General features: G+C 69.3%; 47 protein-coding genes and 1 tRNA gene (2 of these 48 only partly in view). 23 read left to right on the forward strand and 25 right to left on the reverse strand.

Annotation, left to right across the window (positions count from 1 at the left end; translation table 11 throughout):
• Window positions 1-530 carry the 5' portion of an aspartyl/asparaginyl beta-hydroxylase domain-containing protein gene (locus ACQP03_RS01390; RefSeq protein WP_357392531.1) on the reverse strand. It extends 433 nt beyond the left edge of the window, so 530 of the gene's 963 nt are visible here — the first part of the coding sequence; its start codon is at window positions 528-530; its stop codon lies beyond the left edge, outside the window.
• A 76-nt stretch (window positions 531-606) separates the two neighbouring features.
• Window positions 607-924 (reverse strand): hypothetical protein, encoded by a 318-nt coding sequence (locus ACQP03_RS01395; RefSeq protein WP_433459933.1) that lies wholly within the window; start codon window positions 922-924, stop codon window positions 607-609.
• Between ACQP03_RS01395 and ACQP03_RS01400 the strand changes: the two genes are divergently transcribed.
• The 5 genes from ACQP03_RS01400 (at window position 912) to ACQP03_RS01420 (ending at window position 4,749) form a co-directional block, all read left to right on the forward strand.
• Complete coding sequence (locus tag ACQP03_RS01400) at window positions 912-1,226, forward strand: hypothetical protein (RefSeq protein WP_433459935.1); 315 nt, start codon at window positions 912-914, stop codon at window positions 1,224-1,226. The two genes, ACQP03_RS01395 and ACQP03_RS01400, sit on opposite strands and share 13 nt — an antisense overlap.
• 73 nt (window positions 1,227-1,299) lie before the next feature.
• Window positions 1,300-1,374 (forward strand) — tRNA-Lys (locus ACQP03_RS01405).
• 816 nt (window positions 1,375-2,190) lie between these two features.
• Window positions 2,191-2,403, forward strand: coding sequence for a hypothetical protein (locus tag ACQP03_RS01410; RefSeq protein WP_357392520.1), 213 nt, complete (start codon window positions 2,191-2,193; stop codon window positions 2,401-2,403).
• 34 nt (window positions 2,404-2,437) lie between these two features.
• Complete coding sequence (locus tag ACQP03_RS01415) at window positions 2,438-4,117, forward strand: N-6 DNA methylase (protein WP_357392519.1); 1,680 nt, start codon at window positions 2,438-2,440, stop codon at window positions 4,115-4,117.
• Window positions 4,105-4,749 carry a restriction endonuclease subunit S gene (locus tag ACQP03_RS01420; protein WP_357392518.1) on the forward strand — a complete coding sequence of 215 codons (645 nt, stop codon included), beginning with the start codon at window positions 4,105-4,107 and terminating at the stop codon, window positions 4,747-4,749. The genes ACQP03_RS01415 and ACQP03_RS01420 overlap by 13 nt, the downstream gene beginning before the upstream one ends.
• Before the next feature lie 116 nt (window positions 4,750-4,865).
• Here ACQP03_RS01420 and ACQP03_RS01425 read toward each other — a convergent pair whose 3' ends face one another.
• The 4 genes from ACQP03_RS01425 to ACQP03_RS01440 form a co-directional block, all read right to left on the reverse strand.
• Window positions 4,866-6,182: a hypothetical protein gene (locus ACQP03_RS01425; protein WP_357392517.1), complete on the reverse strand. Its 1,317-nt coding sequence runs from the start codon at window positions 6,180-6,182 to the stop codon at window positions 4,866-4,868.
• A gap of 572 nt (window positions 6,183-6,754) precedes the next feature.
• The gene (locus tag ACQP03_RS01430; RefSeq protein WP_357392516.1) at window positions 6,755-7,600 is read right to left on the reverse strand and encodes a hypothetical protein; all 846 of its coding nucleotides are present in this window, start codon (window positions 7,598-7,600) and stop codon (window positions 6,755-6,757) included.
• A 195-nt stretch (window positions 7,601-7,795) separates the two neighbouring features.
• Window positions 7,796-9,274 (reverse strand): tyrosine-type recombinase/integrase, encoded by a 1,479-nt coding sequence (locus ACQP03_RS01435; protein WP_357392515.1) that lies wholly within the window; start codon window positions 9,272-9,274, stop codon window positions 7,796-7,798.
• 2 nt (window positions 9,275-9,276) lie between these two features.
• Entirely contained in the window at window positions 9,277-9,672 is a 396-nt protein-coding gene (locus tag ACQP03_RS01440; RefSeq protein ID WP_357392514.1) for a helix-turn-helix transcriptional regulator, read from the reverse strand.
• A 2,197-nt stretch (window positions 9,673-11,869) separates the two neighbouring features.
• Between ACQP03_RS01440 and ACQP03_RS01445 the strand changes: the two genes are divergently transcribed.
• On the forward strand, window positions 11,870-12,805 hold the full coding sequence (locus ACQP03_RS01445; protein WP_357392513.1) for a replication-relaxation family protein: 936 nt from the start codon (window positions 11,870-11,872) through the stop codon (window positions 12,803-12,805).
• Between the two features lie 558 nt (window positions 12,806-13,363).
• The gene (locus ACQP03_RS01450; protein ID WP_357392512.1) at window positions 13,364-14,014 is read left to right on the forward strand and encodes a replication-relaxation family protein; all 651 of its coding nucleotides are present in this window, start codon (window positions 13,364-13,366) and stop codon (window positions 14,012-14,014) included.
• Window positions 14,015-14,225: 211 nt separating this feature from the next.
• On the opposite strand, the gene ACQP03_RS01455 is transcribed toward ACQP03_RS01450, so the two are convergent.
• Genes ACQP03_RS01455 through ACQP03_RS01480 form a run of 6 tightly spaced genes read right to left on the reverse strand, consistent with a single transcriptional unit; the run spans window position 14,226 to window position 23,865 of the window.
• Window positions 14,226-15,278 carry a Wadjet anti-phage system protein JetD domain-containing protein gene (locus tag ACQP03_RS01455; RefSeq protein WP_357392511.1) on the reverse strand — a complete coding sequence of 351 codons (1,053 nt, stop codon included), beginning with the start codon at window positions 15,276-15,278 and terminating at the stop codon, window positions 14,226-14,228.
• On the reverse strand, window positions 15,275-19,717 hold the full coding sequence (locus tag ACQP03_RS01460) for a hypothetical protein (protein ID WP_357392510.1): 4,443 nt from the start codon (window positions 19,715-19,717) through the stop codon (window positions 15,275-15,277). The genes ACQP03_RS01455 and ACQP03_RS01460 overlap by 4 nt, the downstream gene beginning before the upstream one ends.
• Window positions 19,714-20,490, reverse strand: a complete 777-nt coding sequence (locus tag ACQP03_RS01465) for a hypothetical protein (RefSeq protein ID WP_357392509.1) — start codon at window positions 20,488-20,490, stop codon at window positions 19,714-19,716. Before ACQP03_RS01465 ends, ACQP03_RS01460 begins: the two co-directional genes overlap by 4 nt.
• Complete coding sequence (locus ACQP03_RS01470; protein WP_357392508.1) at window positions 20,487-22,082, reverse strand: hypothetical protein; 1,596 nt, start codon at window positions 22,080-22,082, stop codon at window positions 20,487-20,489. The genes ACQP03_RS01465 and ACQP03_RS01470 overlap by 4 nt, the downstream gene beginning before the upstream one ends.
• 47 nt (window positions 22,083-22,129) lie before the next feature.
• Complete coding sequence (locus ACQP03_RS01475; protein WP_357392507.1) at window positions 22,130-22,669, reverse strand: hypothetical protein; 540 nt, start codon at window positions 22,667-22,669, stop codon at window positions 22,130-22,132.
• Window positions 22,666-23,865 carry a helix-turn-helix domain-containing protein gene (locus ACQP03_RS01480; RefSeq protein WP_357392506.1) on the reverse strand — a complete coding sequence of 400 codons (1,200 nt, stop codon included), beginning with the start codon at window positions 23,863-23,865 and terminating at the stop codon, window positions 22,666-22,668. The genes ACQP03_RS01475 and ACQP03_RS01480 overlap by 4 nt, the downstream gene beginning before the upstream one ends.
• Here ACQP03_RS01480 and drmD point away from each other — a divergent pair.
• The 7 genes from drmD to ACQP03_RS01515 all read left to right on the forward strand — a co-directional run bounded on the left by drmD (window position 23,864) and on the right by ACQP03_RS01515 (window position 39,202).
• Window positions 23,864-27,055, forward strand: a complete 3,192-nt coding sequence (gene drmD, locus ACQP03_RS01485; protein WP_357392556.1) for a DISARM system SNF2-like helicase DrmD — start codon at window positions 23,864-23,866, stop codon at window positions 27,053-27,055. The genes ACQP03_RS01480 and drmD overlap by 2 nt on opposite strands.
• Window positions 27,052-29,208: a hypothetical protein gene (locus ACQP03_RS01490; RefSeq protein WP_433459944.1), complete on the forward strand. Its 2,157-nt coding sequence runs from the start codon at window positions 27,052-27,054 to the stop codon at window positions 29,206-29,208. The genes drmD and ACQP03_RS01490 overlap by 4 nt, the downstream gene beginning before the upstream one ends.
• Complete coding sequence (locus tag ACQP03_RS01495) at window positions 29,090-31,051, forward strand: Eco57I restriction-modification methylase domain-containing protein (RefSeq protein WP_433461118.1); 1,962 nt, start codon at window positions 29,090-29,092, stop codon at window positions 31,049-31,051. The genes ACQP03_RS01490 and ACQP03_RS01495 overlap by 119 nt, the downstream gene beginning before the upstream one ends.
• A complete protein-coding gene (gene drmA, locus ACQP03_RS01500) occupies window positions 31,048-34,749 on the forward strand; it encodes a DISARM system helicase DrmA (RefSeq protein ID WP_357392504.1) in 3,702 nt (1,233 codons plus the stop codon). The genes ACQP03_RS01495 and drmA overlap by 4 nt, the downstream gene beginning before the upstream one ends.
• A complete protein-coding gene (locus ACQP03_RS01505; protein WP_357392503.1) occupies window positions 34,746-36,770 on the forward strand; it encodes a DUF1998 domain-containing protein in 2,025 nt (674 codons plus the stop codon). Before drmA ends, ACQP03_RS01505 begins: the two co-directional genes overlap by 4 nt.
• Window positions 36,745-37,527 carry a DISARM system phospholipase D-like protein DrmC gene (gene drmC / locus ACQP03_RS01510; RefSeq protein WP_357392502.1) on the forward strand — a complete coding sequence of 261 codons (783 nt, stop codon included), beginning with the start codon at window positions 36,745-36,747 and terminating at the stop codon, window positions 37,525-37,527. The genes ACQP03_RS01505 and drmC overlap by 26 nt, the downstream gene beginning before the upstream one ends.
• A 592-nt stretch (window positions 37,528-38,119) precedes the next feature.
• The gene (locus tag ACQP03_RS01515; RefSeq protein WP_357171629.1) at window positions 38,120-39,202 is read left to right on the forward strand and encodes an NAD-dependent epimerase/dehydratase family protein; all 1,083 of its coding nucleotides are present in this window, start codon (window positions 38,120-38,122) and stop codon (window positions 39,200-39,202) included.
• 83 nt (window positions 39,203-39,285) lie between these two features.
• On the opposite strand, the gene ACQP03_RS01520 is transcribed toward ACQP03_RS01515, so the two are convergent.
• From ACQP03_RS01520 to ACQP03_RS01550, 7 genes are all read right to left on the reverse strand, one after another.
• Window positions 39,286-40,449 carry a hypothetical protein gene (locus ACQP03_RS01520; protein ID WP_357133849.1) on the reverse strand — a complete coding sequence of 388 codons (1,164 nt, stop codon included), beginning with the start codon at window positions 40,447-40,449 and terminating at the stop codon, window positions 39,286-39,288.
• A gap of 87 nt (window positions 40,450-40,536) precedes the next feature.
• Window positions 40,537-41,286: a ZIP family metal transporter gene (locus ACQP03_RS01525; protein ID WP_357133803.1), complete on the reverse strand. Its 750-nt coding sequence runs from the start codon at window positions 41,284-41,286 to the stop codon at window positions 40,537-40,539.
• A gap of 42 nt (window positions 41,287-41,328) precedes the next feature.
• A complete protein-coding gene (locus ACQP03_RS01530; protein WP_363660389.1) occupies window positions 41,329-42,519 on the reverse strand; it encodes a GNAT family N-acetyltransferase in 1,191 nt (396 codons plus the stop codon).
• 54 nt (window positions 42,520-42,573) lie between these two features.
• Window positions 42,574-43,266 (reverse strand): ABC transporter permease, encoded by a 693-nt coding sequence (locus ACQP03_RS01535; protein WP_357133799.1) that lies wholly within the window; start codon window positions 43,264-43,266, stop codon window positions 42,574-42,576.
• Window positions 43,263-44,108, reverse strand: a complete 846-nt coding sequence (locus tag ACQP03_RS01540) for an ATP-binding cassette domain-containing protein (RefSeq protein WP_357392499.1) — start codon at window positions 44,106-44,108, stop codon at window positions 43,263-43,265. Before ACQP03_RS01540 ends, ACQP03_RS01535 begins: the two co-directional genes overlap by 4 nt.
• Window positions 44,105-44,443 (reverse strand): PadR family transcriptional regulator, encoded by a 339-nt coding sequence (locus ACQP03_RS01545; protein ID WP_357133795.1) that lies wholly within the window; start codon window positions 44,441-44,443, stop codon window positions 44,105-44,107. Before ACQP03_RS01545 ends, ACQP03_RS01540 begins: the two co-directional genes overlap by 4 nt.
• Before the next feature lie 103 nt (window positions 44,444-44,546).
• Window positions 44,547-45,266, reverse strand: a complete 720-nt coding sequence (locus tag ACQP03_RS01550; protein ID WP_357133793.1) for a PP2C family protein-serine/threonine phosphatase — start codon at window positions 45,264-45,266, stop codon at window positions 44,547-44,549.
• 62 nt (window positions 45,267-45,328) lie between these two features.
• On the opposite strand from ACQP03_RS01550, the gene ACQP03_RS01555 reads away from it, so the two are divergent.
• A complete protein-coding gene (locus tag ACQP03_RS01555; RefSeq protein WP_357133791.1) occupies window positions 45,329-46,351 on the forward strand; it encodes a response regulator transcription factor in 1,023 nt (340 codons plus the stop codon).
• A gap of 7 nt (window positions 46,352-46,358) precedes the next feature.
• Here ACQP03_RS01555 and ACQP03_RS01560 read toward each other — a convergent pair whose 3' ends face one another.
• Window positions 46,359-46,919: a helix-turn-helix domain-containing protein gene (locus ACQP03_RS01560; RefSeq protein ID WP_396831999.1), complete on the reverse strand. Its 561-nt coding sequence runs from the start codon at window positions 46,917-46,919 to the stop codon at window positions 46,359-46,361.
• Between the two features lie 57 nt (window positions 46,920-46,976).
• On the opposite strand from ACQP03_RS01560, the gene ACQP03_RS01565 reads away from it, so the two are divergent.
• Window positions 46,977-48,203 carry a benzoate/H(+) symporter BenE family transporter gene (locus ACQP03_RS01565; RefSeq protein WP_357133787.1) on the forward strand — a complete coding sequence of 409 codons (1,227 nt, stop codon included), beginning with the start codon at window positions 46,977-46,979 and terminating at the stop codon, window positions 48,201-48,203.
• A gap of 85 nt (window positions 48,204-48,288) precedes the next feature.
• Here the strand turns inward: ACQP03_RS01565 and ACQP03_RS01570 are convergent, their stop codons facing one another.
• The 4 genes from ACQP03_RS01570 to ACQP03_RS01585 all read right to left on the reverse strand — a co-directional run bounded on the left by ACQP03_RS01570 (window position 48,289) and on the right by ACQP03_RS01585 (window position 50,243).
• Window positions 48,289-48,657 (reverse strand): hypothetical protein, encoded by a 369-nt coding sequence (locus ACQP03_RS01570; RefSeq protein ID WP_357133785.1) that lies wholly within the window; start codon window positions 48,655-48,657, stop codon window positions 48,289-48,291.
• A gap of 56 nt (window positions 48,658-48,713) precedes the next feature.
• The gene (locus tag ACQP03_RS01575; protein WP_355048337.1) at window positions 48,714-48,965 is read right to left on the reverse strand and encodes a hypothetical protein; all 252 of its coding nucleotides are present in this window, start codon (window positions 48,963-48,965) and stop codon (window positions 48,714-48,716) included.
• 81 nt (window positions 48,966-49,046) lie between these two features.
• Complete coding sequence (mscL, locus tag ACQP03_RS01580; RefSeq protein ID WP_357171618.1) at window positions 49,047-49,508, reverse strand: large conductance mechanosensitive channel protein MscL; 462 nt, start codon at window positions 49,506-49,508, stop codon at window positions 49,047-49,049.
• Between the two features lie 39 nt (window positions 49,509-49,547).
• Window positions 49,548-50,243: a FadR/GntR family transcriptional regulator gene (locus tag ACQP03_RS01585; protein ID WP_433459956.1), complete on the reverse strand. Its 696-nt coding sequence runs from the start codon at window positions 50,241-50,243 to the stop codon at window positions 49,548-49,550.
• Between the two features lie 50 nt (window positions 50,244-50,293).
• Between ACQP03_RS01585 and ACQP03_RS01590 the strand changes: the two genes are divergently transcribed.
• On the forward strand, window positions 50,294-51,568 hold the full coding sequence (locus tag ACQP03_RS01590) for an MFS transporter (RefSeq protein WP_396831998.1): 1,275 nt from the start codon (window positions 50,294-50,296) through the stop codon (window positions 51,566-51,568).
• Window positions 51,569-51,581: 13 nt separating this feature from the next.
• Here the strand turns inward: ACQP03_RS01590 and ACQP03_RS01595 are convergent, their stop codons facing one another.
• Entirely contained in the window at window positions 51,582-51,938 is a 357-nt protein-coding gene (locus ACQP03_RS01595) for an STAS domain-containing protein (protein WP_007454464.1), read from the reverse strand.
• 166 nt (window positions 51,939-52,104) lie between these two features.
• Here ACQP03_RS01595 and ACQP03_RS01600 point away from each other — a divergent pair, with 166 nt between their 5' ends.
• The 6 genes in view from ACQP03_RS01600 to ACQP03_RS01625 are tightly spaced (at most 2 nt apart) and all read left to right on the forward strand, a layout consistent with a single transcriptional unit that may run on beyond the window.
• Window positions 52,105-52,965, forward strand: a complete 861-nt coding sequence (locus ACQP03_RS01600) for an STAS domain-containing protein (RefSeq protein ID WP_357133779.1) — start codon at window positions 52,105-52,107, stop codon at window positions 52,963-52,965.
• Window positions 52,965-53,375 carry an STAS domain-containing protein gene (locus tag ACQP03_RS01605; protein WP_355048333.1) on the forward strand — a complete coding sequence of 137 codons (411 nt, stop codon included), beginning with the start codon at window positions 52,965-52,967 and terminating at the stop codon, window positions 53,373-53,375. Before ACQP03_RS01600 ends, ACQP03_RS01605 begins: the two co-directional genes overlap by 1 nt.
• Entirely contained in the window at window positions 53,372-53,791 is a 420-nt protein-coding gene (locus tag ACQP03_RS01610; protein ID WP_357133776.1) for an anti-sigma regulatory factor, read from the forward strand. Before ACQP03_RS01605 ends, ACQP03_RS01610 begins: the two co-directional genes overlap by 4 nt.
• Window positions 53,788-54,801, forward strand: a complete 1,014-nt coding sequence (locus tag ACQP03_RS01615) for a SpoIIE family protein phosphatase (protein ID WP_433459960.1) — start codon at window positions 53,788-53,790, stop codon at window positions 54,799-54,801. The genes ACQP03_RS01610 and ACQP03_RS01615 overlap by 4 nt, the downstream gene beginning before the upstream one ends.
• A complete protein-coding gene (locus ACQP03_RS01620) occupies window positions 54,791-56,152 on the forward strand; it encodes a sensor histidine kinase (protein WP_357133772.1) in 1,362 nt (453 codons plus the stop codon). Before ACQP03_RS01615 ends, ACQP03_RS01620 begins: the two co-directional genes overlap by 11 nt.
• Window positions 56,153-56,154: 2 nt before the next feature.
• A protein-coding gene (locus tag ACQP03_RS01625) for a SpoIIE family protein phosphatase (protein WP_363660387.1) crosses the window boundary here: on the forward strand, window positions 56,155-57,671 show its 5' portion. 22 nt of this gene lie beyond the right edge of the window; only the first 1,517 of its 1,539 coding nucleotides appear in the window; its start codon is at window positions 56,155-56,157; its stop codon lies beyond the right edge, outside the window.

Raw genomic sequence — 57,671 nt, forward strand, 5'->3', positions numbered from 1 at the left:
GGGCCGGTGTTGCGCACCAGGTGCTGCCGAGAGAAGTCCCCGTACCAGAACTGCCCGGGCTGCCAGCAGTGCTCAACGCCATCGAGGACGAGCACCGCATCCTCGTGGGTCACCAGCGGGATGTGCAGCCGTACGAGGCCCCGGGAAAGGGCGTACTTCGGATCTCGGTGTGGCCGCGAAGTGGCGCCAGGGCCAAGTGCCATCAACCGTACGGCGTTGAGTGGGGCCGGGACCGCAGCGAGGATCTCGCGTAGATACGGCAGCTGCCGTAGCCACACGGTGGGGGCAAAGTCGACCGGACCGGGGCCGCCGGGATCGGTGCGTTCTGCGTCGCCACCGGGGCTTCGGAGCGGCAGGACCCGCCAATCGATCGTGGCGGCCGCGCCGATGTCGCCGCCGACCGCGTGGATGCGTTGGTGCTGCCACCGGTGGCCGGTGACATCGGCCAGTTCGCAGGCGAGCCGGTCGGCGTCGAAGGACGGAGTGAGCCTCGCAGCCTCGGCAAGCGCGGGGCGCTCGGATGGGAGCATTGATGACCTCCTCGAATTCGAATGTCAGGCGAGGTACCGGCGGGACGCGTCGACGCTGTCACTGCCGCGGTTAGCCTCAGGTGTGTCCGCGAAAGCGGGAATCGAGCCCGTCCCAGATCGCCTGGTGCTCGGCTTCCTCGCCGTAGGCGACGCAGAAGAGGAAGTGGGCGCTCTCGGCCCCGACCGGGATGATCGGCATCGAGACGATGACACCGGTGCGGGTGACAGGGTCATAGCCGTACCCGAGTTCGTCGACTGCCTTCAAGAAGGTGTCGGCGTCGGAAACGGCCCAGGTCGGAGCGGTGTGGTACTCCACCACCGACCGCCGTGGGGCTGCCGCGGTGTCGACGATGCGATGAGCGATGACCTGATAGATGTGCAGTGAGCCGGACACCTGCGGAGCGACCCACCGAGCCCCACTACGAGCTGGCGTTTCTCGCGGTAAGGCCCAACAGCACAGGTGCCGGCTACGGCACCGCCATGCTCGCCCACCACCGCAGCCGCCTCGACCACGTAGGCCTGCCGTCCTGGACCAGCACCACCTCGACCAGTGACCTCTACAGCCGGCACGGCTACACACCCCGTCCCCCGATCATCCTGCCGGACGGTCCAACCCTGCACCCGATGCGCCGCAACCCCGAGGCAGACGGCGATCGGCGGGAGGGTATCGCCGCTCACTCGTCACGGCGGGCGTAGATCAGCATCGTTCGTCTGGACCGGGGGCGGACATCAACCCGGCGCCAGGTGGTCGGGTAGCCTGAAGCGCAGCGGGCCGTTAGCTCAATGGCAGAGCTGAGGACTTTTAATCCTTAGGTTCTGGGTTCGAGTCCCAGGCGGCCCACCAGGTTTGGCATTGCGCGAACGGGATCCGATTCGCTGCCGTCGCCGGTGGAGGTAGCGGGTGTCGCCGCGTCCACCGCGACGGGCTCGTCGCGCGGCAGCGAGATCGCTTAGGCCATCGGTTTCCATCGAGCGCAACCACTGACCCTGCCCCATGGAGTTCAACTGCCGCGTGGAGCGTGTCCGCGTGGGCAGGCTCGCCTGATCTACACGAGTGCCGGTAAGCGTGCCGCAGCAAATTGGAATCAAGCCGACCCGTACCGCAGCCGCGCAGCGCGAGGAGGGGGAAGCAGCGCGGCAGAGCCTTTCTGGGCGACGCGCACTGCGTGTGCCGCATCGCATCCTCGATCTTGAACAGCGACCTTTGTAAGATCAGCCGTACGCAGCTCTGCGCTCCAACGAGTACCCCGAAACCACCCCGCGGAACTCACCCGCCGAGTGGCTCAGCGTGCAAGCGTGGCAAACACTTGTCGGTGGTTTACCCAGGCGGCACCGTCATTCTGCGCGCCGACGACCACGACCTGCGCTGGTGACCTGGGCCGTTTCCGCGCCAACGTCACCCTCGCTGCGACCCTGAGCGAGGTCGTGGATCCCGCCGAGCGATACGACGACTGGTGCTTTCGCCTGCGCGAAGACCTCACTGCGGCAACCCAACGTGAACTCACCGCCGACGCGTCGAAGCGCCTCCTGCTGCCCGAGGGGCAGGAAGCACTCGGCCGGCTCAAACGCGTCGACAGCTACGTGCCGTCGAGTAACGAAACAAGTCGTATGCTCGCTACGCGTGTGACTCGCGCGTGGTGTGCGGCTTACCGTCGACGTCATGAGAGCCGCATCAGGGGAGAAAACGGGCGTGGTTGCCGGGCTGGCGGACATGGCAGGACTAATCGATCCGGGGATCGCCGTCCCGGTGATCGTGGTGCTGGCCGTCGGGTTTCTCGGTTGGGTGATCGTGAGTGACGGTCGGACGGTTCGGCTAGAACGGCTGATTCGTGCCTTCAGGGAAGGGTGCAAGGGGGCGGACGATGACACTTGATCATGCTGCCGACGGCGCCGGCGAACGGCGGCTGGTGACCAGGCTGGAGATCGCCCAGGCGGCCGGTGTGCATGGGGCGGCGGTGAGCAACTGGATGCGGCGGCACCCGGACTTCCCCGACCCGGTCAGGACCGTGCCCGCTGACCTCTTCGCCGCCGAGGAAGTGGCCGAGTGGCTCGACAGCCGCAAGATCCAGCGCGATGAGCGGCGAGAGGGCGAGACGGCCGGTGTCACCTACGGCCGGCGCTTTCGTCTCACCGTCGGCTTGGCCGATGTCCACTCCGACGTAAAGGTGGCACCCGACATGTTCGCCGAGGCCATCAAGGCCGACCTGTGGAAAAGCCTCGAGCCTGGCTTCACGGAGAGCCAGGACCGCACGATGTTCCAGGAATTGATCATGGCGCTCGTCTGCGTCCAAGCGATCGCCCCGAAGCAGTGGGCCCGCATCGCGGACACCTACAGTCCAGACCTCTTTGCCCGCGTGTGGTCCGCCCTGCCGACAGCCGACGGCATCCGTCCGGAACTGTTGGACAGGATCGTCCGAGACGGGTGGTGGCAGGCTCGCTTCCGTGCCGGCGTCAAGGTTCTGCAACGCTGGGTCCAACCTGGTACGAGTGCGCCACAGGAAAGGGCCGGCCGCCGGTTGACGGCCGCCGCGGCCTTCGACCACCTGCTCGATCGGTTCGCGCAAGCCCGTAAGTCCAGCGACGACGAATACCTCACCCCGCACGGCGTGGCTCGCCTCATGGTGCTGCTCGCTGATCCAGGACCAGAAGACCGGGTGTACAACCCGTGCTGCGGCTCCGGCGAAATCGTCGCCGCCGTACTGGACCACCAACGCGACAACGGAGCAGACCGGTCGCTGGTACACAACGTCAGCGGTCATGCCCTGGCCTCCCGGGCATGGCGCCTGGCTGTCATGAACACCGCCGTTCACGGCTACCCACTCGACCTCGGCGGGCAGCCGCCCGACGACCTCAAGGTCGTCGACGTCAGCGGCGGCCCCTATGACGTCGTCCTGACGAACCCCCCGTTCACGATGGCCGACTGGCGGTCCGCAACGGAGATTGCGTCTTCCGGTTGGCCGTACGGTGAGCCGCCCCGCCACAACGCACACTTCGCCTGGCTGCAACTGATCGCGGCCTCACTGGCACCGGCAGGACGAGCCGTCGCGGTGATGCCCAGCAGCACCACCTCCGTCGCCACCAGCAAGAACCGGCAGATCCGCGCCGCGATGGTCGAACAAGGCGTGGTCCGGTGCATCATCGAACTCCCGAAACAGATGTTCCGGGAGACGGCCAGCCCGCTCAGCCTCTGGGTCCTCGGCCGCCCCCAGCAGCGTCCGGACTACGAGGTCCTGCTCATCGACGCGAAGAAGGCCACCGAACCCGCGGGCAGGACCCACCGGATCCTGTCCAACGCCGGTAGCCGGCACATCGTCGATCTCTACCGCGCATGGTCCGAGGCCGGAGGGGGTCCGATTCAACCGATCGGCAACCTCGCCGCGGTCTCCGTCACCCTCGAACGTCTCCGCGAGCACAACCACGACCTCACACCATCGACCCATCTCCGCCCCCCGGCCCCGGACGTGACGAGCCGGTCGTCGAGCCTCAGCGCGCTCCGTGCCGAACTCCGCCAGCTCGACGACGCTGCCGTTGCCGCCGACCTCGACCTGGATCACCTACTCGATCGGTTGCAGCCATGGAACCCCTGATCAGTCCCACCCCCGACAACTGGACGCACCGTCGCCTCGGCGACCTCTGCCTCATCCACGGCGGCCCCAGCGGCTCCGACCTCAACGCCGGCGACCGCGACGCCGAAGGCATCGCGGTCATCAACACCGTCGACATCAGCGACGGCCGGGTGTCCGACACTCCGAAAACCAGGATCAGCCCGGAGGCGGTGCGGAGGCTGAGCCGCCGCTACGAACTCGCCGTCGGCGACGTTCTGCTGGCCCGGCTCAGTGGAAGGGTCAATCACGTCATCATCGGGGAACGGGAAGCCGGGATGCTCATGGGCGGATCCACGATCCGGATCCAGGTCACGGAGCGCGCGAGAGGGGTCCTCCTACCGTTCTATCTCCACTGCTACCTGATGCACCCGACGGTCCTGGAATTCCTTGGTCAGCAGGTCAAACAGGGAGTCCAGCCCAGCCTGACCCAGAGCAGTCTCAGAAACCTGCCCACCGCCCTGCCCCCGATGGACATCCAGCGGGAGATCGCCGAGGTGGCGCAGGCGTTCCGGAACAAGATCGAAGCCCACGAAAGGGTCGCGGGGTTGACCCGGCAGTTGTACAAACAGGTGGTCCCGCAGATGGTCGCGAACGAGATGACGTTTCGGGTGTAGCTCAGGGATCACTCACGATTGATCACGTTGTGCAGGCGCCGGTCGTCGCGGTCGACCCGGATGATCCCGCGGCAGGAGGGTGACTCCGGGCGGGATCAAGGGCTGCGGGGCCTGGACTACTGCTGCTTCAGGCGGGCGATCTCCGCTTCGAGGTCGGCTAAGCGCTTCTCCAGCTGTACACGGGTCCGCCGCGGAGCGACCGCTGCGTCCGCTCCTGATCTGCCCTTGACGGTAGTCGGTGGCACCAGCCAACCCACTCGCTGGAAGGCGACGATGGGTCGCTCGTATTGGCAGGTCCAGCATGTCGTCATCGGGTCCGGCTCGAGGTGACCCTGCTCGATCCGGCGGATGGCCTGCGTGTACTCGGCTACGCCGAGATGCTCTTTGATCTGCTCCATCCGAGCCTTGCGCTGCGCGACAGCGTCGGGATCGTTCGGTTCCGTCTGCCGATGGCCGTCCGCTGGCTTCCAATTCAGCGGCGTGATCTGGTGGTCGAGGTGTCCGCATTCCAGCTCCACGGCCCAGTAGCCGACCGTCTCAGGTTCGCGCCGCAGGACCTTGTCGCCTTTGAGATCTAGCGTTGACCGTGTCAGATAGCGGCTCACCGCCTGGTACGGCGTCTCGGGGGTCCGGTGAGTGGTGCAGGTGTAAGCCCCTTTACGCAGCGGGCTACCGCCCCACGACCATGTCATGTCCGTCAGTGGCCGCTCGTCTCCAAGCGTCAGGATCTCGACGATGTCGCCGCAGCCGAGCTGCATCCGCCACCGGAACATCAGCTCCGCATCCGGAAACGACGACCGTATCAATGTCCGGTCTTCTCTCTTCACGGCTGCCAGGGACTCGGCGCGGCGTTCGTTGTATTCGCGTAGCACCACAGCGACGGGCCGGGCTCGGCCAGGCAGCCGCCGCTCCGACTCGTGGTGCTCGTACGTTGTGCCTTCGCGCCGCGCCTTTCGTACCCGTTCCTCCGCACTGCCCTGAAGGATCTCCGAGATTCGGCGGATCTGGTCGGGGCTCATCGGAGGCGGTGGGCAGCATCGTCCGCAATGGCTGACCGCGCTACCCGCCATACTCCATAGCCCGGCGTGGCAGTAGGGGTGCCGCTGCTTGAAGGCTTCCTCCGCAGCCGTACGGGCGGCCTGCTCCTCGACGCTCAGATACATCGTGCCCTTGCCGATCCACGAGGGCGACTCACCGAGCGAGATGAGTTCCTCGCCGCAACCGGGACACGGTTCGCCGGCCATCATCTGTTCGTGAGTCAGCCGGTCCGACTCCGTGTATGTCGGCACGGACCACGCTTCGCACTGGAGATACTTCGTGACGCCGCTGGCGACCATCCGATGGAGCTCACCGTACCTGCGACAGTGCATGCAGTACGGAGTTCCGTCGTCTGCCTTGGCCGGCAACTTGCGCAATGCGGCCTTGGTGATCAACGCCCGTCCTGTCACCGCCAGCGGCCTTCCGTGCGACATTGATGACTCAGGCTATTCCCCTCTCGATCAAGATCGCGTGAGACACCCCGTGTGGCTATCGACATCCCACGAACGAGTGCCTCGCGGCGCATCGCCGCGAGGCACCCGATCGTGCTGGCACTCCTCGGAGTTCGCGTCTCAGCGTGCCCACTGGCGCCGAACCGCTACCTCGGGCGGAGATCGATCATGGCCTTCCCGTCTGCCGCGGGTGGCTTTTCCGAGCGCACCGACTGGGTTGCCGTGGATGGACGCCAAGGGCGAGCAGGCCGGCCGTGGTGGGTTGCTCTTCACTCACGTGACGCCGGCCCGTCGCAACAACTCGGCGTCGTCGGCGAAGCGACCGAGCCCGGTGGTGTCCGCTCGCGTACGGTCGCCTGGCACGAGGCGAGCAGGCCTGGATCAAGGTCTTCGAAGATCAGCGGCCTTGATCTCGACGCTGGTTGTGGCCCCGGCTCTCTCAGCCGCAAGTTCCTGCCATGCCGAGAATCGAGCCCCGATGGGCGCGGAGATCGCTTCGATACAGCCGGGCGTGGTCACGTCGTTGGAGAACGCCCCTCTTCGTCGGGTGGCGGGTTCTTGGCAGCGCGTCGGACAATGTCCTCGGCGTCGAAGGTGACATCGGCGACGATCTCGTAATCGGCGACGCGGGCGCGTAGTGCCGCGAGTCGGACAGCCGCCTGTTGTAGGCGTCCGCCTTCTACGCCAAGCGCGGCGAGTAGGTCAGCATCGTCGATCCACGTCCGGACGCCGTCGACCTCGTCTTCTTCGTCGGAGTGCGTGGTTCCTAGCGTGCTGGCCATCCAGTTCAGTAGTTCGACCTGGGCGTCGAGTGCCACGCACGGTTCACCGCTGCGGAAGGCGTCAACGGCACGTTCGTAGGCGGGTGCCGGGACGACCATCGCTGGTACGCCGGGTGCGTCGTGAGCGACGATCACCGCGGCCAGTTCAACCGCCGGGGTGACGGCTATGGACTCGCATACTTCGTCGCCGTTGTCGACCTCGACGGGCTTGTCCTGATGATCAAGGGGTATCGCTTGGGCCGTGGTGATGGTGCGCCGCTGTGTGGGGTCCGTCGGCGGGCGCGGATCCATGCGAGTGCTGTTGGCGATGGTGATCGGAGTGTCGGCGGGCAGCCGCTGCATCAGTTTCGCGAGCTGGCCGGCGGTCCGGATCTCGATGGTGTGGTCAATGAGGGCTTCGTGTACCGCTGCGAAGGCAGCGGCCTGCCGTTCTTGGAATTCCTGCCAATTGCTGGTCATGGTGTTTCTCCGGGAGTTGTCGTCGGTGTTGGTCCTTGTAGGTGCATGGGGTGACAGGCCGGCAGGGCAGCCGACCTCGATCAGGATCGCGTCGGGGCGTTCGGCGGGTAGTCGGGCCACGATGTCTACCGCCGCCTGCCGGCGAGTCGCCGCCGGTTCAGGGACGGCTGGGCGCGCGGGCCACTGAAGTGGCGGGCCGTCTGTGCTCCGTCCGCCGCTCGCGTCCACGGCGGTAGTCGTGCAGCGAACGGAGTAGTGCTCGACGGCGGGGGTGGCAACCCTCGGGCTGCCACCCGTCTGGCGAATGTTGTCCGTCTACGCGGCCCGTTTCCGCTGGCGGGGGAGCAGCTTCGCGGCGGCTTCGGCCTTGGCGCGTTCGACGTCGAGTTCGGCGATGACAGAGGTGTAGACGTCGGTCATGGCGGCGGAGGAGTGGCCGAGCAGTTCCTGGATGTCTTTGAGGTCTGCGCCGGCGGCTTTGAGGTAGGTGGCGGCGCAGTGCCGGAGGTCGTGGAGTCGGATGGGTGGTAGGTCGGCGTCGCGGACGAGGTTTTCGAAGCGGTCGGTGACGGTGTTGGGGTGCCAGGGTTGCCCGTCGGGTTGGACGAAGAACAGTCCGGTGTCGGGCCAGGCGTGGCCAGCGGCGAGTTTCCACTTGGCGCGGCGGGCGTGGTGGGCGCGCAGCACGGTGCGGGTGACGCTGGCCAGGGCCATGATCCGGTTGCCGGACTCGGACTTGACCTTCTTGATGACGGGTGTGTAGCCGTGGGTGGCCATCTGTTGGGTGACGCTGATCAGGCTGTTGTCGAGGTCGACGGCGGTGTCGGTGAGTCCGACGGCTTCGCCTCGGCGCAGGCCCCGGTGCAGGATCAGGGTGAACAGCGGGTAGAGGGCGATGTCGTGTTCTTCGGCGTGGTCGAGGAACGCGCCGGCCTGTTGCGGTGTCCAGACCATGACGGGGCTGGGTCGCTCGCCGGTGTCGCGCCACCGTTGGACGGCGTTGGCGGTCCAGACACGGGCCTTGGGCCGTACGCCGGAGGGCAGTTCGATGTGGGCGGCGGGGTTGAAGTCGATGAGCCGGTTGTTGCCGCGACGGATGGCGTCATTCAGTGCCTTACGCAGGGTGGCACGGATGCGGTGCATGCTGGCCGGCCGGGTGGTGCGCAGGCCGCGGACGCTGGCGCGGACGGCGGGGTCGTCGCTCTGGCGGGCGACCTCGATGGCGGTGCTGCGGTCGGCGATGGCGGTGAACATGGCCTCGATGTGCTCCACCCGCAGTTTGACCAGCGGGATGGCGCCGAGGTGCGGGACCAGGTGGGTGCGGATGTGCGACTCGTAAGCGAGCATCGTGTTGGGTTGGACGCTGCGCAGGTTGCGGCGCGACGCCAGCCACGACTGCAGGTATTCGCCGACGGTGGTGGTGACGGTGGCCGGTAGGCCGGCGCGGACGCGGCGGGCGATGGTGTCGCGGTCCGGTAGCGGGGCTCCGGAGGCGACGGTGAGGAGCAGGTCGGCGATCTCGGCGGCGACGGCCGGGTCGTCGCTGGCGAGGGCGAGCAGGGCTTTGGCGTGGTCGCGGTCGGCGGTGGCGGCGTCGCGGGTGTCGAAGGTGCTGCGGCGTAGTTGCCGGCGCGACTTGCCGGGGTGGGCGGGCAGTTCGAGTTGGTAGGCCCACCGGCCGTGGGCGGGGCTCCACGCCCCGCTGGGCCGGCGCAGCTGCGGGCAGCGGTTGCCGAGTTTGCGCCCGTCGCTGTCGCGGCAGGAGCAGCGTTTGAAGACGGATCCTTCCGCCATGGTCAGGTGTTCCCTTCGGTCGGGGTGTGCGGCAGCCGGGGGCTGCGGATTCGGTACGGGGTGATCGACGCGTGACTTCCGCCGGTGGTCAAGTCGTCGTCGGGCGGTCCGGTCGAGGACCCCGGGTCGTCGGCGGTGGGTAGGTGCAGGGCGGTGAGGATGGCCGCGACCGGTACGCGGTAGCGGGTGCCGAACCGCAGCACCGGGACGGGGAACCGGTCGCGTTTGGCCAGGTCGTAGGCGACGGATCGGGACAGCCCGAAGATTCGGGCGGCGGTGCCCAGGTCGGTGACCGTGCCCAGGGCGCGGATCCGCTGCGTGGTCCAGGTGTCGTGGGAGCCGTCGCCGGCTGGGCGGGTAGGAGTCGCGGGGATGGGTTGCTGGTCAGGGGTGCTCATCGTGCGGTGGTCCTTCCGGTGATCAAGACAGGAGCGTCGACGGTTTCGCCGGGCGCGGGCGGCTGGCCGATCCGGCAGTAGCCATCGGCGCGGAGATGTCGGCGGCACCCACGCCGTGGCCCGGGCGTCGGCGGATCGTTGAGCAAGCCAAGTGCTCACGACACGGACGAAGGCGGTACGGGTTAACGGGCTGGACAGGTGCCGCGTGGCCCGAGTGGTGCTCGTACACGTTGATGTCGACCGCGCCGGGCGAGTCGTGCCTGACACTTGTAAACCCGCGTTTGTGTGCTCTGGCGAACGCCTGCCTCACTCACAGCCGCTCACAGCGACTCACAGAGCCGCCGTTCAACCGCTGACTCTGGTCCGCGCCACGCACCGCACCTGGTGCCAACCCGCCCGCCCGAGGCGCACGAACAGCGATGAAAAATCGATTTCCTAGCGGGCGCCTCGCGGTCGGAAGTGACCCCTGATGTCGCGCCCGATGACATGCCGGCGGCCGCGTGAACGTGTCACACGACCGTGGCCGCGGCGGGCGCAATGACTCATGTTCATCGATGTCAACGGTTGCTGGCGGACACGTGACACCGCGAGGTGCGCGCCACTGCCGGCGGGCCTTCGGTCGTTCTGCCCGCGCCGGCGCAGTGGCGTCACACCGGTGCCGCTGGCGCAGGTGCGCCCCGTGGCCAAGCGGAAGTCAACGAAGACCCGTGTCGCGCGCACATCCCGACTGTCAATGCCCTGCTCAGCGACCGCGCCGGACAAAATGTCAACGACTGGCGTCGATGACACATGCCACCGCTCGGACATCGTCTTGCGGCACACGTTGACACGATCCACCAGTTTCGAACAACACCTACGAACGCGATGTCAATTGCCGAGTGTGGATGGATGGCGCCTGCGGTCGGCGTGCGTGTCCGGACACACGACGCGGTGTCACTGTCGGCGGCTCTGCCACTTGCCTGTGGCCGCGCCACGCCGCGGCGGACAAACTGTCAATCGAAGGACGTCGTTGACATCGTATGGCGGCGCGGCACCGGGCTGGGCGTCGGAGTTGGCCTCCCGCATCTCCCAAAGGTGCGACGGCGCCTGGCGTGAATGAGGCGCTGCATGAGGTCCCCGGGTGCCAGGCGGCGTCACCGTGGCCGAGACCCGGGTCGCTTCCACGTGGCTCATGCCGCGAAGCGCCAGCGGGTACGTCCCACCTGCCCGTTGACAGCGAAGTTGTCCGCGTTGGTCCCCGTGGCCAGGGACGGCTCATCTTCGGCGGCACGGGAGTCGGGTCGCTGTGAGCCGCTGTGAGTCTTTGTGAGTGGCTGTGAGTCGCTGTGGGTGCCAGGGTGTAGGGCTCCGGAAAGCGCCTCGTCTCGCGCTCTCGCGCCGGGGCCGCACGCACTCACAGCCCTGGTCAGGGCCCCCGTAGGAACGTGAGCTGGCCGTCGGTCGACGCGGAGCGGCGCAGCGCTGTGAGCGGGTGTGAGTCGGACAGGCGTTCGCCAGCGCACACAAACGGTGGTTATATGAGTGCAAGCGCAGTGCGGCCCCCGATCGGGCGTACGTCGTGCCGGCTGCCCCGGACGACGTGGGCCCGTCTATCCGGCCGCGCCGACCGGTGGCCATACCGCCCAAGCGGTCGTCCGGGCGCGGTACCGGCTCGCAGATCCGCTTCCTCACTGGGCGCGACCATCGACCTGGCCGCTTCGCGGGCCGGGTAGGAAGTGACCTGCGGACCTGGTGTCATCGCGTCATTCGCTGGCCCGTCGCGGCGGCGCCGGGGCTAACGGCCAGATGACGCATCGCCGGGGATGGCGTAATTCGGGGTCCGCGGGCGGCGGGAGTGTGCCACCGACGGCGGGACTGTCCCGCTGTCGCCAGCCTGGCCGAGGGAACGGGGCCCCCGTCGACGGAACCCGGTACCCGCTGGACTCGCGGGGGATCGAGCGGCCAGCTCGTCTTTCACACGCCTCCGGCCGTTTGCCACTTCTCGGCCGGCCCTCGCAGAAATCAACGGCCCGGTGAACCGTGCCAAGGTCAGTTGCGGCGTCAGTGCCCGCCTCCGTTGCGGGGTCGTCCTTGAACCTGACCCCGCAACGGACCCCCGGTTCCGCTCACATCGCAGCACACGCCGCCAGTGATCAGATCCGTCCCAGCTCAGAGAGACCTTCCGGTCTCTCCCTCACCCGCGCAGGAGCCACCAACCATGTCCGATCAACTCCTTCGTGCCCAGTCGATGCTGACCGCCCGCGACCACGTCCTGCTCGGCTGGCTGGCCGACCACGGCGTGTTGACCACGCCGCAGGTCGCCTACGCCCTGTTCCCGTCGCTGGACTTCGCCCAACGCCGGCTGCGCCGGCTCCACGATGTCGGCGTCATCGACCGGTTCCGGCCGCTGAGGACCGACGGCGGCTCCTACCCGTACCACTGGGTCCTGGACCAACTCGGCGCGGAACTCGTCGCCGTGGACCGTGACCAGCCACCGCCACGGCCCAGCCAGACCAAGGCCCGACGCCGCCGCTGGACCGTCGCCCGCATCCTGGACCACCGGCTCGGCGTCAACCAGTTCTTCACGGACCTCGCCGGTCACGCCCGCACTCACCCCGACCATCAACTGCGGCGGTGGTGGCCGGAGGCGCGGTGCGCCGACCTCGGTGTCTTCGCCAACGCCGACTCTCACGTCGCACTCCAGGTCAGTCCCGCCCCGGTCCATCCCGACGGCCACGGCATCTGGACGGCCGGCAACCGGCAGGTGCCGTTCTTCCTCGAGTACGACACCGGCACCGAACCTCTGACCGAGCTCGTCCGCAAACTCGACGACTACCACCAGATGGCCCGCTGGGGAGGGCCGCAGTGGCCGGTGCTGCTGTGGCTGCACTCCGCCGAGCGCGCCCACCACCTGCACCAGCGACTGGCAGAGCAGACCCTGTTCGCGCCCGTGGTCACCGCCAGCCGCGACCATGCCGCCCGGGCCGCCATCGGCCCCGCCGGACCGCTGTGGCAACTGCACGGCCATCACGGCCTGCTCACTCTGGCCGACCTCGCCGACGCGCTGCCCTTCCTGCAACACCCCGACCATGGGCCCGACGCGTTCGGCCATCCCTTCGCCCCGCGCCGGAAGGCCGGGCCGCCGCAAGGCTGAACAACAGACCGCCGCGCCCGAACGTCGGTCGACGGCAGGACCTGCGACGTACGCCGCGTCGAGCCCTGTCTCCGACGTCGCCACACCTTGCGACTCCGCCGGTGTTCACGCCTGTGCCGCGATCCGCACACGGAGCCGCCGAGCGACACCGCAGCCCCCGCAATCACCCCCGCCGCGCAGCGCCGCGGCGGACGTGATGCCACCCGGGCGACCGCTCCGACGCCGTCGCCCGGGGCATCCGTCCCACCGCTGCCGCCGATTGGCGGCACGACCTCGGGGGTACCGGTCATGTTGACCACCTACCACCCACCGTCCCGTCCCGTCCACCCGACCCATCTCGGCGGAGCTGGCCCTCACCGAATCCCACCGCCTCCGCCTCCGCGACTGGTGGGCCGTCGAGATGCTCGCCGAGCACCGCACCCTGACCACCACCCACCTCACCGCGCTCGGTTTCGCCACCGACCCGGCATCGTCCGCCCGGCGCCTGACGATCCTCGCCCGCCGCGGCTGGATCGACCGCCTCCTGAGCACCGCCATCGCCGACACCGGCGACACCTGGTGGTGCACGGGCCCGCTCGGCGCCCAGCTCACCCACTCGGCGATACTGGCCGTGTCACGCCGGCACGGGTCTACCGGGCCCGCGACCGGCTGCGCGAGCACCCGCGCCTGCCCGCTCTGCTGCGGGCCAACGGCTTCTTCGTCGACCTGACCACCCGAGCCCGCACCCAACCCGGCACCGATCTGCGGACCTGGTGGTCACCACGCACCTGCGCACTGATCACCACCTCGCGGCACAATGTCTGGCACGGCGAGTACATCCACGACCGCAACCGACACGCCTTCTGGTACAGGCCCGGCCCCGGATACATCCACACCAGCGCCCTGGCTGACCGCGTCCACCACTACCGGCGGCTCGCCGAGCGGACCGGCCTGGCGACGCTGTTGTTCCACGCCGCCGACGCACAGCGAGAGCAAGAGCTGCGCCGGCACCTCGACCGCCGCACCCTGCGGCACCTCACCGTCGTCACCAGCAACCCCTACCAGGGACACCCCGCCAACCCGGTGTGGCAGCCGATCGGCGACACCCGCCGCTTGGCCCTGACCGACCTCCCGCACAAGTCCGAGCAGCCGGCCGCCCAACAACCTGATCTACGACGTCAGGCCACGCGCTCCGCACCCCATTTACGACCCCGACCGCCCGTACGATGAAGCTGTCGCGACGGCGACTACCAGTACTCGTCGAACCACTGAACCACCAGACCCCTGTCCCTCGGCCGGCCCACCCAGGCCGGCCGAGGGACAGCCACTCGCACAAGCTGGAAAGCCGACGACGACGCGAGTTCGACAGAACAGGTCGCGACGCCAGACCGTGCCTTCCCGCGCTACTGAGTGAGGCCATCAGCGAGTGACGAGACATCCATTAGCCGACTGCCTCCACAAGCAGTTTTAAATTCGTGCGAAGCTCTCGGAGGCCAAGGGTTTCCTGAGCAATTCGTTCGCGGCCCAGAAGCAACTGAGAGATCGGGCTACGTAGATGCTCAGGCGCCCAGGCAACTAGCGTGGAGGGGTCGATGATGCCGGGGTTGGATCTGTCTGGGCGAGGAACGCCGTGTGCGAGCAGCCACTCGTAGAGCGCGGTTGCAGGTTGAAGAGGCGGCAACTTGTGCGCGTTCGCCGTCGCGGCGGCGCTGGCTGCGATGCGCAGTCCAGCGGCGTCGAGGTCGCCTACGTAGTACAACGCGGTTGGCGCCGGGTCGAGCAGGGTCACGGCTGTAATGGAGGTGGGGAACTGGTTGCCGCAGCCCCACCCGATGTGCAGGTCGGGGCGCACGGCGGGATTCAGGTGCCGGGCTGTCTGCAGGAGCGAGTGGAACGTCGCGTTGTTTTCTGCCACCAGCAGCCGCGTCGGCCCTACCCCGGGGACGTGCTGGGAGGGGAAGGGTACGGGCGTGGGATAGCAGGCAAGTAGGTCGAGGGTCAGGGCCCCGGTGGTAAACAGTCGTTTGGTCGTCTCGATGGCGAGTGCCTTCTCGTCGTCGAGGACCTCCAGGGAGCGTTCTTCGAGAGGGACGGGTTCGGCGTCGGCGTTGTTTCGCAGCCAGATGGCAATCTTGTCGAGGAGTTGGTACTCGTCCGGTCGGGTGGCGATCGCGGCGGCTGCTTCGAGTGCTTGCGGCCAGACTCGCCGTGCCGGTGTCGCCCGGGCCCGACGGGGCTTCGTCGTTTTGCCCACCCAGAGCGGCAAGGGCGGTCTCGTCCGGTCGTCCCAGCCGGAGCGTGCCTTCGGCAGCACGACGGCGCCCGCTTCGGCGAGGCTTGCCAGGACGGCGGCGAGCCGGGTCCGTGCTGTCGGATCGCCGACGAGCGTCGGGTCGGCGGCGGTGGCATGCCGGAGCAGGCCGTCGACCGGTACGCGGCTTGTCGGATGGTCTGCGACGTAAGCGACAATAACGTCATTGAGCGTCGTCGTCATGTCGACGCCTCAGTGTGGGGATGGTTCCCCTCACCGCTGGACGATTCGTCATGTGCGACGCGGACGCCGGTGATGAGTCGCTGGTCGGTGTCGGCGAGCGTGTCATCCTGGACGATGTAGCGGCGGTTCCGGGTGCGGCCCGGGCGGTTGTCCAGCCGGATGACGTTGGGGAACCGGGACACGGCATCGGGGTCTTTCACCCCGGTGGTGTACACGAGCTGGACCTTGTGTGCGGCGGCGACCGCTCGTTGGAGGCCGACGAGGCTGCCGTGTGAGGCACGGCCGATCGGGTTGTCGAGCAGCAGGACACCGCCCGAGCGATCCCGGCGTCCGGCGTTCACGGCGCGCAGCGCGGCGATGGTGCAGTAGAGCGCGACGCAGACGGTCAGTTTCTCTCCGCCGGACCATTTGCCGAGCCGGGTGATGTCCTCGGTGGTGGGGACGAGGTCCAAGGCGGGTTTGAGGACCTTGACGGTGAAGCCCCGGGTTCCGGCTGCCTCCTGGACGGCATCCTTGAGCAGCGGCAGTCCTTCCGGTTTGACGCCGTCGGCGATGCGCCGTTCCACGACGCGGTTGACGTAGGTGCGGAGGTCCGCGCCGCTGGCGGGTGCTTCGAAGGAGATTCTGAGCATCTGTTTCCCGGCCCAGCCTCCGGTCTTCGTCGCCACTCGCGAGTACCGTTCGGCCTTGCGCAAGGTGTCGAGGGTGTTCGAGACGAGGCGGGCGAGGGAGTCGGTCACGATCGCCTGGTCCTTGGCGATGTCGGCGAGTTCACCGTTGATCATGTCCGCGCGCAGTCTGAGCTGCTTCGCCAGGTTTCCCGCGTGCTGCGCCAGCACGTCTTCGTTGTCGTGGAGGACGCGGTCCTTCGCGGGTGTGGCGACCCCCGGATACCTGCTGCCTGTTGTCCGCAGGTCCCCGACCGCGTTCGCCCGGGAGACCGCCGCGTCGCCCGCACGTTTCTCCGCGGCACGCAGCGTTTGCATGGCCGCCTGCTTGTGGGTCTTAGCCTCGTCGTCGGGCCCGGCGAACGGCGCGATGACCCGGTCGGCCGGGTCGGGAAGACCGTCTGCGAGCAGCTCGAATGCCGTGGCCCGACTCCGGTATTCACCTTGCTTGGCATCAACGTCGCGGAGTTCGCCCTCTGCGGTTGTTCGCCTTTCGACGCACGCTTGGCCGATCTCGTCATGCTTAGCCGCCAGAGCGTCGGCCTGCTCTGCTGTGGTTGGCTCAATCGGCAATGCGCGCCTGGGCGGATCGGTGCGTCGCGCCCGAATTCTGGTGAGCGTCGCATGGTGCCGTTCGATGTCGCCGGAGGCGTGGCCCTTCCGGCCAACCGCCTCCTCCTTTGTCTCTCGGGCGGCGGCCAGTGCCGCCGCCCGGGCCGGCTTGGTCTGCCCCTCCGCTGTGGTGATCAGGACAGCGGCACGTTGCAGGGTCTCGGCGGTGACTGCAGCGAGGGCCTGTGTTTCGGTCGCCAAAGCCGTGGTGAGGTTGCGTTCCCGCTCGGCGAGCACCGACTGGGAAGCCTGGACCTGCCAGGTACGGGCGGCCTCCTGACGCCGGGCGCGTAGGACATCAAGAGACACCGCCGGATCGTCAGGAAGGTTCGGCTCGGAGTCGAGGAACGTCAGGCCAGCGGCCTCGCTTCGGTATGCGCTGGCCGCCTTGCCCTCGGTATCGGCTAGCTTGCTCTGCTCGGTGGCGTGGTCGAGGGCACGGTTCGCCTCCTCCGTAAGGTGCTCGGCCCGGTCGTGGGCATCCTTCGATCGCGACTTGGCGTCGGCGAGTTCGCTGCGCCATTGCGCGGCCGCCCCCATCTTCTGGATCAGGCCGGACAGGCGGGCGCGGGACGTCTCGATGCCGGAGATCTGTCGCTGTGTCCGCTGCCCCGTCGCCGTGTCCTCGGCCTCCGCCTCGTCGAGTTCAGCGAGGTCAGCGCGAACTTGTTCGAGTGCTGCCGCGATGCCGAGGAGGGTGTTGTCGAGGTCTTCGATGCGGCCGGAAAGGCTGTCGAGGTGCCCGGTGGGGCAGTCGGCGAGTAGTTGGGTGAGCTCGCCGAGCAGCGCCCGGTCGGCTTCACGCGCTTCGGTTAGGCGGGACTGCTGGTCATCGTACGTCTCGGCACGGGCGGCGACCTGGCGAACGTTGCCCTCGGCCCAGGCCGGGTCCATCAAGCCTCGATGCAGTCCCATCCACACCGGGCCAGTGCCGCCGGGGCCTGTCCAGCTGGAGCCCACGATTGCGGTGGCGGCCTGAGCGGTGTAGACGCCGACGAGCGCTGTGGTTGCCGTGTCGACGCCGGCCAGCGCGGTTGCGGCGGTGTCGGCTTGGGCGGTGGGGATGACGAGACCGACGCCGAGGCGCGCGAGCTCCGGGTCCGTAACCGTCTCCAGCATGCGCGTGCCGGGTAGCAGGGTGCGGAGGTGGTCCCAGCCGGTTTCGGCCATGATGCCGTGTTCGGCCAGAACAGCTTGGACTCGCTCGGCGTCGAGGGTGGTGGGTAGCAACCCGGTGCGTGCGTGTACGTCGAGGATGCGTTGGTCGTCGATGCGCTCGGCCTCCAGCCGGATGAGCGCCACATCGGTATCGACGATCGCGTCCGACAATCGACGGGTCAGGGTATCCGCTTCTGCCCAGACGTCCACGGGGGCCTCGCCGGTGGCCTCGGTGAGATCCTGTACGCGTTCGCGCGCGACGAGCTTGGACGCACGTTCGACAAGAGCGGCACGTTCCTCCGCGTGCCGGGTGCGCTGCGCGTCGAGCCGGACCTGCTCACCCGTCAGCGTCGTGAGTGTGCTAGTCAATGCGCGTCGCACCGCCGGGCGATGTTCACGACGGCCCTGGATCTCTTCAAGGATGCCCGTGAGGGTGGTGTGCTGTTCGGCGAGAACGGCGTCATGGTCGACAGGGTCGGTCTGCTCGTTCGGAAGCACGCCGTCGCGGATAGCCGCGCGTAGATCTGTGGCCAGCGACTCCAGCCGAGCCGTCGCGGTCGCCGCGGCCCTGTCCGCTGCCTGCGCCTGCTGGCCGGCTTCCTTCGCCGCGGCGCGGTGCGCCTCGACGTCTGCCTTCGCCGCCCTGGCGGCTTCAGCAGCCGTTCCGGCTTCAGCCTCGTGGGTTTCGGCCAACGTGCGCAGCCGGGTTCGCAGGCGAGCGCTGTGCTCGTCGTGCTCGCGCCGCAATGGTGCGGTGCGCTCGCGTTCCTCGCCGGCCTCTCGCCGGGTGCGCTCCAGCGCGTCTTGCAGCTCTTCCTTCTCTGCCAGATGTCCGGCTGCCTCCCATGCTTCGATGAGCCCGGCGGTGTCCCTGATGACGCCGTCGGCCCTGCTGTATTGATCCTCCGCAGCGCGGAGTCGCATCTGGGCGGCGCGTTCCTCGTACAGGTAGACGAGCTCGTAGGCGGCGCCGCCCTCGGTCACCGCCGCGGCGCGGCGCTTCTCGATGCCGTCGCGCTGCCCGGCGAGGGCCTCGATCCTATTTTTCGCTTGAAAGACGGTCGCAGCGAAAGCGGCGGACAGCTTGGCCGCCTCGTCAACGGCTTGCTGGAGGGCGATCGCCGATGCGTCGACCTCCTGCTGGCAGACGTGAATGCGGTCCAGGCCCGTTGCCGAGTCAAGGCAGAAATCACGCTCGGCCGTCTTGGCGGGCTTGGTCGCGAGCAGCGATGCGATCGAGGCCAGACGATCGGCGACGCCGATCGCATCTTCCGGTGCAACCGTGAGATCGATGAGCAGGTCGATGAACTCGCGGGCCGACGAAAATCGGAACATGTCCTCCACGCCGCCCTCGACGTGGTTCATCTGTTTCTGCGTGCGAAACAGTGCTGGGTCGAGGCCGCGACTCGTCAGCGCGGCCGTCCACTCGTGTTGCTTCTCGGAGATGACCAGATCCATGGCCTGCGGGTAGGTCGCTGCGAATTCCTTCAGAGCGGCGACATAGCCCGCCCGGCGACACGGCTCACCGGCGGCGTCAAGGATGGGGAGGCGGTGCAGGTCGAGCACGCCCGGCACCGCATAAAATGCGTAGAAGGTCGTGTCGAGCCGGTCGCGGGCCCGGTCGGCGTCGGCGGGACGGCGCAGGTCGGACCACTCGTAGACGACGCCGGTGACGAGGATGCGGTCAGGTGAGCCGTCCAACGTGTCCGAGGCGGCCGGATGCCACACCGCGACGGTGTGCGCGGTGTCGCCGCTGTCGACGTAGTCCGTGAGGCTGCGTTTCACCGTACGCCCCATGAAGTCGATAGCTCTCGGCAGAAGCAGCGCGTAGAACAGCGACAGTAGTGAGGACTTGCCGCCTCCGTTACGCAGCCACACTACCGAGTCGGCGGGGTGGCTGCTGCTGTCGTCCGGGCCGGTGAGGTCGAGCGTGACGTCGGTGAAGCGAGCGGATCTCTCCCCGATCGAGTGGAGCCGGAATGCGGCCAGATGGTAGGTCATGCTTGCTCCCCGTCGGCTGCGGCGGGCGGCTGGACAGCGGGGCTCGACGGCCGAATGTGCGGCCGTCGGGCGATGTCCGCCAGGAAGGTGTATGCAGGTTCACCGGCCATGTCCTTGACCTGGACGCGGAACCGCTCAGTGAGCATCCAGGTCCCGCCAGTGCTGTCGGCACGGGCCATGCCCTGCTCCACGAGCCAGCCGAGGACGTTGCGAACCCAGTAGAGGGTGCATTTTGGCGACAGCCGTCCGGAGCCGCGGCCCTTGTCGCCGACGAGCGTGGACGGCATCTCGTGATAGGCCCGCCAGGCCTCGTCCAAGCCGTCGTCGGGGACTGGCTCGCCAGCGGCGTCGTGCTCTTGCAGGCGTTCGCACATCGCGCGCATCCACTGCTCGAACTCGACGTCCGCCACGCGGCGAATTCGTTCCTCCTCCAGGTCGGCCGGGGTGGGGTAGGCGTAGGCGGCCACGCCGACCAGGACGAGGCCGGCCATCAGGCGTCCTATCCGGGTCGCCGCGTGAGGCATGTCGCCGACCCGGTAGGCGAACGGAGACTCGGGGCTGACGCCGAGGACGAGTCCGAAGTCGCCGTCGGACAGGACGCGGGCGTGCAGCCCGTGCAGAACCGCATCGGCGGCGATGCGGAAGTCGGACTCTGTGCGGTACCGGCCGAGCACCCGACGGTATTCATGGCTGCGTCCGGGTCGCTGGGTGGGTTGCAGCGCATACGCGATGAGGGTCCCGATGTCGGTGTGATCGTTCTGTGTCAGCGTCATCGCGTCTCCGCGTGTATCCAGGGGTCGTCGGTGACCGGTTGCGGGTCGGCGGTCGCTAGGGCGTCGGGATGCGGAACGATGATCAGGTCGTCGCCGTCCCATCCCGGCAGATCGAGCTTCAGGTCGTCGGCGTCCGCGACGGCACGCGGCCCCAGGATCCGCGCGGTCAGGTCGACCGATGCCGTGTGCTCGGTGTCGGTCTCCTCGGGCGCGAAGCACCACAGCGCGGCCAACGCCAGGATCTCCGCGGCCCGCTGCCGGTCGGTGCCGCTGTCTAGGCCGGGATCGGTCAGGGCATCGGCGAGCAGCGCCGACAGGCGGGCGGGCAGGCCTATCCGGATGACGACCCGCCGTGCGGCGTCCACGATGTCCGGCCCGATCGTCGGCGGATCCGGGTCTCCCGCCTCATCATCGTCGTCAAGGTCACGGTCGTCGTCGGTGGGGTCGCGCACCGCCCACAGGTCGTAGACCAGCCGGTACAGCCGAGACAGTCTCGGAGGGCGCGGACCGGTTATGTCCGACATCCACCTGTCGGTGACCAGGAGGGCGGTCTCGCTGTCCAGGCCGAGCAACGGGGTGAGGATCTCCCGGCTGAGGTCGGGCAGGTGGCCCAGCGCCGGTGGCCGGAACGACTGCCGATCCTGCTCCTCCAGGAACACGCCGCGGGCGGCGATGACCTGCCGGTGCAGCGCGTCGTGCCGACGCGAAGATTCGGTGAGCAGCGCGGCGATCCTGGCTGCCGCCATGGTCACCTGCTGGTCGTCGGATTCCAGCGACTCGCGGACCTTGGCGAGCAGGCGATGCTCGGCCTCCACCCGACCAGCGATGTGTTCCCGGGCCGTGGCCAGGCGTTGCGGAACAACCGTTGCCCACTCCTGGATGACGGCACGCAGATCCCGGCGGGTGTTCTTGATCAGCTCGTGGAGGTCCTCGGCGAGCGAGACCGACAGCAGCCGAGCTCGGACCGCGGCGCGTTCCGCGGCGTCGAACGCTCCTTTGGCCAGCTGACGTTCCAGTAGCACCTCGTTGGCGACCTGCTCGTCTTCGACGTCGAACTCCAGTCCACCGACCAGCGCGTTGATCGCGTCGCGGGTGGCCTTGAGGACGACGTCGCCGCGCACCGGGTCCTCTCGCTCGATCAGCAGCCGGAACTGTACCTGCCGCTGCTGGTGGGCCCGGGCCTCGTTGGTGAAGTCGCTGATCCGGTAGGTGAACGGCGCCTCGCGCTCGCCCCGGTTCAGGAGAGCGTCGACGGTGTACTCGCCGACGCGGCGGTGTTCCGATGCGGGTCGCTCTGGTGCGGTACGGCGGGCGAGCGTGGTGAGGCCCTCCACGACGTCGTCGTAGGTGGCTTCCTCCTCGAATCCCTGCTGGGCAATGACCAGATCAATGGCGGCGAGGGCGAACGTCGCGACGTCGTAGGTGGCCGCCGGCCAGCCCTGCCGGTTCGCGGCGACGATCGCCTCGGTGATCGGGCGGGATCGCATGAGCACCGCGACCCGCACCGGGAAGGTGCGGTCGAAGACTGAGAGTTCCGCAGAAGCCGGTGACTGGGACACGGCGGTGCCGGCGAGGTCGAAGAGCTCGTCCACTCATCTCCTTCCATGCGCTTCCGCACTCGTACGGTAATCGATCGTTCTCAGCGGGTGAGGTCGGCTGCCGAGGCGGGTAGCCGGAGGCGCCGTCCTTGCTGAGACATGGCGTGCATCAACTTGAAGCCCTCGCGGGTGAGCAGATCACCGTTGAGGACTGCCATCGATACAAGGTCGATCGTTTCGCGCGTGGTGATTCCGCGAAAGCGGGCGAGCCGCAGAGCTTCCTGGTCGTCCGAAATCCACCATGAGCCGGCCAGCTCTGGCCAGTGCTCAATCACGTAGCAGGTTTCCGCCTCGCCCAGGTGCTGCAGCGGCTTATCGTCCGTACCGCCGAACACCGCCCGCCGAATGCGGTTGATCTGCTGGATGTCGGACTCGTCGGTCACCTCGATCGCCTCGCCCAGCCAGCCTTCCGAGGCCAGGCGGTGCAGGGCGGAAAGGACGCTCGCCGATCGGCTTGCCTCGTACGCGACCGCTTCGGTCCAGCGCCCCCGTCCGTTGAGCACCGACTTGAGCAGGTCGAGCCGGTCGATGGCGGCAAAGTTGCACAGGACGGTGTTGTCCGGGAACAGGAACTCGCTCATGGGGCATCGTGAGTTCCGTGCTCCAACTCGATCCCGCGCCTGAGTTGGTCGACATCGACGCCGAGTAGGCTCGCATAGGGGCGCAGGGTCGCTGCGCCGGCTTCGTAGGCGGCGTAGGTGTCTCGGACGAGAAGCCCGGGCGGGCGTGGTCGGGCCGCCTCGGTGACCAGGTGGGCGAACACCTCGCCCCGGCCGGCTACGTGCGCTGCTTTGGCGGCGGTCAGGGACTTGAAGCGGTCGCAGGTTCCGGCGTCGATGAGCCGTAGCTGCAGCAGTCGGTACGCCAACGCGGACGGCGTCACGATCAGATCACAGGCTAGGGCAGCGAATGTGTCATCGGTAAAGCCGGTGGGGCCGGCGGCGGCGCGCAGTATGTCCTCGGGCATGAGGAAGGCAGCGGCGAAGGCGTTGGCCCGCATTTCGCTCGGGTCCTTGGCCTGCGACTTGTCGTAGACGTCCCGGTCAAGATGGACGTCCTGGTTGTCGTCGGTGAGCAGGTGGGCCAGCTCGTGGGCGAGGGTGAACCGCTGCCGGGCGGGCACGTGCGAGGTAGCCATGAGGATGAGCTTGACGTGCTGGGACGAGGTCGCCAGGCCGTCGAACCCAGGGCCTAGTTCGACGACGGCGACGTCGGCGCCGAACACCGCCTCGATCACGTCGGCCAGGTTGCCGGTCGCGACCGACCGACCCGCCTGCGTCAGGCGGGTGAGGGCTGCATGAGCCAACCGGCGCCCCTGATCCGCGTATCCGCCGTTCGTGGGACCCAGGGTCAGCGGCCGCCAGGGCTGCGGGTAGCCGAATGACGCCATATCGGCGCGCAACGTGCTGTATCGCCGCGCAGCGGTGATCGCCTTGGTGGCACTACCGCCGGTGGTTCGGGCAGCCATCGCCAGCGGCGGCTCGTCGCCTGTGATGAGCCAGTCGACCGTCACCTGGCATAGCTCGGCGATGCGTGCGAGATCGACCGAGGAGAACCGGCGGGCACCGCTGAGTGACTTCGACATCTTCGACTCGTCGAGGCCGATGCGCTGCCCAAAGGCGCGACGACTCATCCCGGATGCCTCGATCAGGCCCAGGACTCGCTCGGCAACGCTTGACATGTGGCAGATCTTATCTACGGCCTTGCGAAAATCGCAAGCCCTGTGGAGAATGGCGGACGGTGAGCGACGAGGGGAAGACACTGACGTGACGATCATGGCTAACCAGCGGACCGGGAGCGGGCCCGGATTCGCCGTGCCGCTCCTGCCCGAGCCGGGCCAGGTGGTCACCGTGCGCGGTTCGACGTGGGCCGTGGTCGAGGTGCGCCAGCAGGGCCTGCCCCGCAGCCCTGCGGACGAGGGCGCAGCCGGTCTGACGCACGTGGTGGCGCTCCAATCGCTGGAGGAGGACCGCCTCGGCCAGGAACTTGCGGTCGTGTGGGAGCTGGAGGTTGGCCACACGGTCGCTCCCGACCAGGGACTGCCCGAGACCATGAGTCCGGAGGCGTTCGACGACCCGAACACGCTTGCCGCGTTCGTCGACGCGGTGCGCTGGGGTGCGGTCACCTCGGCGGACGCGAACTCGTACCAGGCCCCGTTCCGCAGCGGCGCGAACGTCGAGGCGTACCAGCTGGAGCCGCTGCGGCGCGCGCTGCAGTCGTCACGAACCAACCTGCTGCTCGCCGACGACGTCGGCCTGGGCAAGACCATCGAGGCCGGCCTGGTCATTCAGGAGCTGCTGCTGCGCCACCGCGCCCGCACCGTGATCATCGTGTGCCCGCCGAGCCTCGCCTTGAAGTGGCAGGATGAAATGCGCGAGAAGTTCGGCCTGGACTTCGTCATCGTCAACAGCGACCTGATGGCCACCGTCCGGCGCAGTCACGGGCTGAACGCCAACCCCTTCCGATTGTTCCCCCGAGTCATCGTCAGCATGTCGTGGCTGCCCACGCTGCGCGCCCAGCGGCTGCTGCGGGACGTGTACGCCGACGTGGCGGACACCACCACGGCCCGCCGGTTCTCCTTTGACGTCCTGGTGGTCGACGAGGCCCACCACGTCGCACCCGCCAGTCCCACCACCGCGCCGGGCCGGCGCGGCTACGCCGTGGACAGCCACCGCACGACGGCGACCAAAGCGCTCGCCGAGCGGTGCGAGCACCGGCTCTTCCTCAGTGCTACCCCGCACAACGGGTATTCGGAGTCGTTCACCGCCCTGTTGGAGATGATCGACGGGCGAAGGTTCACCCGGGGCGCCAACCTCGACGAGCGCGCGCTGCGCGACATCGCGGTCCGCCGGCTGAAGACCGATCTGCCGGAGAAGGGTTTCCACCGGCGGGTGCTCCGACCGATCGTGTTCACCCCGAGCGATGAAGAGCAGCGGCAGTTCGGCACCCTCACTCGGATCCTTGCCGAAAGCGCTCGGGCCAACGGCAAGTCGGGTGCTGGCGGCATCGTGGCCATGCTGCTGAAGAAGCGGTTCCTGTCCAGCCCGTGGGCGTTCGCCCGCACGCTGGAGCTGTATGAGGAGGCGACTGACGGCGGCCGGCTGGCGGTTGACGACGAGGAGCAGTACTACCAGGAGGTGCTCGGCAGCGGACAGTCCGACGAGGAAGAGGGTGACGTCGAGCATCCCGAGTTCACCACTCTGCGGCAGAGTAAGGGCTCCCATGCGCTCGTGACGGCGACCAACGACGAGATCGACGAACTCGTCGACTGGGGCCGCCGCTACGAGCACCGCCCGGATTCCCGCCTGGAGGCGCTGATCGGCTTCCTTGATGCGATCTGCCGCCCCGACGGCAAGACGTTCACCAATGAGCGGGTCGTCGTGTTCACCGAGTACGCCGCCACGCTGGACTGGATCGCCCGGGTGCTGGCCCAGCGCGGCTACCGCGATGTCCTCGCCACCATTCAGGGCTCGACGCCGGCCGACGAGCGGGAACTGATCCGCGACCAGTTCACCAAGGACCCGGCGAAGTACCCGGTCCGGGTGCTGGTCGCCACGGACTCCGCCGGCGAAGGCATCGACCTGCAGGACCACTGCCACCGGCTGGTCAACTTCGACATCCCGTTCAACCCGTCGCGGCTGGAGCAGCGGATCGGCCGTATCGACCGGTACGGCCAGAACCACACACCGGAGATCTACCAGCTCGTCCCGGACTCGACCGGAACGGCGTACGCGCGGGACGTGAACTTCCTGATCGAGCACATCGCCAAGAAGGTTGGCACGGTCGCGGCCGACCTGGGGTCGGTCAACCAGGTCATCGACGCCGCCGTGCAGGACCACTTCAATCCGGCCGCGGCCGGCCGCAGAAGCAGGCCGGCCGTCCCCGACGACGGGAACGCGGTGATCACCCGCGCTCTCGCCGGTGGGATCACGCTCAACCGCCAGCTGACCGAGCTGTCCCGCAACTACGACGTCCGCAAGGCGGAGATGCACCTGACGGCCGCGAACGCCCGCCGGGTCGTCGACGCCGCGCTGACACTCACCGCGCAGCCACCGCTGGTACCGGACGACAGTTTCGCCCAGGATCTCGACGCCGAGGTCTTCCGCGTACCCAACCTCGGCTCCGCGTGGCAGTCGGCGTTGCGTGGCCTGGACACCCGCAGCGAGCCCGGCGTGCCCCGACCGATCACGTTCGACGACAAGGCCGCAGAGGGCCGCCACAAGGAGCTGGTTCACATCCACCTCGGGCACGCCCTGATGCAGCGCTCCGCGCGTGTCCTGCGCAGCGCGCTGTTCAGCGTCGACTCCCCGGTCCACCGGGTCACCGCGGTTATCGTCGATGGCCTGCCGCAGTCCTGTGTCGCCGCCGTCTCCCGCCTGGTCCTGGTCGGCCGGGGCGGCCTGCGCCTGCACGAGGAGGTGTTCCTCACCGGCATCCGGGTGCACGGCCAGGCGATGGCCGAGGCCAAAGTGGAACAGGTCCTCGACGAGACACTCGACGCACACGACCTCACCCTGGCCGACGAACCCGTACGCGCCGCCCTCGCAGACCTGTGGAACGCCGAAGACTCCCGGCTGCGCACACGTCTGCTGACCGCGATGGCCCGCAAGGCCGAGACCCGGCAGGAGAAGGTCACCGAGGCGCTGCAGGTGCGCCGGGACTCCGACGTCACCCGCGCCCGGGAGATCTTCGCCGCGTTCCGGACGAACCTTCAGGAGTCCCGGGACCGGCTGACCGCCGAGATCCGCAGCCAGGAAGAACTTCTGTTCACCGACGACCAGCAGGCCCAGCGGCGCCGCGACCTGCGCGCCATGGAGGACCGGTTGGCGAGCCTGGACGATGAGGAACAGCGCGAGATCGCCGCCATCCGTGAGCGATACCGCGACATCAAGCCGCACGTGTCCGCCGCCGCGGTCGTCTTCGCGCTGACCCCGGCCGACGCCGAGGCCGGAAGGGTGGCGGCATGAACCGCAAGCACGTACCGACCGCCGCGGACCTGCACCGCGGGTGGCTGGAACTGGTTGACACCGACGGCCCGTTCCTGGCCGTGCCGGCGCTGCGGCGAGTCTGGCCGCAGGGCATGCCGCAGCCGGAACGCCACGCGCTCGCCGCGCTGAAGGACGCCAAGCCGGCGTTCGAGAAGGCATGGGAGAACTGGGACAAGCACCCCGGCGACGCCGCAGCCCTGGCCTTCTACCGCCAGGCCCGCGACACCTGGGTCGACGTCGTCGTGCGTAACGTTTTGGGCTGGGGCGACTCATACCGCACCGAGACCGGCATCGCGAGCGTGCGTTCACCCAACCACGCCGTGACCGTACGTCCCGACGGCGCCCTCGTCCACGGTGACCTGACCGGCGCGCTGGTCCTGGTCACCGACCCGGTCGACTCGCTGCGCGACCCGCTCGACGACGGCTGGGCCACCAGCCCCATCGACCGCATGGACGAACTGCTGCGCGCGGCGAAGGTCCCTATCGGCGTTGTTACCGACGGCCGCTGGTGGGCGATCGTCAGCGCCCGCGAGAAGACCATGGTCGCCTCCGGCATCGTCGACGCCCAGACCTGGATCGAGGAACCCCACGCCCGGAACGCGTTCATCGAGTTGCTCCAGCGCCGCCGGCTCGTCGGCGGCAAACCGGAAGACCGGCTCGCCGAACTGTTCGGTGTATCCGTCGCCGCCGCCGAAGAGATCACCGAGGCGCTCGGCACCCAGGTCCGCCGCGCCGTCGAACTCCTCGTCCAAGCTCTATCGGAAGCAGCCCTGGACGCCGATCCCGATCCGCTGCCGGACAACCGCGCCCACGTATACGAGGCAGCCGTCACGGTCATGATGCGGGTGGTGTTCCTGCTCTTCGCCGAGGAACGCGGTCTGCTGCCCCAGGGACGGCTGTTCGCCGCGGGCTACGGCATCAGCGGCGAACTGGACGCCCTCGACTCCCGCGCCCGAGAGGAAGGCACCGAGGCGCTCGACGCCACGCACCTCACCTGGCACCGGCTCCTGGCCACTTCGCAGGCGCTGTTCCACGGCTCGTCGTTCGAAGACATCCGCCTGCCCTCGTACGGCGGATCACTGTTCGACCCGAGCCGCTTCCTGTTCCTCACCGCCCGCAACGACGGTGGCACCCTCGCTATCACCGTCAGCGACCGGGTGATGCTGGAAGTCCTGAACGCCGTCCAGGTCGCCAAGCTCAAGGGACAGCCGGCCCGCCGGATCTCCTTCCGTGACATCGACGTCGAGCAAATCGGCTACATCTACGAGGGCCTGCTCGGCTACTCCAGCGCGCAGGTCGACGAGGTCATCGTCGGACTGATCGGCAAGGAGGGCGAGGAACCCGAGATCCCCCTCGCCATTCTCGAAACACTCTCCGCCGAGACACAGACCGACACCGTCCTGGCCGACGCCATCCTCGCCTGGGTCAAGGACCATCAGCCGGCGGCGACCGCACCGTCCAAGTCCGCGCTCATGAAAGCGATCAAGGAAAGCGCCAAGATCGAGGACGCCGAACGCGCCCTGCGGGCGGTCACCACCGACGAGCAGCTACGCGACCGGCTCCGCCCGTTCATTGGCATCATTCGCCGCGACCTTCGTAACCGCCCCCTCGTCGTAGTCCCCGGCGGCGTCCTTGTCGTCGAGACGCCGTCGCGGGCGTCGGCCGGCGCCCACTACACCCCGCGCTCGCTCGCCGAAGAGGTCGTCCGTCACGCCCTCGAACCGCTCGTCTACGACCCGGGACCGCACCAGCAGGCCGACGGCTGGGTGCCGGTGTCGCAGGACCGCATCCTCGACCAAGGTCGCCGATATCGCCTGCGGATCCGGCGCCTTCCTTGTCGCCGCCGCCCGCTACCTCGCCGCCCGCCTCGTCGAGGCGTGGCGCAGCGAGGGCGTCGCGGTCGGCACGCCGCACGAACAGCAGACCCACGCCATCCGCACGGTCGTGGCGACCTGCCTTTACGGCGCCGACATCAACGCAATGGCCGTCGAGATGTGCAAACTCTCGCTTTGGCTGGTCTCACTCGACCCGAAGCTGCCGTTCTCCTTCGTCGACGACAAGATCCTGCACGGCAACTCATTGCTCGGCCTCACCGACGTCCGGCAACTCAAGCACAAGCACATCAACCCTGACACCGCACCCCACCAGCCCAGCCTGCTCGACCTTGACGTCGATGGCGTGCTCCGTCAAGCGGCCCGACTCCGCCAGAAACTCGCCACCGAGGTCGACGACAGCGACCCGCAACGCTCGGCATCCACCAAACGCCGGCAGTGGCGCGACTACCAGCAGCTCATCGCACAACTCACCGACATCGCCGACGCGGTGGTCGCCGCCGGACTGCGGCTCGGCGGCAAGCCCGGCAAGGCGCTGCGCGAGGCGTACGAGAACCTGCTCGTCGCCATCGAACGGGCCTATCCCGGCTCTAGCGGTACACCGGACCGCAACATGCTCGACAAGATCCTCGACGCCGGGCTCACCCCGACGGTGGAAACCGACTACGAACGCTGGAAGCCGCTGCACTGGATCCTCGCCGTGCCCGATGTCATGGAGCGTGGTGGCTTCGACGCGATCATCGGAAATCCGCCTTTCGTAACAGGGTCAGATATTACGGGCGCGATCGGGTCTAACGTTCGAGACTGGCTAGTCCATATCCTGGCGTATGGACAACGGGGCAACGCCGACCTCGTAGCCTATTTCTTCCTGCGAGCTAGCGAGCTCGCCGCGAGTCAAAGCGCATTCGGTCTTATTGCTACAAATAGCATCGCGCAAGGCAAGACGCGCGAAGTGGGCCTGGATCAGATGGTGGATAAGGGATTCACCATTACGAGGTCCATCCAGAGTGAACCTTGGCCGGCGCAGGGAGCAAGCCTGGAGTATTCGGCAGTCTGGGGATCGCCGGGCGTCATCGCGCCCTCTGTGCCTAGAACCGCAGACGGTGTTCAAACCCATCGGATCACGACACTATTGGAACCCGCAGGCAAGGTGGAAGGGCGACCCGTTCGGCTCGCCCAAAATCTCGGAACGGCGTTTGAGGGATGTAAACCTTCCGGAGCTGGGTTCATTGTCACTCCCGATGAGGCGAATTCGTGGATTGAAGCCGACAAGCGGAACGCGCGCATATTGTTCCCATACCTCAACGGTGGCGACCTAAACTCGCGTCATGATGCGTCGGCTTCCAGGTGGATTATCGACTTCAATGAAGCGTCGGAGCCGGAGGCTCGGGCATACCCCATCCCTTACCGGCGTGTGCTCCAACGCGTGAAGCCGCAGCGTGCAAAAGGGTCTATGGCGATGAGGGACGCCCCGTGGTGGCTCTTTGAGCGGTCCCGTCCAGCTATGCGTCGGGCAATCGCCGCTTTGGACGAGGTTCTTGTCATGGCAAGGCACTCTGTTACGTTAATGCCGTACCGCGTGAAGAGGTCCTTCTTGTTCGGGGATGCGCTGGTAATCTTCGCTACCGATTCATATGCCGATCAGGCCGTCTTGTCGGCAAGCCCTCACCAGATGTGGGCGATTAAGTACGGATCGGGTCTACGCAGGGATCCGCGCTATACCGCATCGAATGTGTTTGCCGCATTTCCGAGACCACTGCCAACGGAACGCATGGAGCGAATGGGTCGGAAGCTCGATTCTAGTCGGCGAGAAATAATGGTCCGGCGGGAAATTGGGTTGACCGACCTCTACAACCTCATCAACGATCCCGCCACGACAGATTCCGCAGATCGTGACGTTGCTACAATGCGCGCTATCCACATCGAACTTGATGAAGCAGTTATGGGCGCGTGTGGATGGAGTTCGGTGTCGCTGGATCACGGCTTCCACACCTATCGTCGGATGCAGAGGTGGACCGTAAGCCCGAACGCGCGTGTGGAAATTCTCGACCTGCTGCTGGCGGAAAACCACCGACGCGCTGCTGCCCAGGGTGAGGCACCGCCGCCTACTGAGGAGGAACTGGATGAGGGGGACGGCGAGTGACCGCCGCGCAGAAGCCGCCGAAGGACCGGCGGTACCGGCTCAAGTATGAGCCGGACGGGCGGTCGTGGACGGCACGGGAAGATCTGGTCGACATCCTCGAACGTGAGCTCCTTGGTCCAGCAAACGGGCCCGAGGAAGTGCTCGACGCTTCGCCTGACGTTGTGTACTTGATCGGTCGGATCGCTCCGGAGCGGCTCAAGGCGGGCAGTGACGACCCGAAGGAGGCGGAGTCCGACGATGTCGTCACCGACGTCGGCGATGCCCTCGATGCCTTGGAGAGCCGTGGGGTTCCGGTCACCGCGGTTGAGGAGAGCGGCGCGGGCGCCGACGAGGATGCCGTGGAGGACGAGCCGCAGAAGCGCGGGCTGATGATTCCCGCCTCCATGGGCCTGCGCTGCCAGCTTCCTATGGACGTTGCGGAGTTCACGGTGACCGCGTCGTGGGGCGTCTACGAGCCGATCAACGAGAAAGGCGAGGACGACAAGGCCGGGATGCGCAGCTACATGCGCATCCCCGTCGAGATTCCGGCGAAGGTCGTCGTGGCCGACCTCGCACCCGGGAAGACCACGACGGTCCCGTTGAAGGACAAGGTGGTTCTTCGGATCGATCGCCACGACGCTCCGGAGCGTGGTTGCAGGCTTATCGAGATCGCTCTGTGCAATGACCAGGTGACCCCGCGCAAGATCCCGGTAAACGCGTGGCTGTTCCAGACCGTGCTGCGGGTCGAGGTGGGTGGCGAGGACGTATTCCTGCCGGTCGCCGATCCGTTGATCGATACGCGTCCGGAGCGCGATGACGAGCTGCGCCGGCTGCGGTTGCAGTATCGGGACCGGCTGGAGTTCGCCGTGGGTCGCACCTGCTCGGTCGATTGGGACGTGGACGACGGCGCGCGGCGGGCGCGTGCGGTATGGACGACCTGGTTGCCGACGTGTCAGACGCCGCAGACCACCGCTGAGGAGATCGGTGCGGCGCTGCTGGATATGAAGCGTCTGGAGTCGGCGGGCGTGGACGAGCTGCGGGCCGGCTTGGAGCCGATCGTGAAGGGCTACGCCACATGGCTGGAAGGGCAGAAGAACGAGGCCGAGGCGCTTCCCGATCATCTCCGTGGTGAAGGGCTGGACGCTGTTCGGGAGGCGGGCAGGGTTCAGCAGCAGCTCGCTGGTGGGCTGGACCATCTGCTCGGTGATCCCGAGGCTTTGCGGTGCTTCCGGTTCATGAACCGGGTGATGGCCGACCAGCGCGTCCAGTCGCAGGTCGCCGCGCGTCGGGCCAAGAATCCGACGGAGAGCATCGAGCAGGCGCGGAAGGCGGTGCTCGCAGAGGGGCCGAAGGCGCACTCATGGCGTACGTTCCAGCTCGCGTTCGTGTTGATGCAGCTTCCGCTGCTGAGTAATCCGGCGGCGCCGCGGCGTTCTGGGGATCTGGCCAAGGCGCAGCTGTTGTTCTTCCCGACCGGTGGCGGCAAGACCGAGGCGTATCTCGGCTTGGCCGCGTACACGTTCGCTATCCGCCGCCGGCAGGGCATCGTCGACACCCCGGACGGGCCGCTCGACGGTGGGCGCGGTGTGGCGGTGCTCATGCGGTACACGCTGCGGCTGTTGACCGCGCAGCAGTTCCAACGCGCCACGACGCTGGTGTGCGCCGCGGAACGGGTTCGCCTGGAGGATGAGGCGACGTGGGGGACCGAACCGTTCCGGATCGGGTTGTGGGTGGGCACGGATGTTAGCCCGAAGCGGTACGACGAGGCCGCGACGCAGCTCAATCGGGCGAACCGGAGCGGCGGCGGATACCGGTTGACCGTCCTGCAGATCCAGCGGTGCCCTTGGTGCGGCAGCCGGATCAGCGCCCGGAACGTGCGGGCCGCCGAGGGGATCCGCCGGGTGTTCGTGTACTGCGGCGATGACCTGGCGCGCTGTCCGTTCGCCGAGGGTGGCGAGGTGCCGGATGGCCTGCCGGTCCTCACCGTCGACGAGGAGATCTACCGGCTCGCGCCCGCCTTCCTCATCGCCACGGTGGACAAGTTCGCCCGCCTTGCCCGCGAGGGTGAGGCGGCATCGCTGTTCGGTTACGTGTCGCGGCACTGCGGGCGGCACGGCTTCGTGCACACCGATTATCGGCATTGCGACATCAAGGACGGCAGCAAACACCCCAGGAGCAAGGACGGTTTCCCACAGGCGGCCGTGCACCCGACGTCGCGATTGCGGCCGCCCGACCTCATCATTCAGGACGAGCTGCACCTGATCACCGGTGCTCTCGGGACAACGGTCGGGTTGTTCGAGGTGGCCATCGACGTGATGGCTGGCTGGCGGACGGAAGCCGGTGATCGGGTGCGGCCGTTGGTGGTCGCTTCTACAGCGACCGCGCGCAACGCCCCGGACCAGGTGCGCGCGTTGTACGGCCGGGACGTCACGATTTTCCCGCCCCAGGTCCTCGATGCCGGGAAGACCTTCTTCTCCAAGGAGGAGAAGATCTCCGAGGAGTTCCCAGGCCGGCGCTATGTCGGGTTGTCCACCACCGGGGTCCGCCTGACGACCGCCGAGATCCGGGTTGCCGAGGTGCTGATGGCGGGCGCGCAGCTGCTGTTCGACCGGTGCGGTGACGTCGCCGACCCGTACATGACGCTGGTCGGCTACTTCAGCGCCACCCGGGAGCTCGCCGGCATGGCCCGATACATGGGCGACGACATCCAGACCGCCCTAGCCAAGAGGCGTCCCTGGTCGTTGCTGCCGAGCCGTACCGGAACGAACTTCGGGTCGCTCAACGTCGCCGAACTCACGTCCCGAGTCTCCAGCGCCGACATCACCGCCACCCTGGACCAGATGGCGGTGCCGTTCGACGCGCAGTTCGACTCCACCGCCGGCAAGCGGGAGCTTCGGGCATTGCGCGAGGCGCACAAGCCGGTGCCGGCCCGGGACGTGAGCCCGTACGACTCGGTCCTGGCCACATCGATGCTTCAGGTCGGTGTGGACGTGACCAGGCTCGGGCTCATGCTGGTCGTCGGTCAGCCGAAGAACACCGCCGAGTACATCCAGGCATCTTCGCGTGTCGGCCGGGACGCAAAGAGGCCCGGTCTGGTGATCTCGCTGGGCAACTGGGCACGGCCCCGCGACCTGGCCCACTTCGAGCAGTTCCGCCACTACCACGAGACCTTCTACGCCCAAGTCGAGGCGTTGTCGGTAACTCCCTTCTCGACGACGTCGCTGGAACGCGGGCTCGACGGGGTCCTGTTGAGCGCCGCTCGCGTGGTGCAGGCAGCCGAGGCGCAGGGACTGTCGCCGGAGCAGAGCGCCGGCCGGATCGACGGCCAGCGCACCTTCGCGGTCGAGCTGATCGACGCGTTGGTCGACCGGGTGTTGAACGCCTCGGACGAGGACTCGGCGGACCGGGCGCGGCAGCGGCTACTCAACCGGCTCGACCAGTGGGACAAGCGCCGTAAGCACGTGGCCGACCTGCGCAAGTCTTTGGTCTACGAGAAGGTTGCCGATGACAGCCGCCAGGACACGCTGATGATGAGCGCGGAGAACGCCCGGTCCCGGGCCGACGGGCGGGACGCGCCGCCGTTCGTGGTGGCCAACTCCATGCGCGAGGTGCAGCCGGAGATCAATCTGCTGGTGAGCCCGATTAAGGAAAACCTGTTCTACATCGCGCCGCCCGGCGCCCCGACATGGGTACTGCCCGAGGAGAGCGGAACGTCATGACCGACGTCGCCAGATTCGTCTACGACGCAGCGACGGCCGTCGACCCACTGGGCGACGCGGAGAAGGAAGCCGAGAAGGCAACCAAGCACAACCGCGCCAAGGTCGGCTCCGGCCGCCCGTCGTCGCTGCTCTACACCTACGGGCCCGGTTCGATCATGGACCTGCCCCAGTTCACGATCATGCCCACCGGACTCGACGACTGGGACCGGATCTGGCGCCGCCGCGACGGTATCCCACAGATCCGCGCGCCGCGGCTACGGGAGGTGGTTGCCCGACTCCTACGCTCACGTGACGTCCAGTTGCGCCCTCATCCATGGCAGCCTAAGAAGATCAGCCTGTCCACCGAGGGCAACGACCTTGGCGTACCCGCTCGGGTCTTCCCGCAGTGGCTTCGTTGCACCGGCTGCGACATGCTCGGGCTGCTCTCGCAGTTCTCCTACACCAACACCCACCCGTTTCGCACCGATCTGGCGTGCTTCGAACACGCAAAGTGCACCGGGCGCAAAGGCGGCGGTAGCCGCAAGGCGACCAGTCGGACTGCTGTCCCTGCCCGCTACCTGCTCGCCTGCGTCGACGGTCACCTCGACGAGTTCCCGTACGACCTGTGGGTGCATCACGGCAAGGCATGTCCCGAGGTCGAGATACCGGCGCTGAAGATGGTTGACCGCACCGCCGGCAAGGGCGCGTCAGCGGTCATCCACTGCGAATCCTGCGGACAGCGCCGACCGATGAACGAGGCCCAGGGCGAGGCCGGGCGTAGCAAATTGCCGAACTGCCGCGGCCGTCATCCCCACCTCGACGCGTTCGAGCCGAAGGGATGCCGCAACAAGACCCGGCTCATGCTCGTCGGCGCGTCAAACCTGTGGTTCCCCGCCACCCAGTCGATCATCGTGATGCCGGAGTCCCAGCAGGAACGCACCAGCGACCTCGCCAACCGGATCCGCGTCGCGCTCGGCGACAAGCTAGCCAAGTACCGCGACGACCTCGAAACGCTCCGAGACGTGCTCGACGGCAAGGTCGACGTCTCAGAACTGTCCGACGAACAGCTGAACGACGCTGTTGCCGCCGCGATGGCGCCCCCGGAGTCGGCCGAGGAGCAGGAGGCGTGGCTTCGCGACTGGGATCCAGTTGATCTGCTCGTCCCCGAATGGCGTTACCTACTGAAGGACCCACTCGGTCTGCGCCACGAGGACGAGACGAGCGGACTGACACTTTCTAGGCGTGACCGCGACGCTGACCTTCGCACCGAGATCGTGCGGGTCTTGGCCGTCGAACGGCTGCGGAAGGTCAACGCCCTGGTCGGGTTCACGCGTATCGACGACATGGACCGGGCCGGCGACCTGCCCCAGCGTCTAGCCCCGCTCGCCCGCGCCCCACGTCCGGCCTGGACGGTCGCCACCGAGGACCGCGGGGAAGGCATTTTCCTCCAACTCGACGAGCGGGCCGTCGCCGTCTGGGAGAAGCGCATTCTCGCGACCGAGCTCTGGGAGGCTCACCGCGAGGCACACGAGCGCAACTTCGAGAGGCGCTTCTCGGAAACTGCGAAGCATGTTAAGGCCGACTCGCGCCTCAAACCGCCCCGGTACTGGCTGGTCCATACGCTAGCTCACGTACTCATCCGGCAACTGGCGATGACCAGTGGTTACTCTGCCGCGAGCCTGAGCGAACGCCTCTATGCCTGGCCGGAAACGAATAACCGCGAGGCGGCGGTCGGCCTATTGATCTGCACCACGGCATCCGACAGCGATGGCACCCTCGGCGGACTCGTCCAGCAGAGCGAACCCGCCCGACTGCAACGAGTCGTGGCCAACGCGCTCTACCGCGCAACGCGATGCTCCTCAGACCCGATCTGCGCGATGCGCCAGCCCGACAAGTCCGAGGACTTCCTCCACGGCGCGGCGTGCCACTGCTGCGTCATGGCATCCGAAACGTCCTGCGAACGCGCGAACCGCTTCCTGGACCGCCGCCTGCTCGTCAACCTTCCCGGGAGCCGCGTTGGATTCTTCGGAGACATCGATTGACGCTTCCGCCGCCCGCCGCCTCGGTCAACTGCTTACCGGCACCGAGGCAAGACAGGTCGCGGGCCGCCTTGCCGACGGCGACACCCTGACCGTCGCGCTGAAGGCCATCCCGGCCGGACGTCGTGCCGAAGTTCGGTCTTTAATGGGCGAAGACTCAAAAATTTCTCTGATCGCTGTGCTCCGAGCGATCGAGGGGGCGCGTACGGCGCCAAATTCAGCTGTTGCGCTGTGGACAATGCCCGGGCACGTCGCCCGAGGCGGACCTCTCACCAGCTCAGTCAGCCACTTCGTCGAAGATGCTCGGCAATCTGTGACCTGCTCTACCTTCAACTTCCAGCGTTCGTCCGCACTATGGGCAACGCTTCGGCGCGCGGCACTGCGGCCGGAACTGGCCGTGCGGGTCTACGTCGACACTGCCGCTGCCGACCACGGCCCGAGCCGTTCAACCCCGACCACCACTGAGGTGGCTAAGCATCTGCACCCCGGGCTCGTCTTGCGAACGAGGGAGTTCAACGGTGTCCGAGTCCGTAATCATGCTAAATTCATCGCGATCGACCACCGCTTTTTGCTAGTTAGTAGCGCGAACTTTTCCTGGAGCGCAGAGAACGGCAATGTCGAATTCGGGATACTCATCGACAACCGCAATCTGACTGAGGCAGTCGAGCGCGAAATGCTTGACGCCGAGGACCTGCTCTACGAACATGTTGTCTGTGGCCGAGGGGCTTCGGCGCCACGAGTTGACGGCTTGAGCGGGTGAGGCGCGGCCCAGTCGGATAGCTCAACGATGCTCGGTGCCGTCGTTGATGCTCCGCGTACGCTCGGAAGCTGTGTGCCGGACCGGCGCCGGCTGGACGGTGCGACACGTTTGCTTGCTGGAACCCGGCGATATCCGGCGCGACAACCGTCGAGACTCGGATGGACGGTCGGCTTTCGGGACTCATGCCGGCCAACCGCCTTACGAACAGACGAGCACCCTGCGAGGTGCCAGGGTCCACCAGGGACGTAGATCGTCATGTCGACGGGCGCGAGCCGGCAGGTGAGGCTCGATATCTCGTCGATGAATACCGATGTAGCGCAGCGACACCTATGGATTAAAAGTCCACAGCTCTGCCATTGAGCTAGCGGCCCGCGCGCTCAGGTTACCTGACAGTCAGCGATGCCGGCTCTCGGCTTCCGGCCGGCCGTCGATGCCTCGTCAGAGCACCTCGCCCTTGATCGACTCGACTTCCGGGAAGGCGGGGCATCAGGGCGCCCGGGACGCCCCGGTTTTCGGGAAGTCGAGTCGATCAAGAAGGCCGCGGCGGGACACACGGTGGTTGAGCTGGTCCTGGGCGGGTACGGGGTCGGGCATGCGGATCGTGGTGGTGGGGGCGAGCGGCAACGTCGGTACGGCGGTGCTGCGGCGGCTGCGCCGGGAGCGCGGTGTGGAGCTGGCCGGGGTGGCCCGGCGGCTGCCCGGACCGGATGCCGGTACGCCGTACGACCAGGTCGAATGGCACTCCTGCGACATCGGCGCGCCGGCTGCCCCGGCTCAGTTGGCCGAGATCTTCGCGGGCGCGGACGCGGTGGTCCACCTGGCCTGGCAGATCCAGCCCAGTCACGATCAACGGATCCTGCGGCGGACGAACGTCGACGGCAGCCGGGCGGTGTTCGAGGCGGTGGCGCGGGCCGGGGTGCCGGCGCTGGTGTACGCGTCGTCGGTCGGCACGTACGCGCCCGGCCCGAAGGACCACCCGATCAGCGAGCGGTGGCCGGCCACCGGAGTGTCCGGCTCGTCGTACAGCGAGCACAAGGCCGAGGTCGAGGCGCTGCTGAACGGGTTGGAGCGGGAGCACCCGGCCCTGCGGGTGGTGCGGCTGCGACCCGGTCTGATCTTCCAGAGGGACGCCGGCGTGGAGATCACCCGGTACTTTCTCGGCCCGTTCGCGCCGGTACGACTGCTGCGCTTCGGTCGGATTCCTCTCGTACCCACGAACCGGCGGCTGCGGATGCAGGCGGTGCATGCCGACGATGTGGCTGACGCGTACGCCAGGGCGGTTCTGGGTGATGCGCGCGGCGCTTTCAATGTCGCCGCAGACCCGGTGCTGACGCCGGAGCTGGTGGCTCGGCACTTCCATGGTTGGACGGTGCCGGTCGCGGCGCCGGTGCTGCGGGTGGCGGCGGCGCTGACGTGGCGGGCGCGGCTGCAACCGGTCGACGCGGGCTGGGTCGAGCTGGGGCTGAACGCGCCGCTGATGTCCAGCGAGCGGGCGGAGACCGAGCTGGGCTGGACTCCCAAGATCGACGCGTTGACCGCGCTCAAGGAGCTGTTCGCCGGCATGGCCGGTGGCGAACACACCCCCAGCCCGCCCCTGTCCGCCGCATCCCGGCAGCCCGGCCGCCCCACCGGCCTCCTGGCGGGCCGTCCCCCAGGCCAAGGAAACCCCTACTGAGGTGATCAAGAGGTTCGCGTCACCAGACGGACGAAATCTGACGCAAACCTCTTGATCACCGGGCCAGAAGACCAGAAGGGGGGTCAGGTGAGCGCGGCGCCCAGGAAGAAGATGCCGGGGTGGCCGGGGGTCTCGAACTTGCCGCTGGGGTTGCGGCGCAGGGTCGAGTTCTCGATCTTCATGGTGCCGGTGCGGTTGTTGCTGACGAAGAAGATCGCGCCGCCGCCCTCGTTGGCCCTGTTGTTCTCGATGATCGTGCCGGCGATGCGGACGGCGAACTCGTTGCCGTCGCAGTAGATCGCGCCGCCGCTGCCACCGCCGGGCGTCCCCGACTTGGCCGGGTTGGCGCCGTTGCCGATGGCCTCGTTGTTCCGCAGCAGGCTGTTCAGCACCGTCCACGACACGCCAATGCTGCTCAGCGCCCCTCCGTTCGAGCAGGAGCCGCCGTCGAAGGTGCTGCTCACGACGTACACCGGCTTGTTCTCGTACTGGCTCAGCACCCGCACGGCCGCGCCGCCCAGGTCCGGGCCGGTACGGTCGCAGCGGTTCCGAACGAAGCGTGAGTTGACGATCTTGAGCCGCCCGCCGCGGACGAAGATCGCGCCCCCGCCGCCACCCTCGGCCCGGTCGCCCGTGGAGTTGCCGTCGGCGAAGGTCAGGTTCTGCACGGTGAGCTGCGGGTGGTCCTGGTTCTGGCAGTGCGAGGTGGTCCAGCCCTGGGCCTCGTCGCAGGTGTTCAGGTAGAGGATGCGGCGCTGTCCCTGGCCGCTCAGCGTGACCTTGCCGCCGCCGTCCAGCACGACCTTCGGCCCGTTGGCGTTGCGGACCTTCGCCGTCGCGGCCATCTTGATCGTCACCGGGGCCGGTCCACAGTCGAACGTGATGACGCCACCGGCGGCGACCGCCTTCACCACGGCCGCGGAGGTGCAGCTCGCCGGGGTGCCGGTGCCGACGGTCCGGGTCGGCTTCGAGGTGTCCACGGCACGGGCCTCGGTGGGCACGCTCGCGTGGCCGTTCGGGTTGCCGGCCGCAAGCACCTTGGCTGCCGAAGTGGTCGGCTTCGGGCTGGCGCTGGCCCCCGGACCGCCGAGGCCGTCGCGTCCCGCCGGCACGACGTCCTGGTCGCCGGTCGCCACGGCCTGCGGCGAGGCGGGCGGCGTGGCGTTCGGCGTCGGCGCGTCGGACGCGCATGCGGGCAGGGTCGCGGTGGCGACACCGAGGACGAGCAGGGCGGCAAGCGACGTCATGCGCACCCCGTGACTCTAGGAGTCGCGACGCCGCGCCGCCGAATCCGCCGGGCCAGGTTTAACCCCTGGCTAAGGCTCGACCCGCGGTCAGGCGTGGGAGAGGGCGAACGCGGTCAGGAAGCCGGCGACCGTGATGAGACCGACCAGCAGGTGGGCGTTCTCGAACGCCTCCGGGACCATCGTGTCGGTGATCATGGCGAGGATCGCCCCGGCCGCCAACGCCGTGATGGCCGCCAGCACCTCCGGTGGCGCGCCACCCAGCAGCGTGTTGCCGACCAGCGCGGCGAGTCCGCTGATCAGCGCGATCCCGGTCCAGAGCAGGAACACGTACCGGCGGGTCCGGCCGGCCTGGCGCATGCCGGCCGCGCTGGACAGCCCCTCCGGGATGTTGCTGAGGAACACCGCCACGACCGTGACCAGGCTGACCGCGCCGCCGGCCAGCAGGCTCGCGCCGATCACGACCGATTCGGGTACGCCGTCCAGCAGCGCCCCCACGGCGATGGCCGACCCGGAGCCGGGTTGCTCGCCCTCGGAGGGCTGCTGACCGCCCGAGCGCTTGCGGTGTCGCGCGCCGCGCCGGGCGAGGCCCACGTTGGCGAGGGTGTACGCGCACGTGCCGCCGGCCGCGCCGATCACCGTGGGCAGCATCCCGCCCTGGTCGTGCGCGACCTCGATCAGCTCGTACGAGACGGCGGAGAGCAGCACGCCCGCGCCGAACGCCATGACCGACGCGATGAGCCGCTGGGGCACCCGCGCGAACCAGCCGACCGCTGCTCCGATCAGCAGCGCCGACCCGGCCAGCAGTCCCCATCCGCCCGCCTGCAACCACTCCGGCATTCCCGGGACCGTACCCCGGGTGGTGGGGGCGGCAAACCGTGCTCAGAAGTCGGCGAAGAGGTACGGGACCGCGCGCGGAAAGATGCCGCGCAGCTCGGCGGCGGCGTCGACCGGCACCTCGCCCAGCCCTCGCAACGGCAGCTCGGACGGATCCAGCACCCCGTACGCCAGAGCGGAGAGCCCGGCCGCGGTGAGCGTCGCGGTCGGCGCCGGGCCGCGGTCGCCGGCAACGATCTCCAGGTTGCCGGTCGTGCCGTCCAGCAGGTGGGTGCCGGCCAGCCACCGGTCGTCGGTCAGTTCGACGCGGACCCGACCCGGCCCGGCGGGCAGCCCGCGCAGCGCGTCCAGCGACAGGAGCCGGGCCATCGGCGCGGACGCCCCGGGGCGGCCCGCCCGCGCCTCGACGTGCACGTCCAGGTCGGTGAGCCACAGCTCGGGCAGCTCGTCCGGCGGCACCTGGACGCTGACCCGTCCGACCTGGTCGACGTGCCGGGCGAGGAACTGCAGCAGCAGCATCCGGGCGAGCGGGTCGGTGGCGAGCAGTTCGTTGCCGTGCAGCGTGCCGCCGTGCTCGTCGATCCGGTAGGTGACCGCGCCGGTGACCTCGCCGTCCACCCGGGCGGTGAGCAGCCAGTGCTCGTCGCGGTCCCGCAGCCCGACCGCCCGGTAGTCCGGGAAGACCGAGAAGCCGTGCCGGTCCCGCAGGCAGCGCTCGGTGAACGCGCGCCACGCCGGGTAGCCCGCCCCGATCCGCTCCCAGCCCACCTCGCCGGGGAGTTCGGCGCGCAGCAGCGGCCCGAGGTCGGCCGGGGTGAAGGTGACCGTGCGCGGCTTGGGGAGCCCCACATAGCCGAACCGGGCGTAGAAGCTGGGTCGGAACGGGTAGAGCGCGCTGAGCGCGTGCCCCTCGTCGCGCATCTCGTCGAGCAGTTGGTGCAGCAGCGTCCGTACGTGCCCCTGCCGGCGGGCCAGCGGATGGGTGGCCACACTGGCGACGCCGGCCATCGGCAGCACCACCCCGCGCAGGTTCTGCCGCATCGGGATGGCCGAGGCAGCGGCCAGCGTGACGCCGTCCTCCTCGACGGTGAGCGTCGTGTTGCCCTCGTTGTAGGGCAGGTAGTCACGGAACTGCTCGACCCGCGCGGCGCCCAGCGGTGACGAGTCGAACGCGTACGCGGCCAGCGGGAAGCTGGTGGTGAGACGGTCGTCGGCGGTCACCCGGCGGATGGTCATCCGCTCATCTCAACCCGCACGGCCTGCGACAGCAACCGGATTGACCAGATCCGCTCAGCCGACGGGTAGGTGGCGCAGGTGCCGGCGGCGGCGCAGCCGCACACTGGCCACGGTGGCCACGCCCACGACCAGCAGGGCGGTGACGATGAGGCCGTGCAGCACACCCCGGGTCAGGTAACCGTCGTCGGTGTGGTCCACCGCCCAGGTCGCGATCTCCCGGCTCGACCAGAACGGCGTCAACCTCGCCCCCGACTCCGCCGGGTCGATGAGCATCTGCACGGTCACCACCGTGAGCAGCAGCAGCGTGCCCTCCATCTCGCGGGGCAGCAGCGTGCCGATCAGCACCCCGAACGGCGCGGCCACCGCGACGCAGCACAGCAGCGCCGCGACCAGGCCGCCGTAGCGCAGGTCCGCGCCGTCGAGCATCGGCAGGAGGAAGAAGGGTACGGAGATGACGAGCCCCACCGCCCACAGGCCGAGCATCCGGCCCAGGTAGAGGTGGTGCGGACGATAGCCGGCCAGTCGAAGCCTCGGCTCCAACTCCCGCGCCGCGGTGGTCGCGAAGAGCGCCGCGGTGCTCACCGCCCAGCAGACGCCGAGCAGCAGCGACCGGACCGACTGACCGAGGTACGCGTCCCGCCGGATCAGGTAGAAGGTCAACGGCATCAACAACAGCAACAGGAGTACGCCCCGACGCCGCAGCAGCTCCCGTAGCGTCATCTCGGCGACGGTGACGAGCCTGTTCACGGGCGGCCTCCTCGAACACCGGGCGCGACCCGCCCGGACTGGTGTGCCGGGGTCAGGTCGAGCACGGTGTCCACCCGGTCGAGTTGGTTCAGGAGGTGGGTCACCACGACGATCGCCGCGCCCCCGTCCCGCAACCGGCTGAGCTGATCCCAGAAGTTGACGTAGGTGCCCTGGTCGAAGCCCTGGTACGGCTCGTCGAGCAACAGGACGTCCGGCTCGCTGAGGGTGGAGATGGTCAGGTTGAGCTTCTGCCGTGTGCCGCCGGAGAGGTGCCGGGCCTGCACGGTGCCGCCCGCCTCCCAGCCGAGCTGTCGGGCCGCCGCCCGGCCGGCGCGGCGGGCCGGTCCACGGGCGATGCCCTGGCCGGCGCCGACCAGCACGAAGTGCTCGTCGGCGAGCAGGAAGTCGGAGGTGCCGCCGGACTGCGGGCAGAAGCCGAGCCGGCCGTTGACGGTCACCTCGCCGGCGTCGGGCGACATCAGCCCGGCGCAGATCCGTAGGAAGGTGCTCTTGCCGCAGCCGTTCGCGCCGACCACCGCCGCGATCTGTCCGGCCCGGACGGTCAGTGAGACGTCCCGCAGCACCGTCTGCCGGCCGTACCGTTTGGTGATGCCCGCCGCGTGCAGCCGGACCGGTCCGGGGCGTGGCCCGGGCGCGGTGCCGATGCTCTCCACGATCGCGCCCGCGTACTGCTGGGGTGGACCGAAGACGACCCAGGGATCACCGCCGGAGTCGCGCAGGTGTGTGGCGGCCTCGGCGACCACGTGCCGGGCGGCGTCCGGCGCGACCCGGCGCTGGTGCAGCTCGGCGGCGAATGTCCGGAGCCAGTCGTTGGCGTTCACCCGGCAACCCCCTTCGTGACGATGTCGTTCACCGGCCGCACGAAGGTGAGCCAGGCGCTGCCGCCCTCGCGCAGCGCCGCCTGCCCGTCGTCGGTGAGCCGGTAGTACTTGCGGGCCGGCCCGGCGGTGCCCTCCCGCCACTGGGCGGTTACCAGACCGGTCTTCTGTAGGCGCAGCAGGACGGGGTAGAGCGTGCCGCCCTGGATCGGCCCGACGCCCGCCGCGTCGAGCGCCTGGGCGAGTTGGTAGCCGTAGGACTCGCGTTCGGCCAACAGGGCCAGGACGCAGATGTCGAGCACCCCCCGCAGCCACTGCCCGCGCCGGTCGGAATCCACAGCCGGGACACTAGTGCCGCAACCTAGATGGCACAACCACCTAGTTGAGGTGACCGGGCCCGATCGGGCGGCCCCCATGGGACCGTCGAGCGGGCCGGATCGGTCAGCGGGTGGTGACGTCCGAGACGACGACCGTGACGTTGTCGGGAGCACCGGCGTGGTGGGCCAGCTTCACCAACTGCTCCCCGCACTGCTGGCGGTCGGAGTACATGCCCAGCGCCGCCGCGATGGCGTCGTCCTCGACGTAGTCGGAGAGCCCGTCGCTGCACAGCAGCAGCCGGTCACCCTGCGCCACGGTGAGCACACCGACGGCCGGCGGCGTGTCCGCGCCCTGCACGGCCCGGGTCACCAGGGAGCGCTGCGGGTGGTGCCGGGCCTGGTCGGGGGAGAGGGTGCCCTGGTCGACGAGCGCCTGCACGAACGTGTCGTCCCGGGTGAGCTGGGTCAGCTCCCCGTCGCGCAGCAGATAGCAGCGGGAGTCACCGACCTGGGCCAGCACCAGCGTCTCGCCGGCCAGCAGCGCGGTGGTCAGCGTGGTGCCCATCCCCTCGCGCGCCGGGTCCACGGTGATCGCGGCGTGGATGCGCTGGTTGGCGGTGCTGACCACGGCACGCAGGGCGTCCGCGGCCGCGTCCGGTTCGGTGGGTGGGGTCAACTCGTCCAGGATCCGGATCACGATCTCGCTCGCCACCTCGCCCGCGGGCAGGCCACCCATGCCGTCGGCGACGGCGATCAGGCGGTCACCGGCGAGGGCCGAGTCCTCGTTGTTGGTGCGGACCAGGCCGATGTCGTTGAGGATGGCCGAGCGGAGGATCAGCGTCATGGTGCCAGCTTGCCAAGAACACCCCGCCTTCGTCTCTACGCACTACTGCGTAGGGTTGAGAAATGATGCCGGTGTCCATGGTCGGACGCGCCGGCGAGCTCGCCGAGCTCGACCGGGCGTGGTCGTCCGTGGCCGCCGCCGAGCGTCGCGCGCCGACCGTCGCGGTGCTCACCGGCGCGGCCGGCGTGGGCAAGAGTCTGCTGGTCGCCGCCGCCGTGGATGCCCTCACGCCGCGTCCGTCCGTGGTGCTCTCGGGGGCCGCCCGGGTGTACGGTCCGGCCCCGTACGACTGGTTGGCGTCGGTGCTCACCGGCCGCGACACCGGCTCGCTCGCCCTGCCGCCGGACGCGCTGGCGTGGCTCGCCCAGCAGCCCACCGCACCGCGCGAACGGTACGCGCCGGGCACCCTGCTGCGCCTCGCCGTCCGTACCGTCCAGTTGCTGGTCGGCCCCGGCCCGGCGGTGCTGGTCGTGGACGATCTGCACGCGCTCGACCCGGCCAGCGTCAACCTGGTCGGTGAGCTGGCCACCGTGGCCGAGCTGCCGGCGCTGCTGATCGTCGCCAGCCGGCCGGCCGCCGACGCGGTGGCCCCGGACCTCACCCGCCGCGCGTTGGCCCGCCTCTGCGGGGTACGCGGCGTCGTCCGCCAGCATCTGGGTCCGCTGCGCCCGGCCGAGGTCGCCGAGGTGTTGACCCAGGTGTACGAGGGTGCGCCGCCGTCCGACCGGCTGGTCACCTCGGTCTGGCGACACACCGGCGGCAATCCGTACGCGTTGACCGAGCTGCTGGCCGCGTACGCCGGGGAGGGGCCGGACGCGTTGCTGCGACGGTTACCCGGGCCGCGTACGCCGCCCGGCCCGGTCGAGGCGGTCGACGTGGAGTTGACCGCCCGGGAGGTCGAGGTACTGGGCTGCCTGGTCAGCGGTATGTCGAACAAGCAGGTCGCGAAGGCGCTCGGCATCTCGGTGCGGACGGTCACCGTGCACGTGTCGAACCTGCTGCGCAAGACCGGCTCGGCGTCGCGGACCGAGGTGGCGCTCTGGGCGGTACGCCGGCGGATGCCGGTCCCCGCCCCGGTGGACTGAGCCGGGTTCAGTTGCGGGGGTAGCGGAGCAGCAGGCTCGCGGCGACCTCCTCGTCGCCCACCGCCGCGTACGTGTGCGGCACGTCGGAGACCCAGCGGAGGTGACCGCCGGCCGGGGCGGTCAGTGGCGCGTCGGCCGGGCCGGCCCGCAGCACTCCGCCGAAGACGGTGATGTGTTCGGTGACGCCCGGCTGGTGGGCGGGGGACGTCTGCACGACGCCCGGTGCGACGCGCATCCGGTACAGCTCGTAGGTCGCGTCGGTGTCGTCGAACACTTCCAGCAGGGTGGCGGTGACGGCGGCGCCGTGCACGACGGGCCCGGGGGTCGGGTCGGCCAGCAGGGCGGTGAACGGTACGCCGAGCTGCGCGGTGACCGCCCAGAGCGTCTCCAGGGTCGGGTTGCGGGTGCCGTGTTCCAGGCCGGAGAGGGTCGCCTTCCCGATGCCGGCGAGCCGGGCCAGTGTGGACAGCGAGATGCCCCGCTCCTCGCGCAGGGCGCGGACGCGCCGACCGACGACGACGGGGTCCACGTCGAGGCCGGGACGGCCCGCTGGTGGTGGCTGCGGCATCCGACTATGGTGCTACACACTGCCGTTCCGTAAACGGAACGCTCCGGGGGTGGTGACATGGGTGGACGCGCGCAACCGGTGCTGGCCGGCGTGGTGACCGCGCTGGTCGGCTTCGCCAGCTCCTTCACCGTCGTCCTGGCCGGGCTCCGGGCGGTCGGCGCGTCGGACGCGCAGGCCGCCTCCGGCCTGCTCGCCCTCTGCGTGGCGTGCGGGCTCGCCGCCGTGTGGCTGGGTTGGCGGCACCGCATCCCGATGAGCGTCGCCTGGTCGACGCCGGGCGCGGCGCTGCTGGTGGCGACCGGGCCGCCGCCCGGAGGTTGGCCGGTCGCGGTGGGCGCGTTCCTCGTCTCCGGGCTGCTGATCGTCGCGGCCGGTCTCTTCCCGCCGCTGAGCCGGGCGGTGGCCGCCATCCCCAAGCCGGTGGCCGGCGCGATGCTCGCCGGAGTGCTGCTGCCCCTGTGCACCGCACCGGTCCGGGCGCTCGTCGAGCTGCCCCTGGTGGCCGGTCCGGTGGTGGTCGGCTGGCTGCTGCTGCACCGGTTCGCCCGCCGCTGGGCGGTACCCGGGGCGCTGCTGGTGGCGGTGGTGGCGCTCGCGCTGACCGCGCCCCCGGCCGGGCTGAGCGGCACCGCGCTGATCCCGTCGGTCACCGTGACCGTGCCGGCCTGGAACGTGTCCGCGCTGGTCGGCTTGGCCCTTCCGCTGTTCCTGGTCACGATGGCGGCGCAGAACGTACCGGGCATGGCGGTGCTGGTCGGCTACGGCTACCGTCCGCCGTTCGGCGCGGCCCTGCGCGCCACCGGGCTCGCCAGCCTGCTGGCCGCCCCCGCCGGCGGACACGCCGTGAACCTCGCGGCGATCACCGCCGCGCTGGCCGCCGGCCCCGACGCGCATCCCGACCGGGAGCGTCGGTGGGTCGCCTCGGTCACCGCCGGCGTCGGGCTCGCCCTGCTCGGGCTGGGCGCGGGCGTCGCCACGGCCCTGGTGGCGGTCGCGCCGCCGATCCTCATCGAGGCCGTCGCGGGGCTGGCCCTGCTGGGCGCGCTCGCCACCGCGCTCGCGGCGGCGGTGACCGACCCCGAGGGCCGGGAAGCCGCTGTGGTCACCTTCGTGGTGACCGCGTCCGGGGTGACGCTGGTCGGCGTGGGAGGCGCGTTCTGGGGGCTGATCGCCGGCTGCCTGATGCTGCTGCTCTTCCGTCGCCCGGCCGCGCCCGTCCCGCCCGCGCCCGTCCCGCCCTCGTCGGAGAGTTCGACCGAGCCAGCACGACGGCTCCCGGCCTGATCCACTCGGGCTTCTGGAAGGCGGGGTGTCCGGGGTGCGGTGATGCCGCTGTTTGCGGGAAGCCGAGTCGATCAGGGCGACCGGGTTACTCCTCGCGGGGGAGGTCGGCCATGCCCACGGCGAGGAGGACCCGGCCGTCGGCCACCGAGCCGATCCGGTCGGCCGGGACGTACACGGCTCCGTCGGCCGACTCGGTGGAGACCTTCAGGTAGCCGGTGTGCAGCAGACGTGCCGCCAGGTCGGCCGGCACGTCCGGCTCCTCGACCGCGGTCGCCTCGATCAGCTCGTCCAGGCTGCTGCCCGGGTCGGCGGTCGGTGTCTGCACGGTCACCGCGTTCGGGTCGCCCCGCTGGACGAGGTCCACGGTGCCGACCTCGGTGCCGGCCACGTCGATCACCGGCATCCCGGTGGTGATCCGCGAGATGGTCGCTTGCTGCGCGTCCTGCTGGTCCATCTCTCAGCGGTTCCCGAGGCGGCCCGCCGCTAAACGCCGCCTCCGGAGCCGCGCGCTCAGCCGTTCGGGAGGGTCCAGCCGCCCGGTGGGCGGGGAGACAGCTCCCGCCAGGTGTCCGTGCCGTCGAGCAGCGCCCGGACCGTCTCCTCGGCCTCGTCGGCGCTGCCGTACTCGTAGAACCGGGAAATGCCCTCGGCGCCGCCGGCCCGCTGCTCGACGTGCCACCGGTCGGCGTCCACCCGGAGGAAGACGTCCCGCCGGGCCAGCCGCCCCCACTTCCCGTTCCACCAGTGCTTGCGCTGCTCCATGGCCGGACTCTATCGAACACACGTACGAGAAGATGCGGCCCCTGCGGGAATCCCGCAGGGGCCGATGTGCATCCGTGTGGGTCAGCGCTGCGTCGGCGGTTCGGTCCGGCGGCCCAGCACGTCGTCAAGCGCCCCGCGCTGCTGGCCCGGGGTCGTGTGACCGGCGGAGACCAGGGCGTCCCGGATCTCGGTGAGCAGCTTGACCTCCTCGCTGGGGGCCGCGGGCGGCGGCTCCTCGCCCCGCTGCCGCCGCTCGGCCAGCTTGTTCATCGGGAACACCACGAAGAAGTAGAGCACCGCCGCGGTGAGCAGGAACGTGATCACGGCGTTGATGAATGCCGCCCAGTCCACGTAGTTGCCCTCAGTGAGCTTCCATTTCCCGGCGCTGAGGGCGGTGCCTCCGCCGATCGCCTTGATCAGCGGTTCGAGGAACGACTTGGTGAGCTGGGTGACCACGCCGGTGAACGCGGCGCCGATCACGATGCCGACCGCCAGGTCGACGACGTTGCCGCGCATGATGAAATCTTTGAAGCCCTTGAGCATCCGTACTCCCGAGGTGTCCGGTTTTCCGTCGCGGACAACCTATGCCCCGTCGGCCGGCTCCAGAAAAGCACCGGCCTCGATCGCCGCCCGGCCCGCGTCGCCGGCCCGGATCGCCTCGACCAGCCGGGTGTGGTCGACGTAGCGCTCGGGCGCGAGCGCTCCCCCCATCGCCTGGGCGACGGTGCTGCGCAGGGCGGCGCCGAAGGAGGCGTACAGCTCGGCGAGCATCGCGTTGTGCGCGGCGGCGACCACCGCGACGTGCAGCGCCGCGTCGGCCTCCACGAACGCGTCGACCCGGCCGCCGCGCCAGGCCGCCTCGCGGTCGGCGAGCGCCCCGTCGAGCGCCGCCAGGTCCTGCGGGGTACGCCTCAGTGCGGCGAGTCGGGCCGCCTCCACCTCGAAGGCACGGCGTACCTCGATGACCTCGGTCATCCGGTCGTCGCCCAGTCGACGGGCCACCACCGGGGCCAGCTCGTCGGTGGACACCACGTAGGTGCCCGAGCCCTGCCGGCACTCCAGCACCCCGGCGTGCACGAGGGCGCGGACGGCCTCGCGGATCGTGTTGCGCCCGACGCCCAGCGCGGCGACCAACTGTGGCTCGGTGGGGATGCGGCCGCCCACCGGCCACTCGCCGCCGAGGATCCGGGCCCGGAGCTGCTCGATGGTCTGGCGGACGCGGTGCCCCCGGGGAGGCGTGGCTGGCTGCGCGGCGGGGGAATCGACCGACGGTGGCACTGGTTACATCACCGGCCTGAAATTCATCCCATGATTGTAGGTTAGAGGTCATGACCCCGCCAGCCGCCGCCGCTCCGGCCCCGCCCGCACCCGTCCTCGCCGTCGACACCCGCCCGGCGGACGGCACCACGGCCCGGCGGACGCACCCGGTGACCGGTGGCGCGCTGGTGCTGGTCGGGATGCTGCTGGTCGCGCTGAACCTGCGCATGGCGGTCACCAGCCTCGGCGCCCTGCTCGACGAGATCCGCGCCGGGTTGGGGCTCTCCGGCGTCATGGCCGGACTGGTCACCACCCTGCCGACCATCGCGTTCGCCGGCCTCGGCGCGCTCACCCCGTGGCTGGTCCGCCGGGTCGCCCCGGCCCGGGTACTGGTGGTCGCCATGATCGTCCTGGCCGTCGGCCAGGTGCTCCGGGCCGCCACCGACTCGGCCTGGATCTTCGTGCTCACCAGCGCGTTGGCACTGGCCGGCATCGCGGTCGCCAACATCCTGCTGCCCATGCTCGTCAAGCAGCACTTCGGCCACCGGACCGGCCTCGTCACCGGGGCGTACACCATGGCGTTGACCCTGGGCACGACGGTGGCCGCGGCCTCCGCCGTGCCGATCGCGCACGCCTTCGGGTCCTGGCGGGCCGGGCTGGGCGTCTGGGCCGGGCTGGCCGCGGTGGCCGTACTCCCGTGGGTGCCGCTGGCGCTGCGGACCCGCCGGGGCGCGCGGCGCGCGACCCCGACGGCGGCCGTCGCCGCGCGGGTCCGGCCGGCGCGGACCCGGCTGGGTTGGGCCATGGCGATCTACTTCGGGGCGCAGTCACTCAGCGGCTACGCCATCATGGGTTGGCTGGCCCAACTGTTCCGCGACGCCGGCTACCGGCCCGAGTCGGCCGGGCTGCTGCTCGCCGGGGTGACCGCGCTCGGCGTGCCGATCGCGCTGCTGATGCCCACCCTCGCCGGCCGGCTCGCCACCCTGCGCCCGCTGGTGTTCGGCCTGACCGGCGCGTCGGCGCTGGCCTACCTGGGGCTGGCGCTGGCACCGCACGGCGCCGCGCTGCTCTGGGTGACCCTGCTGGCGCTCGGCCAGGGCGCGTTCCCGCTGATCCTCACGACGATCGGTCTGCGCGCGCGGACCGCCGACGGGACCGTCGCGCTCTCCGCCTTCGCGCAGAGCACCGGGTACGTGATCGCCGCCCTCGGCCCGCTGTCGGTCGGCATCCTCTACGAGATCACCGGCGGCTGGACGGCGCCGATCGGATTCCTGCTGGCCGCGCTCGCCGTGCAGACGGCGGCGGGCATGGCGATCGCCCGTCCCCGCTACGTCGAGGACGAGTAGGTCGAAACAGCGGTCAGGAGGACGCCGGCGTCGGTTCGCCGGCGACGGCCTCGTCCACCGTCGGGTAGGTGTGCAGCACCTCGACGAGCCCGCTCACCTCGAGGATGCGCAGCACGCCACGCTGCGGAGCGGCCAGCCGCACCACACCGCCGGCCTCGTCACAGCTGTTCTTGGCGCGAACGAACACCGACAGACCGGTCGAGTCGCAGAACGAGACGTCCGCCAGGTCGAACACCAGCCGGTTGCGGCCCTTGTCGAGCAGGTCGGTGATCTGGTCCTGCAACTGCGGTGCGGTTGCCATGTCCAGCTCGCCCGCGACCGACACGACGACCACGTCGCCGCGTTGTTCCGTGTGCACCGTCAGGGACATTCGCCAGACCTCCTGTTATCGGGGGAACGGTATCCCACGACCGGGGTCGCACGCAGAACGGGAGCCGGCATCCGGTGGTCCCCGTCATTCCATTGCTACGGAGCAAGTAGTTGTGCAGGCCCCGGTGATAGAGTCCGGCCGGTCCAGGTCGAGGGGGGTTTTCGCGATGGCGTTGAACGCCGAGGAAAGTGGTCGACTGGCCGCGCTGCTGGGCGGCCACGCCGAGCAGATCACGCAGCGGTGGACCGACATCGTGGCCGGCTCGCTGCGGGGCCGGCTGAGCCACGCCGAGCTGCGCCGACAGGTCGAGGATCTGCATCAGGCCATCATCGGCGTCGCCCAGCAGGGCAGCTTCGACCTGTCCGCCGAGAGCACGGGTGAACTGCGCGCCACGCTCTCCGAGTTGTCCCGGGGCAGGGCCCGGCAGGGCTTCTCCGCCACCGAGACGACGATCAGCGTCTTCGCGCTCAAGGACGTACTGGCCGAGCTGCTCCAGGAGTCCGGCGGGGCCGACGCGCTGCACGACTTCGTCGCCTACTCCAAGCTCGTCGACGAGCTGGGCCTGTTCACCTTTGAGAGCTTCGTGCGTACCCGCGAGAGCCTCATCGCCGACCAGGCCGAGCAGTTGCTCGAACTCTCCACCCCGGTGGTGAAGCTGTGGGAGGGCGTGGTCGCCGTCCCGCTGGTCGGCACCCTGGACTCCGCCCGGGCCCAGGTGGTCATGGAGCGGCTGCTGCAGACCCTGGTCGACACCGGCTCCCCGTACGCGATCATCGACATCACCGGCGTCCCCGCCGTGGACACCCAGGTCGCCCAGCACATCCTGAAGACCGTGGTGGCCGCCCGACTGATGGGCGCCGACTGCATCATCTCCGGCATCCGGCCGCAGATCGCGCAGACCATCGTGGCGCTCGGCATCGAGTTCGGCGACATCGCCACCAAGGCCAGCCTCGCCGACGCGCTGCGCCACGTGCTGCGGCTCACCGGGATCGAGTCCGCCCGTCGCCAGTCCCGCAGGGACGCCTGATGGAACGCGTACCGATCCTCAAGATCGGTGACATCCTGCTGGTCTCCATCCAGCTCGACATGTCCGACCAGACGGCGGTCCAGCTCCAGGACGATCTCGCCGAGCGGATCGTGGCGACCGGCTGCCACGGCGTCATCATCGACATCACCGCGCTGGACATCGTCGACTCGTTCGTCGGCCGGATGCTCTCCACCATCGCGTCGATCTCGAAGGTCCTCGACGCCGAGACGGTGGTGGTCGGCATGCGCCCCGCCGTCGCCATCACACTTGTCGAACTGGGGCTGTCGCTGAACGGCATCCGTACCGCGCTGAACGTCGAGCGCGGCATGGAGCTGATCGCGGCGGCCAACGCCGACGAGCTCGATCACCAGCTCGACGACGATCCGGACGCCGAGACGGCCACGCCGTGACCACGGGCATCGACCTGGGCCACCCGCAGGCGCAGTCGGTCCGCAGCGACGAGGACGTGGTACGCGTCCGGCAACTGGTCCGGTCGGTGGCGGTCGCCGTCAAGCTGTCGCTGGTCGACCAGACCAAGGTGGTCACGGCCGCGAGCGAGCTGGCCCGCAACACCCTGGTGTACGGCGGCGGCGGCACCGTCGAGGTGGCGACCGTGGACAACGGCCGACGTAAGGGCCTGCGGATCGTCTTCGCCGACTCCGGCCCCGGCATCGCCGACCTCGACCTGGCCCTGACCGACGGGTACACCACCGGCGGCGGCCTCGGCCTCGGCCTCAGCGGGTCCCGCCGGCTGGTCGACGAGTTCGAGATCGAGACGTCGGCGGAGGCCGGCACCCGGATCACGGTCACCAAGTGGGCCCGGTGAACGGGGACCCGGTCACCGACAGCGGCATCTGGTTCCGGGTGGAGGCGGGCAGTACCGCCAGCGCCGTACGACGCGCTGCGGAACGCCTCGGCGAGCAGATCGAGATGGGTGCGGCCCGCATCGCGGACCTGGCCATCGTGGCCGCCGAACTGACCAGCAACCTCGTCAAGCACGCCGACAACGGCGTCCTGCTGCTGCGGCCGGTCCGCCGTGCCGGGCAGGCCGGCGTGGAGATGGTCGCCATCGACTCCGGGCCCGGCATGGCCGACCTCACCGTCTCCTCCCGGGACGGGCACTCCACCACCGGCACGCTCGGCATCGGCCTCGGCGCCATCGTCCGGCAGGCGAGCTGGTTCGACGGCTACTCCCTGCCCGGTAAGGGGACCGTCTTCGCCGTCCAGGTCTGGCCGGCCGAACCGGCGACACCGTCCTGGGCCGGTGGTCTCACCCGGCCGATCCCCGGCGAGACGGTCAGCGGTGACGGGTACGCCGTCCGGCTCGTCGACGGCCGGCACCAGGTGCTCGTCAGCGACGGTCTGGGGCACGGCCCGCTGGCCGCCGCCGCCACCGAGGCCGCGCTCGCCGCCTTCCGCAACGCGCCGGCCGGCGCCCCGGCGGCGGTGGTGAGCCACCTGCACCGGAGCATGTCGCACACCCGTGGCGCGGCGCTCGCGGTCGCCGAACTGGCACCTGGCGTGCTGCACTACGCCGGGCTCGGCAACATCTCCGGCGTGATCGTCGACGACGATGGCCAACGCCGCGGGCTCGTGTCGCTGCCCGGCATCGCCGGGCACCAACGGCCGACGGTACGCGGCTACGACTACCCGTTCGGGCCGGGTTCCCGGCTCGTCATGCACAGCGACGGCGTCGTCGACCGCTGGCGGTTGGCCGACTACCCGGGCCTCGTCGAACGGTCCCCGCTGGTGCTGGCGGCAACCCTGCTGCGCGACGCCGGAACGCGGCGCGACGACGCCTGTGTCCTGGTGGCGAGGTCCGGGCATGAGCGTTGATCCGGCCTCGGTGCCGCTGCTGCAGATGGCGCTCCGCGTCGAACAGGACATCTTCGTCATCCGCCAGCGTGGCCGCGAGGTGGCCGGCGTGGTGGGCCTCGAACACCAGGACCAGGTGCGGATCGCCACCGCTCTCAGTGAGGTCGCCCGGGACCTGCTGCGGCTGACCGGCGGCGCGGACGTCATCTTCCACCTCGAGGGGCGGCCCGACGGCCGCTTCCACCTCCGCGCCGACCTGGCGCCGGTGGGGCCGCTACCCGACGGCCGGTACGAGCCGCAGTCCGGTGCGGTGTCCCGCCTGGTCGACTCCCTGAGCGTGACGACCGCCGAGGGGGTTACGGTCGTAAGGATGTCCCGCAGAGTCCCGGCGAACGCGCCGATCCCGACCCCGGAGCGGCTGGCCGAGTTCCGTTCCGAACTCGGCCGCACCGCGCCGGGCAGCGCGTTGGACGAGTTGACCGTGCAGAACGGCCAGCTCATCGCGGCGCTCGACGAGGTGCGCAGCCAACGCGACGAGCTGGCCGTGCTCAACGAGGAGCTGGCCGAGACCAACCGTGGCGTGGTGGCGCTCTACAACCAGCTCACCGAGGAGCTGGAGGCGACCAACCGGGGAGTCGTCGCCCTCTACGCCGAGCTGGACGAGAAGTCGGCCCAACTGCGTGCCGCGAGCGAGTCGAAGAGCCGGTTCCTGGCGAACGTGAGCCACGAGCTGCGCGCCCCGGTGACCGCGATCATCGGGCTGGGACGCCTGCTCGCGGACTCCTCCTCCGACCCTCTCACCACCGAGCAGGTCCGTCAGGTCGGCCTCATCCGCTCCTCGGCGGAGGATCTGCTCGGTCTGGTCAACGAACTGCTGGACCTCGCCAAGGCCGAATCGGGCCGGATCGAGCCCGACTGGGCGGACGTGGACCTGCGCCCGGTCTTCGGTCAACTGCGCGGCACCATGCGGGCACTGGCCACCCGGCCCAGGGTGGAGCTGACGGTGGAGGAGCCGACCGTGCCGGCCGTGCTGCGCACCGACGAGGTGCTGCTCGGCCAGGTGCTGCGCAACCTGCTGCACAACGGGCTGAAGTTCACCGAGCGCGGCGAGGTGCGGCTGCGCGCCCGACGCCGCGACGACCGGTGGCGCTTCGAGGTCAGTGACACCGGCCCGGGTATCCCCCCCGAGCTGCACGATCGGATCTTCGAGGAGTTCTACCAGGTGCCCGGCGCGACCCGGGTCGGCGGCACCGGCCTCGGCCTGCCGTACGCCCGGCGACTGGTGACCCTGCTCGGTGGCACGCTGGAGCTGGCCAGCGAGCCCGGCCGGGGCAGCACCTTCACCGTCTCACTGCCCATCGGCGGAGCGTGACGGTGGACGCCGTACCGACGACCGTCCTGGTGGTCGATGACAGCCGTACCAAGCGTTACCTGCTGGTCAGTTGGCTCAGCCGGGCCGGGTACACGGTGCTCGAGTCGGAGAGCGGCACCGAGGCGCTGGCCCGGGTCGAGACGGCGCGGATCGACCTCGTGGTGCTGGACGTCCGGCTGCCCGACCTGAGCGGCTACGAGGTGTGCGAGCGGATCAAGGCGGCCCACCCGGCGCTGCCGGTGATTCACGTCTCCGCGCACGCCGTGGACGTGGCCGACCGCGCCCAGGGGCTCACCCGGGGGGCGGACGCGTACCTGGCCGAGCCGATCGAGCCGGAGGAGCTGATCGCCACCACCCGGGCGGTGCTGCGCTACTACCAGGCCCGGCAGCGTGCCGAACTGCTCGCCGAGCGACTGCTCGGCCTCGCCGACACCACCGTCGCGGTGCACGCCGCGGCGACGTTCGGGCGGCTCCTCGAGGTCGCCGCGGAGGGGGCCGCGCAGATCTTTAAGAGCCCCGCCGCAGTGATCGCCGAGACGTTCGACGGTGACTGCATCGCCGGTGTCTGCGCCGGCCCCGGCGCCGAAGCCGCCGTTGTGCCGTGGGTCGTCGACGACACCGGAGTGCCCACCGGCGCCACCGTGCGGGTGGAGCCTCCGGAGAACTGGGGTCTGCTCACCTGGCCCGCGGACGACACGGTGACCGTGGCCGCGGCCCGGCTGCGGGAGGACCGCGCGCCGCTCTACGTGGTCGTACCCACCGCCACCCAGACCGCCCGGACGCCGGTGCTCGTGCAGCTCGCCCAGGCCGTCGCGGCGGCCGTCGAGGCCCAGCGCTCCTTCGACGAGGAGCACCGGATCGCCGTCACCCTCCAACGCAGTCTGCTCCCGCGCAGCCTGCCCACGGTCGCCGGACTGGACTTCGCGGTGCGCTACGAGCCGGCTAGCGCGCAGACCGAGGTGGGCGGCGACTTCTACGAGCTGGTGATGCTCGACGGGCACCTCCTGCTGGCGATCGGGGACGTGGCCGGCCACTCGCTGCACGCGGCCACCGTGATGGCCGAGCTGCGGCACGCGGTACGGGCGTACGCCGTCGAGGGGCACCAGCCCGGCGAGATCCTGCACCGGGTCAACGAGCTGATGCGTACCCTGCTGCCGAACGAACTGGCCACGCTCTGCGTCCTGCTGCTGCACCCGCCGAGCGGTCACGTCCGGCTGGCCAGCGCCGGTCATCTGCCGCCGCTGCTGCACCGGGACGGCAAGGTGGAGTTCGTGCAGCACTCGGCACCCCTGCTCGGCGTCCGCGCGCCCCGACCGGCCGACCTGGAGTTCGTCCTGCCGACCGGCGCCACGCTGGTGTTCTACACCGACGGGCTGATCGAGCGCCGGGACGCCACCATCGACGAGGGGCTGGCCGCGCTAGCGGCGGTGTCGACCACGGTGGACGACAACCTGGACGACTTCTGCGCCCGCCTCCTGGTCGAACTCGCCCCCGACAAGATCCAGGACGACGTAGCCGT

The sequence above is a fragment of the Micromonospora sp. CA-248212 genome, assembly GCF_050948405.1.
Taxonomy (GTDB): domain Bacteria; phylum Actinomycetota; class Actinomycetes; order Mycobacteriales; family Micromonosporaceae; genus Micromonospora.

What these genes read in the sequence shown, in the direction of transcription:
- ACQP03_RS01515 (WP_357171629.1), top strand. Translation starts at nt 38,120, where the DNA reads ATGCGGATCGTGGTGGTGGGGGCGAGCGGCAACGTCGGTACGGCGGTG.
- ACQP03_RS01575 (WP_355048337.1), bottom strand. Translation starts at nt 48,965, where the DNA reads ATGGAGCAGCGCAAGCACTGGTGGAACGGGAAGTGGGGGCGGCTGGCC.
- ACQP03_RS01505 (WP_357392503.1), top strand. Translation starts at nt 34,746, where the DNA reads ATGACCGACGTCGCCAGATTCGTCTACGACGCAGCGACGGCCGTCGAC.
- ACQP03_RS01555 (WP_357133791.1), top strand. Translation starts at nt 45,329, where the DNA reads ATGATGCCGGTGTCCATGGTCGGACGCGCCGGCGAGCTCGCCGAGCTC.
- ACQP03_RS01620 (WP_357133772.1), top strand. Translation starts at nt 54,791, where the DNA reads ATGAGCGTTGATCCGGCCTCGGTGCCGCTGCTGCAGATGGCGCTCCGC.
- ACQP03_RS01595 (WP_007454464.1), bottom strand. Translation starts at nt 51,938, where the DNA reads ATGTCCCTGACGGTGCACACGGAACAACGCGGCGACGTGGTCGTCGTG.
- ACQP03_RS01520 (WP_357133849.1), bottom strand. Translation starts at nt 40,449, where the DNA reads ATGACGTCGCTTGCCGCCCTGCTCGTCCTCGGTGTCGCCACCGCGACC.
- ACQP03_RS01525 (WP_357133803.1), bottom strand. Translation starts at nt 41,286, where the DNA reads ATGCCGGAGTGGTTGCAGGCGGGCGGATGGGGACTGCTGGCCGGGTCG.
- ACQP03_RS01570 (WP_357133785.1), bottom strand. Translation starts at nt 48,657, where the DNA reads ATGGACCAGCAGGACGCGCAGCAAGCGACCATCTCGCGGATCACCACC.
- ACQP03_RS01480 (WP_357392506.1), bottom strand. Translation starts at nt 23,865, where the DNA reads ATGATCGTCACGTCAGTGTCTTCCCCTCGTCGCTCACCGTCCGCCATT.
- ACQP03_RS01455 (WP_357392511.1), bottom strand. Translation starts at nt 15,278, where the DNA reads ATGACGACGACGCTCAATGACGTTATTGTCGCTTACGTCGCAGACCAT.
- ACQP03_RS01590 (WP_396831998.1), top strand. Translation starts at nt 50,294, where the DNA reads ATGACCCCGCCAGCCGCCGCCGCTCCGGCCCCGCCCGCACCCGTCCTC.
- ACQP03_RS01440 (WP_357392514.1), bottom strand. Translation starts at nt 9,672, where the DNA reads ATGAGCACCCCTGACCAGCAACCCATCCCCGCGACTCCTACCCGCCCA.
- ACQP03_RS01605 (WP_355048333.1), top strand. Translation starts at nt 52,965, where the DNA reads ATGGAACGCGTACCGATCCTCAAGATCGGTGACATCCTGCTGGTCTCC.
- ACQP03_RS01465 (WP_357392509.1), bottom strand. Translation starts at nt 20,490, where the DNA reads ATGACGCTGACACAGAACGATCACACCGACATCGGGACCCTCATCGCG.
- ACQP03_RS01420 (WP_357392518.1), top strand. Translation starts at nt 4,105, where the DNA reads ATGGAACCCCTGATCAGTCCCACCCCCGACAACTGGACGCACCGTCGC.
- ACQP03_RS01530 (WP_363660389.1), bottom strand. Translation starts at nt 42,519, where the DNA reads ATGACCATCCGCCGGGTGACCGCCGACGACCGTCTCACCACCAGCTTC.
- ACQP03_RS01435 (WP_357392515.1), bottom strand. Translation starts at nt 9,274, where the DNA reads ATGGCGGAAGGATCCGTCTTCAAACGCTGCTCCTGCCGCGACAGCGAC.
- ACQP03_RS01600 (WP_357133779.1), top strand. Translation starts at nt 52,105, where the DNA reads ATGGCGTTGAACGCCGAGGAAAGTGGTCGACTGGCCGCGCTGCTGGGC.
- ACQP03_RS01475 (WP_357392507.1), bottom strand. Translation starts at nt 22,669, where the DNA reads ATGAGCGAGTTCCTGTTCCCGGACAACACCGTCCTGTGCAACTTTGCC.
- ACQP03_RS01560 (WP_396831999.1), bottom strand. Translation starts at nt 46,919, where the DNA reads ATGCCGCAGCCACCACCAGCGGGCCGTCCCGGCCTCGACGTGGACCCC.
- drmD (WP_357392556.1), top strand. Translation starts at nt 23,864, where the DNA reads ATGGCTAACCAGCGGACCGGGAGCGGGCCCGGATTCGCCGTGCCGCTC.
- ACQP03_RS01550 (WP_357133793.1), bottom strand. Translation starts at nt 45,266, where the DNA reads ATGACGCTGATCCTCCGCTCGGCCATCCTCAACGACATCGGCCTGGTC.
- ACQP03_RS01490 (WP_433459944.1), top strand. Translation starts at nt 27,052, where the DNA reads ATGAACCGCAAGCACGTACCGACCGCCGCGGACCTGCACCGCGGGTGG.
- mscL (WP_357171618.1), bottom strand. Translation starts at nt 49,508, where the DNA reads ATGCTCAAGGGCTTCAAAGATTTCATCATGCGCGGCAACGTCGTCGAC.
- ACQP03_RS01460 (WP_357392510.1), bottom strand. Translation starts at nt 19,717, where the DNA reads ATGACCTACCATCTGGCCGCATTCCGGCTCCACTCGATCGGGGAGAGA.
- ACQP03_RS01445 (WP_357392513.1), top strand. Translation starts at nt 11,870, where the DNA reads ATGTCCGATCAACTCCTTCGTGCCCAGTCGATGCTGACCGCCCGCGAC.
- ACQP03_RS01410 (WP_357392520.1), top strand. Translation starts at nt 2,191, where the DNA reads ATGAGAGCCGCATCAGGGGAGAAAACGGGCGTGGTTGCCGGGCTGGCG.
- ACQP03_RS01565 (WP_357133787.1), top strand. Translation starts at nt 46,977, where the DNA reads ATGGGTGGACGCGCGCAACCGGTGCTGGCCGGCGTGGTGACCGCGCTG.